Genomic DNA, 56,730 nt, shown 5'->3' on the forward strand with positions numbered 1-56,730 from the left:
CCCCCAACCCCCACAACCAAGACAAACCCCCGAAACACCACCACACCCCAAACCCATGCCCCACCGAAAACAACCACTTTGCCACCCAACCAAGGCTCCCCAGCAACCAACACCAAGGGCCCAATGCAATAACCACCGCACAACCTCACCAGCCAATACCGCAACCACACACACAATCCCAACCACCATGACCACGACCGAAGACAACTCTCAACCCCGCAAGAAGTCCCACACCACGAAGAACTCTCAAGGCGTTAGAAAGCGACACAGCCCTCATACACATTGCCGACGGTAAAGAAGGCTCTCCAATGCCGGACGACCAAGGGTCAGTGCAACAAACACCACCCGAGCACACCGCACCTCACGCACCCACCTGGCCACCGCAAGCACGACCGAAGGCTGGTCACGAGCCCACGAAAGCCCTGATCGCGCCGCGACCCCTTAGGACGAGCCGAACCCATGCGACCACACCGCATACCTAGCAAAGAAAAAGCACTCCAACGCCTGACCGCTAAGGGCAACGCAACAAACACCACACCACACAACAACCCCAACGCCTCGCGATCGCAACCGATACAGACATCGAGCCGAAAAGCCTGATCGCACAGCGAACCCCTAGGGTGAGCCGAAGCGGTACAGCGATCCCACGCACTTCCCGTTGGAGGAAAGGCCCCACAGGGTCTGACCACCGAGGCCAACACAATCAGACGTGCGAGAACAGCGACCACCACCGCGATCAAACGGCGACGCGAACGGTCGCGATCGCGACCGAAGGCAGGTGACAAGCCTGCAGGAAACCTGATCACGCAGCGAGCCCCCAGGGCGAGACGAAGCGATGCACTGAACGCACCGCATTGCCCATGGAACGAAGGCGCGCTAGCGCCTGACCGCCAAGGGCGATGCGGTTAGACGCGCGGCAGCACCAGCCACCACCGCAACCACGCGGCGACCTGAACAGTCGCGATCGCGTCCGAAGGCAGGTTTCGAGCCTGCGAGAAACCTGATCGCGCAGCGAGCCGCTAGGCGAGCCGGAGCGATGCAGCGATCGCACGCATTGCCCGCCGAAGGGAAGGCGCTCTAGCGCCTGACCGCCAAGGGCAATGCAATAAACCTAGTGTGCGGCTTCCTGCCAGGTTCGGCCGGTGCCCATCGAGACGCTGAGGGGGGCGCGTAGGTCGTAGGCGCCGGCCATTTCGGTGCTGACCAGGGTTTTGAGGGTTTCCAGTTCGCCGGGGGCCACTTCGAAGACGAGTTCGTCGTGGACCTGGAGGAGGATGCGGGAGGTGAGGCCGGCGGTGTTGATGGCGCGGTGGACGTTGAGGCCGGCGACCTTGATGATGTCTGCGGCGGAGCCCTGGATGGGGGCGTTGAGGGCCATGCGTTCGGCCATTTCGCGGCGCTGGCGGTTGTCGGAGTTGAGGTCGGGCAGGTAGCGGCGGCGGCCGAGGATGGTTTCGGTGTAGCCGTCCTGGCGGGCTTTGGCGACGATGTTGCGGAGGTAGTCGCGGACGCCGCCGAACTGCTCGAAGTACTCCTCCATGAGGCCGCGGGCCTCGTCCGGGGAGATGCGGAGCTGCTGGGAGAGGCCGTAGGCGGAAAGGCCGTAGGCGAGGCCGTAGTTCATGGCCTTGATGCGGGCGCGCAGTTCGCCGTCGATCTGCTCGGGCGGGAGGCCGAACACGCGGGACGCGGTGATGGTGTGGAAGTCGGCGCCGGATCCGAACGCCTCGAGGAGCGCCTCGTCCTCGGAGAGGTGCGCCATGATGCGCAGCTCGATCTGGGAGTAGTCGGCGGTGAGGAGGGATTCGTAGCCGTCGCCGACGACGAACGCCTCGCGGATCTGGCGGCCTTCGGCGGTGCGGATCGGGATGTTCTGCAGGTTCGGGTCGGTGGACGACAGCCGGCCGGTCGCGGCGATCATCTGGTTGAACGTGGTGTGGATGCGCCCGTTGTCGTCGGCCATCGGGATGAGGGAGTCGACGATGCTCTTGAGCTTGGCGACCTCGCGCCAGCGCAGGATGTGCTCCAGGACGGGGTGGGGCTCCTTCTCCAGGAGGTTCGTCAGGGCCTCGGAGTCGGTGGTGTAGCCGGTCTTGGTGCGCTTGGTCTTCGGCAGGTTCAGCTCGTCGAACAGGACCTGCTGGACCTGCTTGGGCGAGCCGAGGTTGAACTCGCGTCCGACGGCGCTGTGGGCATCCTGCTCCTGCTCCTTGACCTGGCCGCCGAGGGACGCCGACAGGCCCGCGAGGTGATCGGTGTCGACCGCGATGCCGGCGCGCTCCATGTCGGCCAGGACACCGACGAGCGGGAGTTCCACTTCCCTGAGGAGGCGGGTGGCGCCGCGCTTCTCGAGGTCCTTGTCGAGGACGTCGGCCAGTTCGGTGACGGCGCGCGCGCGGACCGCGAGGGCCTGCGCCGCCTCTTCTTCGCCCGAGCCGTCGAGGGTGAGCTGCCCCGATTCCTCGGTCTCGCTGCGCAGTTCGCGGTGGAGGTAGCGCAGCGCCAGGTCGGCGAGGTCGAACGTCCGCTGGCCGGGGAGCGCCAGGTAGGCGGCGAGGGCGGTGTCGCTGGTGACGCCGTCGAGGGTCACGCCGCGCGCCGCGAACGCCAGCATCGGGCCCTTGGCCTCGTGGATCGCCTTGGGCCGGGCGGGGTCGGCGAGGTAGGCGGCCAGGGCGCGCTCGTCGTCCTCGATCAGTTCCGCGGGGTCGAGGTGGACGGCCGGGCCCTTCTTGGACGCCAGCGCCACCGCGGTGATCTCCCCCGTGCCGCGCCCCCAGGTTCCGGTGACGGCGATGCCGAGCCGGTCGCCCGCGTTGGCGTCGAGCCAGGTGCCGAGCGCGCCGGGCTCCAGGGCGTCGAGGTCGACGTCGAAGCCCTCGTCGGCCTCGGGCTCGGCCGCCGACAGCGTCGAGTAAAGGCGCTCGCGCAGGACCCGGAACTGCAGCGAGTCGAACAGGGTGTGGATCTCCTCGCGGTCCCACTGGCCCATGATCAGCTGCGGCGGCGTCAGCTCCAGCCCGACCTCGGTGTCGAGCTTGTTGATCTGGTGGTTGCGCAGGACCTGGGCGAGGTGCTCGCGGAGGTTGTCGCCGGCCTTGCCCTTGATCTCCTCCACCCGGGCGACGAGGGTGTCGAGGTCGCCGTACTTGGTCAGCCACTTCGCGGCGGTCTTCGGGCCGACGCCCGGCACGCCGGGCAGGTTGTCGCTGGTCTCCCCCACCAGGGCGGCGAGCTCGCGGTAGCGCTGCGGCGGGACGCCGTACTTGGCCTCGACGGCGGCCGGGTCCATCCGGGAGAGCTCCGATACGCCGCGGACGGGGTAGAGGATCGTGACGTCGTCGTCGACGAGCTGGAACGCGTCCCGGTCGCCGGTGACGATGAGGGTCTTCATCCCGGCGCGGGTGGCCTGGACGGCGAGCGTGGCGATGATGTCGTCGGCCTCGAACCCCGCGACCGACAGCCGCGGGATGCGCAGCGCGTCCAGCACCTCGAAGATCAGGCTGACCTGGCTGCGGAACTCGTCGGGCGTCTTCTGCCGGCCCGCCTTGTACTCCACGTACTGCTCGTGCCGGAACGTCGGCTCCGAGCGGTCGAACGCCACCGCGATGTGGGTGGGCTGCTCGTCCCGGAGGACGTTGATGAGCATGGACGTGAAGCCGTACACGGCGTTGGTCGGCTGCCCGTCGGTCGTGGAGAAGTTCTCCACGGGCAGCGCGAAGAACGCCCGGTAGGCCAGAGAGTGCCCGTCGAGCAGGAGGAACCGGTCACTCTTGTCAGGGGTCGCTGCTGTCGTCACCACACCAGGAGCCTAGTCTGCGCGTAGGACAGTTTTGTGGAGGCGTAAGTGACTGACACTCCCGGGCCGCAGCCCGCCGCGGGCCAGAGCGGCTTCGGACCGGACGCGTACGGCGACCTGGGCAAGGCCATGGGCATCGAGTGCCTGGAGGCATCGCCGAAGCGCGTGGTGGGCCGCATGCCCGTCAAGGGCAACACCCAGCCGTACGGGCTGCTGCACGGCGGCGCGTCCTGCGTGCTGGCCGAGTCGATCGGCTCGACCGGCGCGGCGCTGCACGCCGGGCCCGGCCGCATCGCGGTGGGGATCGAGATCAACGCCACGCACCACCGGTCGGCGACCGAGGGCCATGTGACGGGCGTGGCGACCCGCAGGCACGGCGGGCGGACGCTCGCCACCTACGACATCGTGATCACGGACGACGAGGGGCGCCGCCTCTGCACCGCGCGCCTCACCTGCATGCTGCGGGACGCTCCGGAAGGTTGATCCGCGCTTTCTTTGCGATGCGCGCCCCCGGGTCTGTAGCGTGGGTCGAAACAGGCCCGGGACCACCGAGTAGACAACGTACGCCCCGGTAAGGGGCGTACGGCCCCAAAGGTGATCCCGGGCCTCTTTTCGTGTTGCGATCATCGTCTCGCATATTTCACAAAACGGTCACAGCAGATCACGACTCGGCCGCAACCCCCACTGCCGTCTCCTCACGAACGTCCAGGTCAAGTAGCCTCCGTGGCACTGTACAAACGGACGCAAAGAGGCTGTCCACGGACATCTGGAGACGCCCATGCAAGGCGGCAGAAGGTTCCGCACCCTGGCACTCACCGCCGTTGCCGCGCTCGCCCTCGCGGCCTGCGGCGGCGGCGACGACGGCGGCGAGGACTCCAACGCCGGCGGTGGCAAGAGCGACGGCGTGCTCAAACTCGGCTACATCTTCCCCGAGAGCGGTGAGCTGGCCCACCTCGGCCCGCCCCAGATCTCGGCCACCAAGTACGCCATTTCTGAGATCAACAAGGCCGGTGGCGTCCTCGGCAAGCCGATGCCCGAGGTAGTCGGATCCGACGAGGGCGGCAAGGCCGAGATCGCCAACGCGTCGGTCGACCGCCTGCTGGGCCAGAACGTCGACGGGATCGTCGGCGCGGCGGCCTCCGGCATGTCCCTCGCCGTGCTCGACAAGGTCAAGAGCGCGCAGAAGGTGCAGTGCTCGGGCTCCAACACGGCGCCGACGTTCACGGGCTACCAGGACGACGGCTTCTACTTCCGCACCGCGCCGAGCGACGTGCTGCAGGGCCCGATCCTCGCCGACACCATCACCGGTGACGGCCACGCCAACATCGCCATCGCCTACCGCGGCGACGACTACGGCAAGGGCCTGGCCGAGGCGACCAAGGCGGCGCTGGAGAACGTTGGCGGCACCGTGCCGGTCATGGAGGCCTACGAGCCCAACACGACCAACTTCAACGCCACGGTCTCCAAGATCCGCGACGCCAAGCCGGACGCCGTCGTCATGATCTCCTTCCAGGAGGGCGCCCAGCTCGGCACCAAGCTCATCGAGGCCGGCTTCAAGGCGAACCAGTTCTACAGCGCCGACGGCATGAAGGACGAGGAGATGGCGGAGCGCTTCTCCAAGAGCGACCCGTCCGTCATCGAGGGCTTCAAGGGCACCGGCCCCGCCTCCGTCGAGAACAAGACGTTCACCGACGGCCTGAAGGCCTTCGACCCCAAGCTCGAGGTCTTCCAGTACGCGCCGCAGGTCTACGACTGCGTCGTGGTGATGGCCCTGGCCGCCGAGACCGCCAAGTCCGACGACCCCGCCGTCTTCAAGACGAAGATGAACGAGGTCACCAAGGGCGGCGAGAAGTGCACGTCGTTCTCCCAGTGCCGTGACCTGATCAAGGACGGCAAGGACATCGACTACGACGGCGCCAGCGGCCCGCTCGACTTCACCGAGCCCGGCGAGCCCGGCGCCACCGAGATCGAGGTCTACGAGTACAACGACAAGGGCAAGTTCGAGATCATCGACACCGTGCAGAGCAAGCCGGTTAGCTGACCTCGGCAGCACCAAAGAAGGGCCCCGGCCGATCGCGGGTTCTAATGATCCCCGCAACACCCTGATCTTCAGGGAGTTGCGGGGATCATGCATTTTGAGGTCCTGAAGGCGAGGTTCTTCGAGGCGCCGGATCGGCCACAAGACCGGTGTGACCACGACCGACGCCGATGGCTCAGAGCCGTCCCTCGCGGCCGTTGAGGCCGGGCTGCACCCCCGGTTCCCCACGGTGACCGAGCGGGAGATGCTTGCTGACATGCACCGTGAGGGCCGGTCGCTGCGCGCGATCGGACGGGCGCTGGGACGGCCGGCGTCCACCGTCAAGCGCGTGATCGACGCCCGTGCGGTCAATGGCGTCTACCGGCCGCATCGGGCCCAGCGGGTATGTCCAGGCACGTGGCGGGCTGCGCCGCGAGGTCGCGCACGCACTGCGCACCGGGCGCACCCGCCCGCAGACCTCGAACACGTCGCCCAGCAACTCAACAGCCGACCACGCAAAACGCTCGGCTGGAGAACCCCAGCCGAGCGCCTGCGTGACCTGCTGACGACCACATAGGCCACCAGGTGTTGCGAGGACCCCCGAGAATCCGCCGATCGGCCGGGGCCCTTCTCGTTCCCGTCTCCTCCTCCCGGGTCCGGGCCGGCGCCACCGCGCCGGCCCGGCCGGGCCGGTCAGTCGACCTTCGCGAGGGTGCCGAGGTACAGCTCGATGACCTTCGGGTCGTGCAGCAGCTCGGCACCGGTGCCCGTGTAGGCGTTGCGGCCCTGGTCCAGCACGTAGCCCCGGTCGGCGATCTGCAGGCAGCGCCGCGCGTTCTGCTCCACCATCACGATCGACACGCCGCTCGAGTTGATCTGCTTGACCTGCTCGAACACCTCGTCCTGGAACTTCGGCGACAGGCCCGCGGTCGGCTCGTCGAGCATCAGCACCGACGGGTCCATCATCAGCGCCCGGCCCATCGCCACCATCTGGCGCTCACCGCCCGACAGCGCGCCCGCCTTCTGCTTGCGCCGCTCACCGAGCAGCGGGAACAGCCCGCAGACGAACTCGAACCGCTTGTTCCACTGCTTCGGCCGCAGGTACAGCCCCATCTCCAGGTTCTCCTCGACACTGAGCGAGGGGAACACGTTCTGGGTCTGCGGCACGTACCCGACCCCCCGCGACACGAGCTCGTGCGCGGTGAGGTTCGTGATGGGCGCGTCCTTCAGCCGGATCGACCCCGAACGCACCGGGATCAGCCCGAACATCGTCTTGACCAGCGTCGACTTGCCGGCGCCGTTCGGCCCGATCACCGCCACGACCTCCCCCTCCGCGAGGGTGAGGTCGCAGCCGTTGAGGATGTTGACCTCGGGGATGTACCCCGAGACCACCTTCTCCGCCACCAGCAGGGGCTCCGGGGCGGCCTGCCCCGCCGCCCCGGCGTCCTTCTCCGTCATCCGCTACTCCTTCGCCCCTGGCTCGTCGTACCTGGTTCCAAGGTAGGCGTCGATGACGGTCCGGTTGGAACGGATCTGCTCCGGCGGACCCTCGGCGATCACCTGCCCCTGCGCCATGCAGACGACCCAGTCGCTGATGCCCATGACGACGTCCATGTCGTGCTCCACGAACAGCACGGTCATGCCCTCGTCGCGCAACGCCCGGACGTGCCCGAGCAGCGACTGCGTCAGCGCCGGGTTCACCCCGGCCATCGGCTCGTCCAGCATCACCATCGACGGGCCCACCATCAGCGCACGCGCCATCTCCAGCAGCTTCCGCTGGCCGCCCGACAGCTCACCGGCGAACGAGTCGCGCATGTGCGCCAGCTTGAACCGGTCGAGCAGCTCCAGGGCGCGCTTCTCCAGCCCGCCCTCCTGCGGACGCCACAGCGGCGGCACCAGCGCGTTGAAGAAGTTCTCACCGCGCTGCCCGACCGCCGCCAGCTTCATGTTCTCCAGCACGGTCAGCCGCGTCAGCGCCTTCGTGAGCTGGAACGTCCGCACCATGCCGCGCCTGGCCATCTTGTGCGCGGCGAGCCCCGCGGCGGGCCGGCCGTCGAACGACCACGTCCCGCTGTCCGCCCGGTCGAACCCGGTCAGCACGTTGAACAGCGTCGTCTTGCCCGCGCCGTTCGGGCCGATCAGCGAGGTGATCGTCCCGCGCTGGACCTCCAGGTGGCCGACGTCGACCGCCTTCAGCCCGCCGAACGCCCGGCTCACCCCGTCGGCGACGAGGATCGGATCCGGCTTGGCGATGCCCGGCGTCCCGGTGAGCCCCGCCAACGCGGACTCGTCCGGCAGGACGGTCTCCTCGACCGCCTCCTCGGCCAGCTGCCGGGCCTCGACGATCTCGCTGTCGCCCAGCTCGGCGCGCTCATCCGCGGCGCCCTGCACGTCCTTCGGCTCATCGGTCACGGAGCAACATCTCCCTCCTGCTGCCGAGCACGCCCTGCGGCCGGTAGATCATGATCAGCATGAGCAGCAGGCCCACCACCGCGAAGCGCAGCGGGCCGATGTCCGACGGCGACAGGATGCTGTCGGAGATGTACCCCGCGCTGAGCGCCTGCCGGAGCGAGGTGTCCATCAGCACCAGCAGGAACCAGAACATCCACGCGCCGACGATCGGCCCGAGCACCCGCCCGGCCCCGCCCATCAGCAGCACCGTCCACAGGAAGAACGTGATCTCGGGGTTGAACGTGTCCGGCTGCACCGACTGGAAGCCGATCGCGAACATCACACCGGCCAGGCCGCCGATCACACCGCCGATCAGCAGGCTCTGGATCTTGAAGCCGAAGACGTTCTTGCCGAGCGCGCGGACCGCGTCCTCGTCCTCCCGGATCCCCTTCAGGACCCGGCCCCACGGGCTGTGCACCAGCAGGTACACCATGAGCGCCACGACCGCGACCAGCGTCCAGCCCAGGAGCATCACCCACAGGTCACGCTCGGAGTAGGAGAACCGCCCCACCCCGTACGAACCCGTCGGAATCGGATTGAGCTCGAAGAACGGGTTCGCGAACTGCTGCAGCCCGTACACGCTGCCGGTCACGTCGTTGGCGAACTCCGCCCGGTACACCAGCCGCATGATCTCGGCCGCCGCGATCGTCACGATCGCCAGATAGTCCCCCCGCAATCGCAGGGTCGGCAGGCCCAGCAGCAGCGCCAGCACCGCCGCGCACAGCAGGCCGACCAGCACGCCGACCCACATCGGCCAGCCGAACGTGCTCACACTGATCGCCAGGCCGTAGGCCCCCACCAGCATGAAGCCCACCTGGCCGAAGTTCAGCAGGCCCGTGTAACCGAAGTGGACGTTGAGGCCGATGGCCGCCAGCGCGTACACCGCCGCCTCGGGGGCGAACGCCCCGCGGAGCGCGGAAAGGAGAATGTCGATGATGTCCATGTGCCGCGCCCCCTATCCGACTCGTTCCGCGCGGCCCAGGATCCCCTGAGGCCGGAACAGGAGTACGAGGATGAGCACCACCAGCGCCCACGCGTTCTGCAGCTCCACCGGGAGCCACAGCGTGGACACCTGCGCCACGATCCCCACGACCAGGCTCCCCGCGATCGCGCCGTACGCGGTGCCCAGCCCGCCGAGGATCACGGCGGCGAACATCAGCAGCAGCAATCGGAACCCCATGTTGAACGAGACGTTCTCACTGACGCCGTAGAAGACCCCGCCGAGCGACGCGAGACCGCCCGCCAGCATCCACACGTACAAGATCACCCGGGAGACGTCGATGCCCGACGACTCCGCGAGGTCGCGGTTGTCGGCCACCGCGCGCATCGCCTTCCCGATGCGGGTGCGCTGCAGCCCGAGCCCCACCAGGACCAGCACCGCGAAGGAGATGACGATGATCGTCAGGTCCCGCGGCGTGATCGACAGCGGGCCCCACGAGAGCCGCTCCTGGATCTGGTAGTCGTTGTAGGGCTGCGCCACCGCGCCGAACCACACCTGGACGCCGTGCCGGATCAGCAGGGCCAGGCCGATCGACACGATGAACATCTGGATCAGCGCCACTCCGCGCCGCCGTAGTGGCTGCCAGATGCCCCGTTCGATGGCCCCTCCTATGCCGACCCCGGCGACCACCGCCACCAAGGTCGCCGGCACCAGTTGCCAGGAGGGCCCCTGCAGGTTCAGGAACCAGGCGATCACCGCGCCCAGCGTCACCATCTCGCCGTGGGCGAAGTTCACCAGCTTGGTGGTCCCGAAGATCAGCGACAGTCCGACCGAGGTGATCGCGATGATGGCGCCGAACCGGACGCCCTCCAGCAGCAGCTGGAGGAACCGCTCACCCGTCCCCGGGCCCGTATCGGCCTGGGGGGCGCCGGCTCCGCCGTCCGCCCCCTGGCCGGCCTGGCCCGCGGCGGCCAGCGGGAACAGCACGTTCCGCTCCTGGCCCTCGGTCACCGAGATCGCGCTGAGCTTCTCGCCTCCTTGGCGGCGCGGCACCACTCCTTGCGGGAGGCTCCCGACATCGAGGCTGACGTCGTAGCGCCCCGGTCCGGGGACCTCGACGCGCCACTTGCCGTCGGCCCCGGTCGTGGCATCGCCGACCTCCTTCTCGCCCTGTTGGACCTTGATCACGATGTCCGCGACCGGTTTGCGGTCGGGACCTCGCACCGTGCCTGCCAATGCCTCGCCCTCAGCCGCGAACGCCGCCGGGGTGACCAGCAGGATCGCGGCGAGCGCGAGCAGGGCGGCCGCCAGTGTTCGGCGCACACAGGCTCCTTTACTCGCACATCAGGAAATGTGTGGCGAGCGTAGCGAAGCACTGTTAAAGGGGCGGCCGCAGGAGCGGAGTCGTGAACGAATCGTTCGCAGAACGTGACAGAACGGACTAGCGTCAGCCCAGGTCAGGACGTTGCCGCTGGCGGGAGAGCTCCTCGACGACGGTATCGGCTACGGCGCGCATCGTCAGGCGACGGTCCATCGAGGCCTTCTGGATCCACCGGAACGCCTCCGGCTCGGACCACCCGTGGGCCTCCTGCAGCAGCCCCTTGGCCCGATCCACCACCTTGCGGGTCTCGAGCCGCTCCTGCAGCCCCGCGACCTCGGCCTCCAGAGCGCGCAGCTCGGTGTACCGGCTCACCGCCATCTCGATCGCGGGCGCGAGGTCGGTCTTGGAGAACGGCTTGACCAGGTAGGCCATCGCACCCGCGTCCGTGGCCCGCTGGACGAGTTCGCGCTGGGAGAACGCCGTGAGGATCACCACCGGCGCGATCCGGTCGGCGGAGATCCGCTCCGCCGCCGAGATCCCGTCCAAAATCGGCATCTTGACGTCGAGGATCACGAGGTCCGGCTTCAGCTCGCCGGCCAGCCGCACGGCCGCCTCGCCGTCCCCGGCCTCCCCGACGACCTCGTAGCCGTCCTCCTGAAGCATCTCCTTCAGGTCAAGCCTGATCAGGGCCTCGTCTTCCGCGATCACGACCCGCCGCGTACTCTCCACGCCCAAGAGCCTACCGAAACCCGCTACCCTGGTCTGGGCCGCCCCTCGCCGGGGCAGCTAACTGGACATAGGGGACATGTCCAAATAAAGCCGGGATGATGGAATTGGCAGACATTGATCCCTCAAAAGGATTTGTCCGAAAGGGCGTGCGGGTTCGAGTCCCGCTCCCGGCACCATCGACCAGCCGCAACCCCGTCGACGACGAGGCGCAGCGAAGACCGAGCCCACCACTGCTGACCGGGGAACCGGGCGGTCACCCCTTTCGCCACCGAAGGTGACCACCGGGAAACTGTCAGTGCTCGGCGCCATCATGCGGGCATGCATGACTCAACAACACGTCAACTGGCCCGGCGCCTGCTCAGTTCGGGCTTGACGCTCGCCGAAGTCCATCGTCAGACCGGGGTTCCGCATTCCACCTTGGGATACTGGCGCAAGTATCCCGACAAAGCAGCGTCCAGAAGGTCGCTCTGCCCGCGCTGTCATGGCCGAGAACTCGACAGCCGGTGCTACTCCTATCTCCTCGGCCTCTACCTCGGGGACGGTCACATCGCCACGACCCACCGCGAGGGCGTCTACCGGCTCGAGATCGCCTGCGCCGACGCCTGGCCCGGCCTCATCGACGAGGCCGCAGAGGCGGTCGCCAAAGTGATGCCCGACCACAAGGTGGGACGCCGGAAGATCACGGGGTGCACGAACGTCGGTGTCTACTCCAAGCATCTGCCGTGCCTTTTCCCGCAGCACGGACCGGGGCGCAAGCACGACCGCAAGATCGAGCTGGCGGGGTGGCAGCAGAAGATCGTGGAAGAGTGCTCAGAGGAGTTCGTCCGGGGCCTTATTCACTCCGATGGCTGCCGCATCATCAACCGGGTACGGCGGCAGACCAAAGCCGGGGACCGTTGGCACGAGTACCCGCGCTACGACTTCAGCAACGCCTCGCTGGACATCCAGGGGCTCTTCACGGACGCACTGGATCGGCTGGGAATCGCGTGGACGCAGATGAACAAGAGAAATCTGTCGGTCGCGAAGCGGGAGGCGGTGGCGCGGCTGGATGAGTTCGTCGGGCAGAAGTATTGAGCGGGCGGGGCGACGCCGGGCCCGGGTCAGTCGGGCCCGGCGTCGCCTCGGTGTCCGTGCCGGCTACTTGGCGACGGTCTCGGAGGCCGGTTCCTCCTTCGGCCGGTCGCGGAAGTAGTCGCGGGTCTCCCGGTAGATGAGCGGGGACAGGATCAGCAGGCCGATCAGGTTGGGCAGCGCCATGAGGCCGTTCATCACGTCGGAGAAGGTCCAGACGGTGGTGAGCGTGGTGGTGGCGCCGACGTAGATGATGATGATGAAGATGATGCGGTAGGGCAGGACCGCCTTGCGTCCGAACAGGAACTCCACGCAGCGGTCCCCGTAGTAGGACCAGCCGAGCAGCGTGGAGAACGCGAAGAAGATGACGCTGAGCGTGACGATGACGCTGGCCCAGTCGCCGGGCAGGCCCTCGTCGAACGCGCGGGCGGTGAAGGAGGCGGCCTCGTCCTCGCCGGCGTCCTTCCACACGCCGGTGATGACGATGGTCAGCGCGGTGAAGCTGACCACGACGAGGGTGTCGATGAAGGTCTGGGTCATCGACACGAGGGCCTGCCGCACCGGGTGCGAGGTCTTCGCGGCGGCGGCGGCGATGCCGCCGGTGCCGAGGCCGGACTCGTTGGAGAAGATGCCGCGGGCGACACCGTACTGGATCGCGGCGGCGACGCCGGCCCCGACGAACCCGCCGGTTGCGGCGGTGCCGGTGAACGCGTCGGTGAAGATGGTGCCGAGCGCGGCGGGGATCTCGTCGATGTTGAAGGCCAGCACGGCCGCGGCGCCGACGATGTAGAGGACGATCATCACGGGCACGAAGGCGCTGGTGAAGCGGCCGATGCTCTTGATGCCGCCGAGGATGACGGCGCCGGCGAACACGGTGATGATCACGCCGGTGATGACGGGGTCGAGGCCCCATTCCTCCTCGACGTTGGCGGCGACGGTGTTGGCCTGGGTCATGTTGCCGATGCCGAACGCGGCGAGGGCGCCGGCGACGGCGAAGAAGCCGCCGAGGATCAGGCCGACCGGGCCCTTGATGCCGTGCCGGAGGTAGTGCATGGGGCCGCCGCCCTGCTCGCCGGCGGCGTCGGTGCGGCGGAAGCGGACGCCGAGGAACGCCTCGCTGTACTTGGTGGCCATGCCGACCATGCCGGTGAACCACATCCACAGGACGGCGCCGGGGCCGCCCAGGGCGATGGCGGTCGCGACACCGGCGATGTTGCCGACGCCGACGGTGGCGGCGAGGGCGGTGGAGAGGGCCTGGTAATGGGAGATGTCGCCTTCTGCCTCGGTGTCGGATTTCCGGAACGCGAGGCGGAAGGCGAGGCGGAAGTGCCGGACCTGGAGGCCGCGGAGGAGAAGGGTCAGGTAGAGGCCGGTGAGCAGCAGCAGCGGGATCAGGAGCCAGGGGCCCCAGATGAAGCTGCTGGCATCACCCAAGAATTCGTCGACGTCCATCACACCACCGATCAGGGGAGCGGCTCGAACATCCGGACCGTAGGTGACGGGCCGCCCTGTGAGAAGAGGTCTCGATCACCCGTTACGAGATCGTCCTTCCACTTTTTTCGGGTCTTGACCCTGGTGGGCCGCGTTTTCGGAGCGAGGTGGAATCGAGACCTGACGGTGACCGGGCGGAAAGGGGCCGGGCACCGCGCGAGGGTGCGGTTCGCGCGGTGCCCGGCGGGGTGGTTGGCCTGGTGGGTGCTCAGGTGTGGACGGTGATGGCGTCGCCGATGGCGTGGACGCGCAGCAGGTTGGTGGAGCCGGTGGTGCCGGGGGGCGAGCCGGCGACGACGACGACCTTGTCGCCCTTCTGGACGCGGCCGATCTCGAGGAGGGCCTGTTCGACCTGGCCGAACATGGCGTCGGTGTGGTCGGCGTGGGGGACGATGAACGTCTCGACGCCCCAGACGTGGGCGAGGCGGCCTCGGACGGCGGGGACGGAGGTGAAGGCGAGCAGCGGGATCGGCGAGCGGTAGCGGGACAGGCGGCGGGCGGTCTCGCCGGACATGGTGAAGGCGGCGAGGGCCTCGGCGCCGACGATCGCGCCGACCTCGGCGGCGGCGCGGGCGATGGCGCCGCCGACGGTCTCGGGGATGCGTTCGAGGGTGTGGGTGGCCTGGAGCGCGGCCTGCTCGGCGGTCTGCACGATGCGGCTCATCGTGAGGACGGATTCGATGGGGTACTGGCCGACGCTGGTCTCGCCGGAGAGCATGACGGCGTCGGCGCCTTCGAAGACGGCGTTGGCGACGTCGGAGGTCTCGGCGCGGGTGGGCCGCGGCGCGGAGATCATGGATTCGAGCATCTGGGTCGCCACGATGACGGGGCGGGCCTTCTCGCGGCAGAGTTCGATGGCGCGCTTCTGGACCATCGGGACCTGTTCGAGGGGGAGTTCGACGCCGAGGTCGCCGCGGGCGACCATGATGCCGTCGAAGGCGGCGACGATCTCGGGGAGGCGTTCGACGGCCTGCGGTTTCTCGATCTTGCCGATGAGGGGGACGCGGACGCCTTCCTCTTCCATGATCTGGTAGCAGATGTCGGCGTCGGCGGGGGTGCGGACGAAGGAGAGGGCGACGAGGTCGACGCCGAGGCGCAGGGCCCAGCGGAGGTCTTGCTCGTCCTTCTCGGTGAGGGCGGGGACGCTGACCGGGACGCCGGGGAGGTTGAGGCCCTTGTTGTCGGAGACCATGCCGCCGACCGTGACGGTGGTCTGGACGCGGGGGCCGTCGACGGCGGTGACCTTGAGGGCGACGCGGCCGTCGTCGATGAGGATGCTGTCGCCCGGGCCGACGTCGCCCGGCAGCCCCTGGTAGGTGGTGGAGACCTCGCGGCGGGTGCCGGGGACGTCGTCGGTGGTGATGGTGAACTCGTCGCCGAGGGTGAGGCGTACCGGTCCGTCGGGGAACCGTCCGATGCGGATCTTGGGGCCCTGGAGGTCCGCGAGGATGCCGACGCCGCGCCCGGTGGCGTCGGCGGCGGCCCTGATGCGGTGGTAGACCTCTTCGTGGACGGCATGGTCGCCGTGGCTCATGTTGAGCCGGGCGACGTCGATGCCGGCTTCGACGAGGGCGTTGATCTGCTCGGTGCTGGAGCAGGCCGGGCCGATGGTGCTGACGATCTTCGCTCGACGGGTCACGTGCACAACCGTACTTAGTTACTCGCGGGTACGGATATTCGTGCAGGACATGGTCGCCACGGGTTCACCGATTGGTCTAGGTCAGAGGTCTAGACCACATTCGGTCCTCGTTTGAACACCTCGACGGCGGCCCGGCAGAACGCCTTCAGGTCGTCCGGCTTCCGGCTGCTGACGAGCACGTTCGGCCCGGCCTCGCAGACCTTCACCTCCTCGTCCACCCAGGTCGCTCCCGCGTTGCGCAGGTCGGTCCGGACGCTCGGGAAGGACGTCATGGTGCGGCCGCGCACGACGTCGGCCTCGATGAGCGTCCATGGGGCGTGGCAGATGACCGCGACGGGCTTGCCCGCCTCGAAGAAGGACCTGGCGAACTCCACGGCCTTGGGCTGCATGCGCAGGTAGTCCGGGTTGGCGACGCCGCCGGGCAGCACGAGGCCGTCGAACTCGTTGTGGTCGGAGACCTCGACGGTGGTGTCTACGGGGAAGGTGTCGGCCGCCTCCAGGTGGTCGAACGCCTGGAGGCGGCCGGACTGGGTGGAGACCAGGCGGGGGGTGCCGCCGGCCTGCTCGACGGCCGCCCAGGGTTCGGTGAGCTCGACCTGCTCGGTGCCTTCGGGGGCGCAGAGGAACGCGATGCTCTTGCCCTCGAGATCCTTGCTCGACATGGCTTTCCTCCAGTTATCGGTGGTTATGTGCCTTGCCCGGAAGCGCGGGTGGTATGCAGGAAAGGTGAACCCCACCGGCTATCGCGAGTACCAGGAGCCGGGGCTGGCGTGCTCGTGGACGGCGGCGCTCCCCCGCGGCGCCGAGCCGTTCACGCAGCGTGTCGTGCCCGACGGGTGCGTGGACGTGATGTGGTCGGAGTCGGGGATCCTCGTGGCGGGTCCGGACACGGGGCCCGTCCCGGCCACCGTGCGGCCGGGCGAGTCGACCGTGGCGGTCCGGTTCGCCCCGGGGACCGCGCCGCCGGTGCTGGGCGTCCCGGCGGACGCGATCCGGGACGGCCGGGTGCCGCTGCGGGACCTGTGGGGCGGGGAGGCCGACCGGCTGGCGGAGGCCGTCGCGGCGGCCCCCGACCGGCGCGGCGCGCTGGTGGCGGCGGTACGGGAGCGGATGCGCCCGGCGGACCCGGTGGTCCCGGTGGTGGTGGCGGGCCTCGCCGGCGGCCCGGCGGAGGGCCCGGCCGGCGGTTCGGTGCGGGCCGTGGCGGACCGGCTCGGCCTCAGCGAGCGGCAGCTCCGCCGGCGGTCCCTGGCGGCGTTCGGGTACGGGCCGAAGACGCTGCAGCGGGTGCTGCGGTTCCAGCGGGCGCTGCGGCTGGCGCGGGCGGGCGAGCCGCTGGCGGGCGCGGCGTTCGCGGCGGGCTACGCCGACCAGGCGCATTTCGCGCACGAGGTGCGGGCGCTGGCGGGCGAGCCCGTCCGGAACCTGCTGTGAGCTAGGGCTTGAGCCTGCCGTAGGCGCGCAGCGTCCGCAGCTTCTCGACGGTGGTGAAACCGCGCCATTCGGGGCGGGTGACCGGGGTCCAGATGGGGAAGTCGACGTCCCAGCCGCCGTCGTCGTGCCGGGCGCCGATGAGGGCGTCGAGTTCGCGGTCGACGACGTCGGCGGTGAAGAGGCGGCGTCCGTATCCGCCGGGGTCCGGCGCGAAGTCGAGCGGGCCGTGGTGGTCGCTGTGCGCGTGGGCGCCGAGGGCGCCGCGGAGCCGGGTGAAGGCGGCTTCGGCGCGGTCGCGGTCGGGCACGTGGTCGAGGAAGGTGAGGATCGCGAGGACGTCGTACGCCCCTAGCCCCGTGCCGGGCGCCTCCAGGTACCGCCAGCAGAACGCGGTGGCGGGTCCGAGCCAGGGGTGGTCCGATCCGGCGCGGTGCAGGAGCCCGGCGAGCGTCGCGGTCGGGTTGATGCTGCCGGGCGGGTCGTCGGGCGCCTGCCACCAGGGGGCGTGCGGGGTGCCGCGGACGGTCGGCAGGACGAACGGCACTCCCCCGTCGGCGCGGGCGATGGACGCCAGGTAGTCGGCGATGCGCGCGACGGCGGGGTCGTCGTCCGCTCCGGCCTCGTGCAGGAATTCCAGGGCGTGCTGCGCGGGGACGGGCTGGCTGCCTTCGCCGCGCAGGTCGGGTTCGAGTGCGTGCCCGTAGCCGCCGTCGGGGTTCTCGTACGCGCGGAGGGCCTGGAGGACGGGGCCGGGAGGCCCGCCGCGGAAGTGCAGGGCGAAGCGGTGCCGGTCGATGAGGCGGCCGTTGCGCCGCATGAAGTCGGCGGCGCGGGCGAGGTCGGAGTCGTCCAGGACGTTCATGGACCCGACTGTAGGTCGGCCGCTCGCGGCCGGTCTTGCAGGAAACGGACACGCGCGAAGGGGGGCGCGGTCGGTCCGGCCACCCCAGCGGTGGGTGGCCGGACCCTTGGTGTCCCGCGTGCGGGTGCGGGAGCGCGCGGCCCACGGCGGCGCGGCGGGCACCGCCCGGCGGTCGCCGCACCGTGAACCTTGGCGGGACCGTAGCCGACCGGCTCCGAGACCACAAGTCGGGGCGCGGGGAGCGCGGCCGCGGAGCGGCGGCGGGTCAGGAGGCGCAGTCGTTCCAGGGCACGGTCTCGTCGAGCTTCTCGGAGGGCTGGGTGAGGCTGTACCAGCAGCCGGAGTCGTCGCGGAAGACGGCCTCGATGCCGTAGGGGCGCTTCTCGGGCTTCTGCACGAACTCGACGCCCTTGGCGGACATGGCCTCGTAGTCGCCCTGGCAGTCGTCGGTGGTGAACGCCCCGGCGCCGAGGACACCCTTGGCGATGAGCGCCCTCATCTGCGCCGCGGACTCGGGGTCCATGCTGGGCGGGCCGGGCACCATGAGGGTGAGGCTGAGGTCGGGCTGCTCCTCGGCGCCGAGCGTGAGCCAGCGCATGCCGCCCTCGCCGAGGGTCATGTCGTCACGGACCTCCAGGCCGAGCTTCTCGGTGAAGAACCGCTTCGCCGAGTCCTGGTCGAGCACCCAGATGGTGGCCAGCCCCAGCTTATTGATCATGTTGATTCCCCTTCTGACCAGGTGTTTCCTCCACCCTAGGAGGGCCGTCGCCGGGCGGCCTTCTCGATTGTTGCGCCGGTGCCGGGACCGTCCGCGCGGAAGCCGCCGGCCCACAGCAGCACGAAGCAGCCGGGGATCGCGGAGGCGCCGGCGGTGCGGGCGCGCGCGGAACTCGGTGGGCGTCATCCCCACCTGCTCCTTGAAGCGGGTGCAGAACGTGCCGAGGCTGGTGAAGCCGACGAGCATGCAGATCTCGGTGACGGTGAGGTTCGCGTTGCGCAGCAGGTCCTGGGCGCGTTCGATGCGGCGCCGGGCGAGGTAGGCGCCGGGGGTCTCGCCGTAGACGCCGCGGAACAGCCGGACGAAGTGGTAGCGCGAGTAGCCGGCGACCGCGGCGACGGCGGCGACGTCGAGCGGTTCCGCCCAGTCGCGGTCCATGGTGTCCCGGGCGAGCCGCATGCGGCGCAGCAGCCCGGTGTCCGGTGCGGACGGCGCGGTTCCCATGCGCCGATGCTGGCACACCGAAGGCCCCGGAGGCGGCGCGCGCCTCCGGGGCCTTCGTCTCCGGCTCTTCGTCTCCCGGTCTTCGCCGGCGGCTCAGGCGATCGGACGCGCCGTCGGCGGGATCGGGTAGGGCAGGTCGGTGCGGCCGGTGAGGCGGGCGTCGACGCCGCGCGCGGCGGCGCGTCCCTCCGCGATGGCCCACACGATCAGGGACTGGCCGCGGCCCATGTCCCCCGCGGCGTACACGCCGTCCACCGACGTCTTGTAGTCGGCGTCGCGGACGACGTTGCCGCGCTGGTCGAGGTCGACGCCGAGCTGTTCGAGGAGCCCCTCGCGCTCCGGGCCGAGGAAGCCCATGGCGAGGGTGACCAGCTCGGCCGGGATCTCCCGCTCGGTGCCCGCGACGGGCTGGAAGCCGGTCTCCGGGCCGCCGACCTCCACGATCCGCAGGGCGCGGACGTTGCCGTCCCCGTCCCCGGCGAACTCGGTGGTGGACACGGCGTAGACGCGGTCGCCGCCCATGTCCGCGAGCTCCTCGTGGGCGCTCTCCACCTTGAACAGCATCGGGTAGGTCGGCCAGGGCTGGGCGTCGGGGCGGGTCTCCGGCGGCCGCGGCATGATCTCCAGCTGGGTGACCGAGGCGGCGCCCTGCCGGATCGCGGTGCCGATGCAGTCGGCGCCGGTGTCGCCGCCGCCGATGACCACCACGTGCTTGCCCTTCGCGGAGATCGGCGACTCCGCGTAGTCGCCCTCCTGCGCCCGGTTGGACGGGGGCAGGTACTCCATCGCCTGGTAGACGCCGTTGAGCTCGCGTCCGGGGACGGGCAGGTCGCGCCAGGCGGTGGCGCCGCCGGCCAGGACGACGGCGTCGTGCCGGTCGCGCAGGTCGTCGGCGCTGAGGTCGACGCCGACGTTCACCGAGGTCTTGAACTCGGTGCCCTCGGCGCGCATCTGGGCGAGGCGCCGGTCGAGGTGCCGCTTCTCCATCTTGAACTCGGGGATGCCGTAGCGGAGCAGGCCGCCGATCCGGTCCGCGCGCTCGTAGACGGTGACGTCGTGGCCGGCGCGGGTGAGCTGCTGGGCGGCGGCGAGGCCGGCGGGCCCGGAGCCGACGACCGCGACGGTCTTCCCGGTCTTGACGGCGGGCGGCCGCGGGCGCACCCAGCCCTCCGCGAACGCCCGGTCGATGATCTCGACCTCGACCCGCTTGATGGCGACCGGGTCCTGGTTGATGCCGAGGACGCAGGCGCTCTCGCACGGCGCCGGGCACAGCCTCCCGGTGAACTCCGGGAAGTTGTTGGTGGCGTGCAGCCGCTCGATGGCCTCCTGCCAGTCCCGCCGGTAGACGAGGTCGTTCCATTCGGGGATGAGGTTGCCGAGCGGGCAGCCCTGGTGGCAGAACGGGATGCCGCAGTCCATGCAGCGGCTCGCCTGCTTCTCCAGCCGGTCGCGGCCGAAGTCCTCGTAGACCTCGGACCAGCTCCGGATGCGCACGTCGACGGGGCGCCGCTTCGGGAGCTCCCGCCCGACGGTCAGGAAACCCTTCGGGTCAGCCATAGGGATGTCCCCCTCTCTCAGCTCTGGGCCGCGGCCATGACGGCCTCGTCGACGTCGCGTCCCTCGGCCTCGGCCTTGGCCATGGCGTCGAGGACGCGGCGGTAGTCCCTGGGCATGATCTTGGTGAAGCGGGCGGCGGCGGCGTCCCAGCCGTCCAGCAGCCGGCGCGCGACCGGCGACCCGGTCTCGGCCAGGTGCCGGGCGACGAGGTCCCGGACGAAGCCGAGGTCGTCGGCGTCGAGGGGCTCCAGGTCGACCATCTCGCCGTTGACCCGCTCCGGCACCAGGTCCAGGACGTAGGCGATGCCGCCGGACATGCCGGCCGCGAGGTTGCGGCCGGTGCGGCCGAGGATCAGCGCGCGGCCGCCGGTCATGTACTCGCAGGCGTGGTCGCCGACGCCCTCGACGACGGCGGTGGCGCCGGAGTTGCGGACGCAGAACCGCTCCCCGACGATGCCGCGGGCGAACAGCTCGCCGGACGTGGCGCCGTACAGGATGACGTTGCCGCCGATGATCTGCTCCTCGGCGGCGAACCCGGCGTCGGCGGGCGGGCGCAGCGTGAGCCGCCCGCCGGACAGGCCCTTGCCGACGTAGTCGTTGGCGTCGCCGACGAGCCGCAGCGTGATGCCGCGCGGCACGAACGCGCCGAACGAGTTGCCCGCCGAGCCGGTGAAGGTGACGTCGATCGTGTCGTCGGGCAGGCCCGCGCCGCCGTGCCGCTTGGTCAGCTCGTGGCCGAGCATCGTGCCGACCGTCCGGTTGACGTTGCGGATCGGCAGGTCGAGGGTGACCTTGTCGCCGTACGCGAGCGCGCCCTCGGCGAGCTGGATGAGCGTGTTGTCCAGGGCCTTCTCCAGGCCGTGGTCCTGCTCGGTGACGCGGTGGAGGGCGGCGCCCTCGGCGTGCCCCGGCATGTGCAGGATCGGGCTGAGGTCCAGCCCGGACGCCTTCCAGTGCTCGACGGCGTCGCGGGTGTCGATCATCTCGACGTGCCCGATCGCCTCGTCCAGGGACCGGAACCCGAGGGCCGCCAGGTGCTCGCGGACCTCCTCGGCGACGAACTCGAAGAAGTTCACGACGAACTCGGGCTTGCCGCCGAACCGCTGCCGCAGCACCGGGTTCTGGGTGGCGACGCCGACCGGGCAGGTGTCCAGGTGGCAGACCCGCATCATGATGCAGCCCGACACGACCAGCGGCGCGGTCGCGAAGCCGTACTCCTCGGCGCCGAGCAGCGCCGCGATGACGACGTCGCGGCCGGTCTTCATCTGCCCGTCGGTCTGCACGACGATGCGGTCGCGCAGCCCGTTCAGCAGCAGCGTCTGCTGCGTCTCGGCGAGGCCGAGCTCCCAGGGCGTGCCCGCGTGCTTGAGGGAGGTCAGCGGGGACGCGCCGGTCCCGCCGTCGTGCCCGGAGATCAGGACGACGTCGGCGTGCGCCTTGGACACCCCGGCCGCGACCGTGCCGACGCCCATCTCGGCGACGAGCTTGACGTGCACGCGCGCCGACGGGTTGGCGTTCTTCAGGTCGTGGATGAGCTGCGCCAGGTCCTCGATGGAGTAGATGTCGTGGTGCGGCGGCGGCGAGATGAGGCCGACGCCCGGGGTGGAGTGCCGGGTCTTGGCGATCCACGGGTAGACCTTGTGGCCGGGCAGCTGGCCGCCCTCGCCGGGCTTGGCGCCCTGCGCCATCTTGATCTGGATGTCGTCGGCGTTGGTGAGGTAGTCGGAGGTGACGCCGAACCGCCCGGACGCGACCTGCTTGATGGCGCTGCGGCGCAGGTCGCCGTTCTCGTCGGGGGTGAAGCGCGCCGGGTCCTCGCCGCCCTCGCCGGTGTTGGACTTGCCGCCCAGCCGGTTCATCGCGATCGCGAGGGTCTCGTGCGCCTCGGCGGAGATGGAGCCGTAGGACATCGCGCCGGTCGAGAACCGCTTGACGATCTCCGAGGCGGGCTCGACCTCCTCGATCGGCACCGGCGGCCGCTCGCCCTCCTTCAGCCGGAACAGGCCGCGGAGGGTCATCAGCTGCTCGGCCTGCGAGTCGACCTTGGCGCTGTACTCCTTGAAGATCTCGTAGCGGCGGGTGCGGGTGGCGTGCTGGAGCTTGAACACCGTGTCCGGGTTGAACAGGTGCGGCTCGCCCTCGCGGCGCCACTGGTACTCCCCGCCGACCTCGAGGGTCCGGTGCGGGAGCTCGTTGCCGCCCGCCGGGTAGGCGCGGGCGTGCCGCGCGGTGACCTCGCGGGCCAGCACATCGAAGCCGACGCCGCCGAGCCGGGAGGTGGTGCCGGTGAAGCAGCGGGACACGACGTCCTCGCCGAGGCCGATCGCCTCGAAGATCTGCGCGCCGGTGTAGGACGCGACCGTGGACACGCCCATCTTCGACATGATCTTCAGGACGCCCTTGCCGTAGCCCTTCACCAGGTTCCGGACGGCCTTCTCCGCCGGGAGGCCCTCGATGACGCCGCCGCGGACGAGGTCCTCGACGGTCTCGATCGCGAGGTACGGGTTGATCGCGGACGCGCCGTACCCGATGAGCAGCGCCATGTGGTGGCACTCGCGGGCCTCGCCGGTCTCGATGACCAGCCCGACCCGCGTGCGGGTCTTCTCCCGGATGAGGTGGTGGTGCACGGACCCGGTGAGCAGCAGCGACGGGATCGCCGCGCGGGCCGAGTCGGCGCCGCGGTCCGACAGCACGATGATGCGGGCGCCGGCGTCGATGGCGCGGCTCACCTCGGAGTTGATCTCCTCCAGGCGGGCCTCCAGGGCCTCTCCCCCGCCGGCGACGTCGTACAGCCCGTGCACGACGTGGGCGTGCAGGTGCGGCAGCGACCCCTCGTCGTCGATGTGGATGATCTTGGAGAGTTCGCCGTTGTCGAGGATCGGGGTGGGGAGCACGAGCCGGCGGCACGAGTCCGGGCCGGGCTCCAGGAGGTTGCCCTCCGGGCCGAGCGTGGACTGCAGGGAGGTGACGAGCTCCTCGCGGATCGCGTCCAGCGGCGGGTTCGTGACCTGCGCGAACTGCTGCTTGAAGTAGTCGAACAGCAGCCGCGGGCGCTCGGACAGCACCGCGATGGGGGTGTCGGTGCCCATCGACCCGATCGGCTCGGCGCCCGTCTTCGCCATCGGCGTCAGGATGATCCGCTGCTCTTCGAGGGTGTAGCCGAACGTCTGCTGCCGCCGGACGAGCGTCTCGTGCGTCGGGATCTCCCGCTCGCGCCGCGGCAGCTCCTCGAACCGGACCAGGCCCTCGTGCAGCCACTCGGCGTACGGGTGCTCGGCGGCGAGCTCGGCCTTGACCTCGTCGTCCTCGACGATCCGCCCGGCGGCGGTGTCCACCAGGAAGATCTTGCCGGGCTGCAGCCGCCCTTTGCGGACGACCTTGGACGCGGGGATGTCGAGGACGCCGGCCTCGCTGGCGAGGACGACGAGGCCGTCGTCGGTCACCCAGTACCGGCCGGGGCGCAGCCCGTTGCGGTCCAGGACGGCGCCGACGACGGTGCCGTCGGTGAAGCTGACGCTGGCGGGGCCGTCCCACGCCTCCATCAGGGTGGAGTGGAACTCGTAGAACGCGCGGCGGTCGGCGTCCATCTCGGCGTGGTTCTCCCACGCCTCGGGGATCATCATCAGGACCGCGTGCGGCAGCGACCGGCCGCCGAGGTGCAGCAGCTCCAGGCACTCGTCGAACGACGCCGTGTCGCTGGCCTCGATGTCGATCACCGGGTAGACGCGGGACAGGTCGCCGGGGATCAGGTCGGACTTCAGCAGCGCCTCGCGGGCCCGCATCCAGTTCCGGTTGCCCTTCACCGTGTTGATCTCGCCGTTGTGCGCGATGAACCGGTACGGGTGGGCGAGTTCCCAGGCGGGGAAGGTGTTGGTCGAGAACCGCGAGTGCACGAGCGCGATCGCGCTGGTGAAGCGGCGGTCCGACAGGTCGGGGAAGAACGGCTCCAGCTGCGGGGTCGTCAGCATCCCCTTGTAGACGATCGTCCGGCTGGACAGGCTCGGGAAGTAGACCCGCACGTCCTGCTCGGCGCGCTCGCGCATGCAGAACACGGCGCGGTCGAGTTCCAGGCCGGTCTTGCCCGCGTGCGGTCCGCCCTCGGCGGCCGCGACGAACAGCTGCGCGAAGTGCGGCATGACGCGGCGCGCGGCCGGGCCGGTGAAGCCGGGGTCGTGCGGCAGCTCGCGCCAGCCGAGGACCGCGAGGCCCTCCTCCGCGCAGAGCGTCTCGACGTGGGCCACCACCGCGGCGCGCTCCTCGCCATCGGCGGGCAGGAACGCGATGCCGGCCGCGTAGGCGCCCGCCTCGGGGAGCGCGAAGTCGCAGGCGTCGCGGAAGAACGCGTCCGGGATCTGGACGAGGATGCCCACGCCGTCGCCGTCGTCGGGCTCGGCGCCCACCGCCCCGCGGTGGTCGAGGTTCCGCAGGACCGTCAGGGCGTTCTGCACGATGTCGTGGCTTGTGCGGCCATGCAGGTCCGCCACCATCCCGACGCCGCAGGCGTCGTGCTCGTGCACCGGGTCGTACAGCCCCTGCGCTCCGGGCCGGCCGTCGCCGGCAACAGATGTGCGGGCATCAGGTGTGAAGGCAGCAGTCGCCATCAACCCTCCCGTCGTCGTCGTGTCACTGCTGATGTCAGTGCAGTCCGGGACGGCGTTGGCCCTTCTGCGGGTGAGATGACATTACATCACTGCCGGGATCATGCCCGAGTGTCACGGATCGCGAAACTTCCGGGCACGAATCGGCGGAGCGTCATCGCACAGTGGTTTAGACCAGGTTACCGGCTTCATCCCCGGTGAAAAGGGCCGCGGCCGCGGTGACGATCGTCACCCGGGTGATCGGGTTTACCGAAATATTGCGGTGCGCCGGTCAGTCCGAGGCGCGGGCGGCGCGGCCCAGCACGGCCGGGTTCTTGCCGCCCTCGATCAGCAGCGACAGCAGCGCCTCGTCCTCGGCGCCGCCCTTGCCGTCCAGGCGCTGCGCCCACGTGACCACGGCGAAATGCCCCATGGCGAGGCCGCGCGCCATCCCGAAGCCGCGGCCGAAGTCGTCCAGCGGGGCGGGCGCCTCCAGCGGCCGGACGAAGCCCGCGCCGATGGTCTTCTCCAGCGTCGCGACGAACCGGTCGGCCTCCGCCGCCCCGGAGAGGTTGAACACCGCGACCGCCAGGCCGTAGCCGTTCCGGGGGCCGGAGTAGATGCCGCGCGCCACCTGCGTGCAGCCGCCCTCGCCGAGCACCTCGCCCACGGTCGCGCCCCACACGGCGTCGGCGCAGTCGCCGTCCAGGCGCTTGGTGCGCAGCTTGACCTGCACTTCCCCGCCGGGGACCGCCACCTTGGCGGCCGAGGCCGGGAACACCTCCTCGATCGTCAGCGGATCGGGGTCGGCCTTGCGGGACGCGATGCCCGAGTACGCCGACGCCGACGACGAACTGGAGTAGGAGGCCGGTGAGAGACCGGTCCCCGCCGGCGTCCCGATCCGCGTGCCCGCCGCGTCGCCAGCGGCGGGCCCGTCGCCCCCGCGCAGCACGAACACCGCCCCCAGGCCGAGCAGGACGACCAGCCCGAGCACGGCGGCCGCGCCGAAGTAGAGCTTCGGCCCCTTCCCGCGCGGCGCGTCCTTCGGCTTCCCCGCCTGGGGCTGCGCCGCGGACCGGACCGGAGGCCTCCCCGCTCCACCGCGCCGCTTCGCCTTCTTGCCCGCCTTCTTACCGGTCTTGCCCGCCTTCTTCCCCTTCCCCCCGGAAGGCCCGTCATCGGGATAGGGCACGGCCTCGTCGTGGTAGTCGCCCTCGCCGTCGTCATAGTCCGGCTCATCACCGAACCCCGGCCCATACCCCGGCCCGCCGCCGGAACCGGAGGGACCGTCGTAGCCGGCCGCGAACGGATGGCCGGGCGTCATGCCGGGTCCCGGTGCCCAGCCCGCGCCTGGGGGCGCGTCATGGCCCTGCCCTCGGCCGTGGCCCGGCGCCCCGCCGCTACCTGGGGCACCGCCATGGCCTCGCATCTCGCCGTAGCCCTGGGCCCCCTGGAAACCCGATGCCTCGCGATAGCCCGGAGCCGGAGGGACTTGGCTCGGTCCCGTGCCGTAGCCCGGGGCCGTCCGCGGACCCGTCGCCTCGTAACGGCCCGGTGCCCCGCCAGGGCCTCCGGGGCCGCCACGGCGCTGCATGCCGCCGTAGCCCGGGGCTCCCTGCGGACGCGGCGTCTCGCCGGTGTTCGGTCCGCCTCGGGAGGCCGGGGCATTGCCTCGGGCCGGTGGTGCGCCGTAGCCGGGAGCGCCGCGGCCGGGGGCCTCCGGGTAGCCGGGGCGGTCCGCGGGCTCGTGGTAGGCCGGGTCGTCCTCGTACGGAGGGCGGGGCGGCGGGACGGCGCGGGGGGTGCGGCGGGACGGGTCCGGACGGCGCGGGCCGCCGCCCAGCCGGCCGGGGGGCGTCCTGCGCGGCGGCGGCTGGCGGCCCTGGCGGCTCATCGGCCGGCGCCGGGGGCCGCCGCGGCGGGGCTCATCGGGGTCCACAGCCGGGCAGACTACTGCCCGCGGGCCGGTGACACGCCCGGGGACCGGCGGATCACTGCCGCGCCCCCGTGTTGGCGGCCAGGTCGAGGCGCCCGTAGAGGAAGTCGGCGGCGCCCTCGATGACCAGGCTGACGTCGATCAGCTCGTTCAGCGAGGCGGGCTGCTCCCCGCCGGCGCGCTCCACCCAGGTGATCACGGCGTAGTGGCCGTAGGTCTTGGCGTAGGCGGCGCTGAACCCGGAGCCGAACGCGGGCACGTCCTTCACGTTCAGGGGCTTCACCCAGCCGGCGCCGGTCTCGGTCTGGAGGTCGCGCAGGATCTGGTTGACGCCGTCCGCGCTCTTCATGTTGATCACGAAGAACTGGCCGACGTGCTTCTTGTCGCCGCTCACGTACGCGGAGCGGACGATCTGCGTGCAGCCGAACTTGTCGAGGTCGCCCTGCAGGCGGCCGCCCCACACCGCGGCCTTGCAGTCCTTGGTGAGCTCCGACCCGGCGAGCTTGAAGGAGAACTTGCCCGACTGCAGGTCCTTGGCGGACGACGCCTCACCCTCGGTGATCTCGCGGATGTCGGCGGACCTGTCGGCGATCTGCTGGAAGCCCTCGCCGTTGAAGTCGGGCGTGAAGGCCGTCGGCACCAGCGGCTTGTCGGCCGGCGCCTCGTCCCCGCCGGTGAACATCAGCACGGCGACGACCGCGACCACCACCGCGACGAGCGCGGCGGCCGCGCCGAACAGCGGCTTCGGGCCGGGGAGCTTGCGGCCGGGCTTGTCCGTCGGCCAGAAGTCCCGGCCGCGGCCCTTGCCCGGGGCCTGTGCAGAACCTGAGTCACGAGCCTCGATCACGCCCCGGAGCTTAGCGGTACGGCCGGCTCACGCGGGACAGAACGGGCGTTTTATCCAGTTCGCTCGGGCGTCAGATGCCGCTCGTGCCGATCAGCGCGCCGACCGCGTAGGTGATCCCGGCCGCGGCGGCGCCGAACAGCAGCTGCCGCAGCCCGCCGAACCACCAGGGCCGGGTGGTGATCCCGGCCACCAGCGCACCGGCGCCGAACAGCCCGGCGGCCGCGACGATCGCCGCGGGCCACAGCGTGGCGGCGCCCAGCAGGTAGGGCAGCACCGGCAGCATCGCGCCGACCGCGAACGACAGGAACGACGAGCCCGCCGCCAGCGTCGGGGACGGCAGGTCGCCCGGCGTCACCCCGAGCTCCTCGCGGGTGTGGACCTCCAGCGCCTCGTCCGGATCCCGGGACAGCTGCCGCGCGACCTCCGCGGCGGTCTCCGGGTCCACGCCGCGCGCCTCGAAGACCCCGGCCAGCTCCCGCTCCTCCGCCACCGGGTGCCGGGCCAGTTCCAGCCGCTCGACCTCGATCTCCGCCTCGGCCAGCTCCGACTGGGAGGCGACCGAGATGTACTCCCCCGCCGCCATCGAGAAGGCTCCCGCGGCCAGGCCCGCCAGCCCCGCCAGCAGGACGACGTTCTGGTTCGCCTGCCCGCCGGCCACGCCGGCGATCAGCGCGAAGTTGGAGACCAGGCCGTCCATGGCACCGAACACCGCCGGCCGCAGCCAGCCGCCGGTGACGTCGCGGTGCCGGTGGTGCTGCTCCGGCTTCGCACCGGCCTCCCCGCTGGTCATCTCGCGCCCACCGAAGCCCTCCGCCGACCGCTACTTCCCGTCCTTGACGGGCTCCTCGTCCTCTACCCGCCCGGCGTCGCCCGCACCGTCCTTGCCGGCACCGTCCTTGCCGGCACCGTCCTTGCCGGCACCGTCCTTGCCGGCACCGTCCTTGCCGGCACCGTCCTTGCCGGCACCGTCCTTGCCGGCACCGTCCTTGCCGGCACCGTCCTTGCCGGCACCGTCCTTGCCGGCACCGTCCTTGCCGGCACCGTCCTTGGGCTCCTCGGCCTCGTCGTCGCCGGACGCCGCGCTCTCCACGTCGTCGGCGGCCTTGCCGCCCTCGGGCTTCTCGGGGCCGGGGCTCTCCGGCTCGTCCCCGGAGCCGGGCTCGGGGTCGTCCTTCGCCCCGGATTCCGCGCCGCCCGCCGCGGACTCCGGCTCCTTGCCGGTGACCGGCGCGTCCTTCGGTCCGTCCTTCGGCGCGTCCTTCTCCTCCCCGGCGGGGCCGGCGGGATCGGACGGGCCGTCCGCGGGGCCGCCGACGTTCTCCGGGCCCGTGCGGTTCCTGGCCTGGTACAGGTAGGCGACCGCGGCGAGGAAGAGGATGACCGACGTCCAGGTGTTGAGGCGCAGCCCGAGGATGTGGTGGGCCTCGTCGATGCGGAGCGTCTCGATCCAGGCCCGTCCCAGCGTGTAGGCGGCGACGTAGAGCGCGAACGCGCGGCCGTGGGTGAGCTTGAAGCGCCGGTCGGCCCAGATGACGAGGACCGCGACGCCGATGCACCACAGCGACTCGTACAGGAACGTCGGGTGGTAGGTGGCGATGTCGGCGTACCGGGGGTCGAGGCCGGGGCCGCCCTCCAGCATCGGCCGGTGGTCCTCGTCGATCTTCAAGGCCCAGAACGTGTCGAGCGGGCGCCCGTACAGCTCCTGGTTCCAGTAGTTGCCCCAGCGGCCGATGGCCTGCGCGAGGGCGATCCCCGGCGCGACCGCGTCGGCCAGCGGGTAGATGGAGATCCCGCGGCGCCGGCAGCCGATGAGCGCGCCGACCGCGCCGAACGCGACGGCGCCCCAGATGCCGAGGCCGCCCTGCCAGATCTCCAGCGCCCGGGCGGGGTCGCCGTCCTCACCGAAGTAGAGCTGGTAGTCGGTGAGTACGTGGTAGATCCGCCCGCCGACGAGGCCGAACGGCACCGCCCAGACCGCGACGTCGATGATCACGCCGGGGGTGCCGCCCTTGGCGGCCCAGCGCCGCTCGCCCAGCCAGACCGCGGCGACGATGCCGAGGATGATCATGATGGCGTAGGCGCGGATCGGGACGGGTCCGATGTGCCAGATGCCCTGCGAGGGGCTCGGGATGTAGGCGAGCGGCTGCATGACCGATGACGTTACCGCCTCCGGGTCGCCGCGCGCGCCACCTCTAGGAGGGTGCCCGCGCGGAGCCGTCCGCCGTGCCGCCGGCGTTCCCGCCCGACTGCGTGCCGCGGGTGGCGGGGGCGTCGCCGCCGCCCGCCGCCGAGACGGCCTGCCGCAGGTCTTCCGGGGAGCCGAGGGCGTCGCCGCCGACCTTCGCGCCGTTCAGCGCGACGTACGGGGTCGCGTCGACGCCCGCCCGCCCGGCCGCGGTGCTCGCCTTCTCGACCAGGTCGATCTGCCGGTTCTGGTTGACGCAGGCGGCGAACGCCGGGTCGGTGACGCCGAGGTCGGTGCCCCATTCGATCAGGCTCTTCGGGGTGAAGCCGGTGTCGCCCTCGGCGGGCTGCTCGGCGAACAGCTTGTCGTGGTACGGGAGCCACTTGCCGACGGGGACGCAGGCGGCGGCGTTCGCGGCCCGCCGCGAGTTCGACATCAGCGGGTCCTGCTGGAAGAGCTGGAACGGCCGGTACACGACCCTGGCCTTGCCGTCCGCGGCGAGCTGCTTGAACGTGCCGCCGAGCCGCCGCTCCAGCGTCGCGCAGGCCGGGCACTGGAAGTCCTCGTAGATGTCGATGACCGGCGCGGTGACGCCCGGCTGCGCCATCGCGACCGCGCCGTTCTCCAGCCGCGTCGCCGGCGCCAGCGGGCCGGTGTAGTCGTTCAGCGGCTCGTCCCCGCCGTCGCGGGACACCGCCACGACGGTCACGGCCACGACGACCGCCGCGATGGCGACGGCGCCCAGGACGACCACCAGCAGCCGCTGCCGGCGCCGCCGGGCCGCGGCCCGCGCCCGGTCCTCCCTGAGCCGCCGGCGCGCGCCCGACGGCTCCCTGTCCCGCTCGCTCATCGATCCCCCGCTCGGTGACTGTGCGTGTCCGTACGAACGACGAGCGTAGCGGGGATGGGCGGCCGGGGGCCGGGAAAGCGCCGCGCCGCGCCGTCCCGGCGGGGACGGCGCGGCGCTCGGCGGCCTATGCGGCCCTAACCTGCGGAGCCGGTGCTCACTTGCCCGCGGCGGCGGCCGCGTCGATCGTGGCCCGGAGGGCGGCGGGGTTCATGAACTGGGTCGAGTCCATCTCCCTGCCGTCCAGGAAGACCGTGGGCGTGCCCTGGACGCCGCGCTCCTGCAGCGCGTAGTTGGTCATCGCGTCGACCTGCGCCTTCTTCTGCTCCTCGCGCACGCACTTCTCGAAGTTCGGGTCGGTGACGCCGATGTCCTTGCCCCACTTCACGAGGTCGTCGGGCGAGAAGCCCTTCGAGCCCTCGGCGGGCTGGAAGCGGAAGAGCGCCTCGTGGTAGGAGATCCACTTGTCGGCCGGGACGCACAGCGCCGCCTCGGCCGCGCGCAGCGAGTTGATCCGGATCGGGTCCTTCTGCTGGCCGAACAGGTGGAACGGCCGGTAGACGACCTTGACCTTGCCCTGTTCCGCCAGTTCCAGGACGGTCTGCCCGGTGGCGTCCTCGAACTGCTTGCAGACCGGGCACTGGAAGTCCTCGAAGATCTCCAGGACCGGCTTCTCCACCCCCGGCTGCGCCATCACGATGGAGCCGTCGTCCTGCCGGGTGAGCGGGGCGACCGCGCCCTGGTGGACCTCCGCGCGGCCCTGCTTGCGCTGGTGGTCGACGATCAGGACGGTGCCCACCACGACGACGGCCACGGCGACCACCGAGCCGAGGACGATGGCGAGCAGCCGCCGCTGCCGCTGCCGCGCGTCCTGCCGCTTGCGCTCGGCGGCCAGGCGCTCTCTGGCGGACCGCTCTCGTGCGGCCTTGCTCATTGGTTCTCCTATGGGTGGGAGCCGCGCCGCCACCCTGGGGCGCGGTCACGGTGAGGTTAGTCGACCTGACCGATTCGCCGGAATTCGTCGATCAGGACGAGCACGAACAGCAAGACGGTGATGACGTGCACCCCGGTGCACCACAGGCAGATCTTGTGCAGGAGCGCCAGTTCCACGGTGACGAGGTAGACGACGAACAGGACGCCGACGGCGGTGGCGGCCACCCGTCCCCACCGCAGCGGCGCCCAGGACGACCGCAGCGCCCACGGCGTGATGAGCGCGGCGAACGCGACGAAGAACGCCAGCCCCAGCAGCGGCATGGGAATCCCGAGCAGCGTGGAGTACTCGCTGGTCGTGACCGCGTGGCAGTCCACGGTCTGGGACGCCGAGCACACCAGCGCGCCCTCGTCGTAGTGCGTCACCGTGAGGTACACGGAGATCCCGAACCCGGCGACCGTCAGCAGCCAGGCCGGGATGAGGAACCATGCGGGAGGGAGCGAGGGCGTCGCCGTGTCGGCCCGGTCTTCCGCCGTCATCTCTTGCGTCATCGTGAACCTTCCAAGGACCGCCTCACCCGGCGAACACACCCTACGGGAGAGCGGGGGCGCCACGACACGAACCTTGCGGCGCCCCCGGGGGTTTTCCACGGTTCCGCGGAACGCGCTCCGCGGACGTGCACGGCGGAAGGCGGGGAGCGGCGGCGCGGGTCAGCGCCCGGCGCGGACGCCCTCGGCCAGTTCCGCGGTGAGCTCGCGGACGCCGGCGAGCCCGGACGCGAGGTCGGGCGCGTCCAGCAGCCGGCGGATGAACGCCGAACCGACGATCACGCCGTCGGCGAACCCGGCGACCTCGGCGGCCTGCGCGCCGTTGCCGACGCCGAGCCCCAGCCCGACCGGCAGGCTCGTCCCGCCCTTGTCGATGATCTCGCGGGTGCGCTCCACCAGCCGCGGGGCGCCGGTGTCGACGGCGGAGCGGGCACCGGTGACGCCCATCAGCGACGCCGCGTACACGAACCCGCGGCACACCCCCGTGATCTTCTCGATGCGCTCGTCGGTGGAGCTGAGCGCGACGAGGAACACCCGGTCCAGGCCGCGGGCGTCGGACGCCTCCAGCCAGGCGCCGCCCTCCTCGGGCGTGAGGTCCGGGGTGATGAGCCCGGCGCCGCCGGCGGAGGCCAGGTCGCGGGCGAACGCGTCGACGCCGTAGTGGTCGACGGGGTTCCAGTACGTCATGACGAGGGTGGGGACGCCGGTGGCGGCGACGGCCTCGACCGTCCGGAACACGTCGGCGACGCGGATGCCGCCGACGAGGGCCTGGTGGACGGCGTCCTGGATGGTGGGCCCGTCCATCATCGGGTCGCTGTAGGGCAGCCCGATCTCGATGACGTCGCAGCCCGCGTCGACCATCGTCCGCGCGGTCTCGACGGCGCCCTCGTAGGTGGGGAACCCGGCGGGCAGGTAGCCGACGAGCGCGGCCCGGCCCTCGGCCCGGGCCTTGTCGTAGGCGGTCTGGACGCTCACTTTCCCTCTCCCTCGGGCATCAGGCCGAAGAAGCCGGCGGCCGTGTGCATGTCCTTGTCGCCGCGGCCCGACAGGCACACGACGATCGTCGCGTCCCGGCCGAGCTCCCGGCCGAGTTCGGGGCCGAGCTTCAGCGCGCCGGCGAGCGCGTGCGCGGACTCGATCGCCGGGATGATGCCCTCGCTGCGGCACAGCAGCGAGAACGCCTCCATCGCCTCGGCGTCGGTGATCTCGCGGTACTCGGCGCGGCCGGAGTCGCGCAGCCAGGAGTGCTCGGGCCCGACGCCGGGGTAGTCGAGGCCGGCGGAGATCGAGTGGGTCTCCAGCGTCTGCCCGTCGCCGTCCTGCAGGAGGTAGGTCCGCATGCCGTGGATGACGCCGAGCGAGCCGCCGACCAGCGTCGCGGCGTGCCGGCCGCTGGCCACGCCGTCGCCGCCCGCCTCGAACCCGTACAGCCGGACGGACTCGTCGGGGACGAAGGCGTGGAAGGCGCCGATCGCGTTGGAGCCGCCGCCCACGCAGGCGGCGACGGCGTCGGGGAGGGCGCCGGTCAACTCCAGGCACTGCCGCCTGGCCTCCACCCCGATGACGCGCTGGAAGTCGCGGACCATCATCGGGAACGGGTGCGGGCCCATGACGGAGCCGATGCAGTAGTGGGTGTCGTCGACGGTGGCGACCCAGTCGCGGAACGCCTCGTTGCAGGCGTCCTTGAGGGTGCGGCTGCCGGTCCGGACCGGGACGACCTCGGCGCCGAGCATCCGCATCCGGGCGACGTTGAGGGCCTGCCGCTCGGTGTCGACCTCGCCCATGTAGACGGTGCAGGTCAGGCCGAGCAGCGCCGCGGCGGTGGCGGTGGCGACGCCGTGCTGGCCCGCGCCCGTCTCGGCGATGACCCGGGTCTTGCCCATCCGCCGGGTGAGCAGCGCCTGCCCCAGCACGTTGTTGATCTTGTGGGAGCCGGTGTGGTTGAGGTCCTCGCGCTTGAGCAGCACCCGGGCGCCGGCGTGCTCGGAGAAGCGCTCGGCGTCCGCCAGCAGGCTCGGGCGGCCCGCGTAGTCCGCGAGGAGGCCGTCCAGCTCGGCGGTGAACGAGGGGTCCTGCTTGGCGGTCTCGAACTCGCGGGTCAGCTCGTCCAGCGCCGCCATGAGCGCCTCGGGCGCGAACCGCCCGCCGAACGCTCCGAAGTGGCCCGTCGCGTCGGGCACGGCACCGCGCGCGGTGTCGATGGTCATGAGAAAACGCGTCCTGTCATGGGAGAAGGGGCTTGCCGGGGTCAGTGCTTCACCGGGCCCGCCATCGCTCCCGCAGCGGCTCCACCAGCATGCCCGTACCCTATCCGGTCCGCGTCCCCGGAACCGTCAGCCGCTCTGCCGCAGGGCGGGGTGGGCGCCGGCGGCGACGAGGTCGGCGACCGCGGCGCGCGGGTCCCTGCCGATCACCAGGCTCTCCCCCACCAGCACGGCGTCGGCGCCGCTGGAGGCGTAGGCGAGCAGGTCGTGCGGGCCCCGCACCCCGGACTCGGCGATCTTCACGACGTCCTTCGGCAGCAGCGGCGCGACCCGCGCGAACGTGCCGCGGTCGACGTGCAGCGTCCGCAGGTCGCGGGCGTTCACGCCGATGACCTTGGCGCCTGCCTGCACCGCGCGCTCCGCCTCCTGCTCGGTGTGCACCTCGACGAGCGGGACCAGCCCGATCGACTCGGCCCGCTCGACCAGCGACACCAGGGCGTCCTGCTCCAGCGCGGCGACGATCAGCAGCGCCATGTCGGCGCCGTTCGCCCGCGCCTCCCACAGCTGGTAGGAGGTGACGATGAAGTCCTTGCGCAGCACGCAGACGTCGACGTTGGCGCGGACCTCGGCGAGGTCCTCCAGGCTGCCGCCGAAGCGGCGCCGCTCGGTCAGCACGCTGATCACCTTGGCGCCGCCGGCCTCGTAGTCGCGGGCCAGCGCCGCGGGGTCGGCGATCGCGGCGAGCGCGCCCTTGGACGGGCTGCTGCGCTTGACCTCGGCGATCACCGAGACGCCCGGCCCGCGCAGCGCGGCGAGCGCGTCCCGCGGGGCCGGGGCCTCCGCCGCCTTGTCCTTCAGGACGTCGATCGGGACCTCTCGCTGCCTTTCGGCGAGATCGGCCCGGACGCCCTCGATGATCTCGTCCAAAACGCTCAAGGTCGCAGGCCCCCTATTTCAGGTCGTTCCGTGCACCGATCGTAGCCGGAGCGTCGTTTTTCCGGAGGGTCGGCCCCCGCAACCCGGCGGCCCGTGCGGCGCCGCACGTCCGTCAGGGCGCCAGGGCCTGCGCGAACGGCAGGTTGCGCAGAACCCAGTACACCGCGACGACACCGGCGAACGAGTAGGCCACCACCGGTCTGAACAGTACGGACCGCATCGGCATGCCCCGCACGCCCAGCACGGTCCACCGCACGTACAGGTAGCCGAGGACCGGCAGCAGGACGAAGAACAGCGGGTTGAGCCCGAACGCGGCGCCGACGTCCCAGTGCGCGAGCGCATGGACGAGCCGCGTCATACCGCATCCCGGGCAGTAGAACCCGGTCAGGGCCAGGAACGGACATCCCGGGTAGAGCCCCGCCTCGTTGGGGTCGCGGAACGCCACCAGCAGCGTCCCGGCGACGGCCGCGCCCAGCACCGCAGCCTGCGGCACCAGCCTCCGCGGCACGGTGCGCGAGCGCGGATCCTCGTGCGCGTGGACGGGCACCCGGGTCATGCGTCCAGCCTAATGCGGCCCCGGGCCGGGGAGATCAGGCGTCCAGGACGTAGCCGACGCCCCGCACGGTCCTGATCGGGTTGCCTTCGCCGAGCTTGGCGCGGAGCTGGGCGACGTGGACGTCGACGGTGCGGCTTCCGGCGCCCGCGCCCGGCCCCCAGGCGGCGTCGAGGAGCTGCTCGCGGGTGTAGACGCGGCCGGGGTTGCCCATCAGGAACTCGAGGAGGTCGAACTCGGTGCCGGTGAGGGTGACGCGGCGGTCGCCGATGACGGCGGTGCGGCCGCGGGGGTCGAGGGCGAGCGCGCCGGCGCGCAGCGGGGCGGGCGTCCCGGCGGGGGCGCCGCCGCGCAGGGCCTCGGCGACGGCGCCGACGAGGACGCGGGGACCGAACGGCCGGTCGATGCGGTGCTCGCCGAGGGCGCGGGCGATGGCGGGGTCCAGGGCGGCGCCGGTGACCGCGATGACGGGGGCGGGCCGCGCCGCCTCCGCCACCCGCCGGTACAGGTCGGCGGGCAGCGCCGACGCGGACAGGTCCAGGACGACCACGTCGGGGCGGGAGCGCCCGGCGGCCATGGGCGCGCGGGCGGGGTCGGGCTCGATCTCGACGTCGAAGCCCTCGCGGGCGAGGTAGCGGCGCTGCAGCTCCGCGACCGCGGGGTCGTGCTCGGCCACCAGGACGAGCCCGCCGCCGTCGGTGTTCACGGCCGGCCGTCCGTCCGGGCGGTGGGGTCCTCACCGCGGTCGAGGGACTTCCACATGGCGGACGGGTCCTGCTGCCCCGGCTCCTGCCCGGTCTCCTTCCCCGCGTCGGCGGCGGCTCCGCGCGGGGCCGCGCGCTCGTAGCGGGCGGACATGCCGGGCCACCGCCGGCCGCGGACGGCGGTGGCGAGGCCGGCGGCGGCGAGCAGCACGCCGCCGGTGACCGAGACCATCCACCACAGGTTGACGTCCATCGCCGGGTCGGTGCCGAGGGACATCAGGGCGCTCTTGTCGCCGGCGGCGGACAGCACGTTCGGGCGCTGGACGGCGGCGGCCGAGGCGTAGGCGATGCCGGCGCCGAACAGGGCGAGGAGGGCGCCGACGGCCGCGCGGGCGCGGCCGCGGGTCGCGAACAGCGCGGCCAGGCCCGCCAGCCCCGCCCAGCCGAGGGCGCCCGCGGCGCCGCCGAGGTCGCCGCCGGTGAGGCTCTGGGTGAGCGGGGTGATCGCGTCCTCGGCCCGGACGACGGCCCAGGTGCGCCCGGCCGCGAGGAGCGCCAGGCCCGCCCCGGCGGCGCACAGCAGCGCCGTCAGGCCGCGTTCGCGCCCGGGGGTCATCCGCCGCGCCCGGCGGTCATGACGCCGCGGCGGGTCGTTCCCCGACCGCGGCGGGAAGGACGTCGGCGTCCCAGCAGGTGCGGTCGCCGGTGTGGCAGGCGGCGCCGACCTGGTCGACCTTCACCAGGACCGCGTCGGCGTCGCAGTCCAGCGCGACCGACTTGACCCACTGCTGGTGGCCGGAGCTCTCGCCCTTCACCCAGTACTCCTGGCGGCTGCGCGACCAGTAGGTGCAGCGGCCGGTGGTGAGGGTGCGGTGGAGGGCCTCGTCGTCCATCCAGCCGAGCATGAGCACTTCGCCGGTGTCGTACTGCTGGGCGATGGCGGGCACGAGCCCGTTCGGGTCGCGCTTCAGCCGGTCGGCGATCTTGGGGTCCAGATTGGACGGTCGAGGAGCGGACATGCGAGCGAGTTTATTGCAGTCCCCCGGCGGCCGGGCGCGGGGGCGCGGCCGGGGCGCGCGGGGCTCCGCCACGAAAGGGCCCGCCCCCCGGGACGGGAGGCGGGCCCAGACGTACGACTATCGGGTGTTACAGGGGGACGACCTGGTCAGCCTGCGGACCCCGGTTACCCTGCGTCACCTCGAACTGGACGCGCTGGTTCTCGTCCAGCGTGCGGTAGCCGGAGCTCTGGATGGCCGAGTAGTGCACGAAGACGTCCGGTCCGCCGCCGTCGACGGCGATGAATCCGAAGCCCTTCTCGGCGTTGAACCACTTCACGGTGCCCTGCTGGGGCATGTCTTTCTCCTTGCGGCAAAACCTGGGCCCACACCTCGCGGGCCCGTGCGGTCGCTGCGGTACGCTCTCGCCCCCCGTACGGTCCCGGAAAAGCCAAAACGCCCGCTGCCATCAGTCCGCGGGCGTCTGGACGAACGATCGAGAACCACGACTGCAACCGACCGCCCCACCGTATCACCGCTTCCGCCTAAAACGGAGGAGCTGCAAGGTTCGCGATTCTCCCGCGGGCGAACCCTGCCGTTACCTGCCCGTTAAAGACTCCAACCGGTCTCGGTCAGGGCCTTGACAGCGCCGGTGTCGCCGGTGACGCGCACTCTCGCGACGTCCCGGCGGCCCAGCGCCCACAGCACCAGTTCGCCGACGGGGCCGTGCACGCGCACGCCTCCGGAGGCCGCTCCCCGGGCGGAGCGGCCGCGTCCGGACACCCGGAGGCTCCGCCCGTCCGGCTGGACGAGCGTTACCTCCACGTGAACTTTTCTTAGCACAAGGCGGGCAATTCTTATCCTCCGCCAGAGCAGTTCCTCGAGTTCCGGTGAGATGTCCCGCGGCTCCCAGTCGGGACGTGCGCGCAGGACGTCCTCGTGATGAACAAAGAACTCGACACCGTTGGCGATTTTGTCAACGCCGGGAAGCGCGTACGGCGAGGTCTTCGGCGGCCCCTCCCGAAACCGTTCCACCAGCCGGTCGAACGGGACGGCGCGGGCCGTCCGGCGCCGGACGCGCTCGGTGTAGCCGGAAAGCGGCGGCAGGAGGATGCCGGGCGCCGCGTCCGGCCGGCGCTCGCGGACGACGAGGTGGGCGGTGAGGTCGCGGGCGTCCCAGCCGGCGCATTTCGTGGCCGCGTCCGGCCCCGCCTCCGCCAGGGCCGCGGCGAGCAGCAGCCGCTCGCGGCGGACGGGATCGGCGCTGGAGGAGGGGTCGGGAGCTGCGGGGGCCTGGCCGTCCTCGGGCGTGCTCATCGCCCGATCGTAGAACGCGACGGAAATGCCGGGAATAAGCAGGGGGTACCGGATGGTAGGCATATCCAGGCCCGCCGAGCCCCCGGAGCCCCGTTCGCGGGGGGCGGTCCACGGGCCGCCGCCGTGATCGAGGAGTCGCCGTGCCACCTGCGTCGAGACGCGTCAGCCCGCATGTCCTGCGGGAGGGGATGGGCGTCCTGTGGGTGGCGGTGAAGGCCGAGCCGCGCGTCTTCACGCTGTCGGTGCTCGCCAGCGCGCTGTACGCGGCGATGACCGTGGCGTCCGCGCAGGTGCTCGGCTGGGCGACCCAGGAGGTGGTGCTGCCCGCGTTCGAGTCGGGGGACACGACGACCGGCGCGCTGGCCGCCGCGGCCGCGGCGATCACCGGGGTGGCGCTGCTCAAGGCGATCGGCGTGGCGGGGCGCCGCTTCTACGCGGGCCTCATGCAGTACCGGCTGCAGGCCGAGTACCGGCGCTCGGTGACCCGGCAGTACCTGCGGCTCCCGCTGGCGTGGCACCACCGGCACCCGGCGGGGCAGCTGCTGTCCAACGCCAACGCCGACGTGGAGGCGGTGTGGGCGCCGATCGCGCCATTGCCGATGGCGGTCGGCGTCGTGTTCATGCTGCTGATCGCGGCGGTGTCGATCCTGGCCACCGACCTGGTCGTCGCCGGCGTCGGGTTCCTGGTCTTCCCCGCGATCGCGCTGATCAACGTGGTGTACCAGCGGCGGCTGTCGCCCGTCGCGACCCGCGCGCAGCAGCTGCGCGCCGAGGTCAGCGAGGTGGCGCACGAGAGCTTCGAGGGCGGCCTGGTGGTCAAGACCCTCGGCCGGGAGGCGGCGGAGACCGCGCGGTTCACCGAGGGCGCGGAGGAGCTGCGGGACGCCAACGTGGCGGTCGGCAGGATCCGCGGGTTGTTCGACCCGGTGCTGGAGGCGCTGCCCAACCTGGGCGTCCTCGCCGTCCTGCTGATCGGCTCGGTGCGCCTGGAGTCGGGGGCGATGTCGCCGGGCGACCTGGTGAACGTCGCGTACCTGTTCACGCTGCTGTCGTGGCCGATCCGGGCGCTGGGCTGGGTGCTGGGCGAGGTGCCGCGCAGCGTCGTCGGCTGGCGGCGGGTCAGGGGCGTCCTGGACGCGTCCGGGTCCCTCCCTTACGGGGACGGCTCGCTGAACGGTTCCGGCGGGGGCGGCGCGACCGGGCTGGAGGTCCGGGAGGTCCGCTTCGCCTACGAGTCCGCCGGGGACGGCGCTGGGCGGCCGGTACTCCACGACGTGTCGTTCGCCACCGCCCCGGGCCGGACGATCGCGGTCGTCGGCCCCACGGGCTCGGGCAAGTCGACGCTCACGTCCCTGCTCGTCCGCCTCGTCGACCCGGCGGACGGGTCGGTGCTCCTCGACGGCACCGACCTGCGCGAGGTGCGGCAGGGCGGGATCGCGGAGACGGCGGCGCTCGTCCCCCAGCAGACGTTCCTGTTCGACGACACCGTCCGCGGCAACGTGACGCTCGGCCTGGACGTCCCCGACGAGCGGGTCTGGGAGGCGCTGCGCCTCGCCCAGGCCGAAGGGTTCGTCGCGGCGCTCTCCGACGGCCTCGACACGAAGGTGGGCGAGCGCGGAGCGACGCTGTCGGGCGGGCAGCGGCAGCGGCTGGCGTTGGCTCGGGCGCTGGTGCGGCGGCCCCGGCTGCTCGTCCTGGACGACGCCACCTCCAGCGTGGACCCGCAGGTGGAGGCCCGCATCCTGCAGAACCTGCGGGAGGTGCGGGCCGGCGAGGAGGCCGGCGGGGCGACCGTCGTGGTCGTCGCCTACCGCAAGGCGACGATCGCGCTGGCCGACGAGGTCGTCTACCTGGAGCACGGCCGCGTCATCGCGCGCGGCGCGCACGCCGGGCTGCTGGAGCGCTCGGAGGGCTACCGCAACCTCGTCAACGCCTACGAGCGGGCCGAGGCGGAGCAGGAGGCCCTAGAGGGCGGCGAGGAGGCACTGGCGTGACGACGGTGAACACGACGAAGGCGGCGGACGGCACGGGCCTGAGCGGGTCCGCGGCGACCGAGGGCGCGCTCAGCACCCTCAAGCGCGGCATCATGCTGAGCCCGGAGTTCCGGGCGGGCCTGGCCGGGACGCTGCTGCTCGCGCTGCTGTCGACGGCGGGCCGCGTGGTGGTGCCGGTCGCCGTCCAGCAGACGATCGACAAGGGCATCGGCAACCCCGGCGGCCCGGACATCGCCTTCATCCGGACGGCGGTCCTGGTGTGCGCGGTGGCGGTGGTGGTGACGGCCGTGTGCGCGTACCTGATGAACGTCCGGCTGTACAAGGCGTCCGAGGGCGGGCTGGCGGGGCTGCGGATCAAGGCGTTCCGGCACGTGCACGACCTGTCGATGCTCACCCAGAGCGGGGAGCGGCGGGGCTCGCTGGTGTCGCGGGTGACGAGCGACGTCGACCAGATCAGCCAGTTCATGCAGTCCGGCGGGCTGATGTTCCTCATCTCGATCGGCCAGCTGTTCGTGGCGAGCGTGCTGATGCTCGTCTACTCGTGGCAGCTGGCCCTGCTGGTCTGGGCGTCGTTCCTGCCGCTGGCGTTCGCGCTGCGCCTCTTCCAGCGGGTCCTGTCGCGGGCGTACATGCTGGTCCGGGAGCGGACGGCCGACATGCTGGCGGCGGTCAGCGAGTCGGTCGTCGGCGCCGCGGTGATCCGCGCGTACGCCGCGGAGAAGCGCACGGGCCGCCGCGTGGAGCGGACCGTGGAGGCCCACCGCGACGCGCAGACCCGCGCCCAGGCCATGGTCGCGCTCACCTTCCCGGTGAGCGAGCTGGTCGCCGCCGTCGCCACGGCCGCCGTCGTCATCGCCGGGACGCTGCTCGGCATCGCCGGCCAGGTGTCGGCGGGCGAGCTGATCGCGTTCCTGTTCCTGGTCACCCTGTTCGTCAGCCCGATGCAGGCGGCCACCGAGGTGTTCAACCAGGCGCAGAACGCCATCGCGGGGTGGCGGCGGGTCCTCGGGGTGCTGGACACCGTCCCGGACGTCGCCGACCCGGGCGACGACGGCGAGACGCTCCCCCGCGGCCCGATCGAGGTGCGGTTCGAGAACGTGGGGTTCGCCTACCCGGGCGGGCCGCCCGTCCTGCACGACGTCAACGTGGACATCACCCCCCGCAGCCGCGTCGCGATCGTCGGGCAGACGGGCTCGGGCAAGACGACGTTCGCCAAGCTGCTCACCCGGCTCATGGACCCGGTGTCCGGCCGCATCCTCGTGGACGGCGTGCCGCTCGACCGGGTCCGCTTCTCCTCGCTGCGCGAGCGGATCGTCATGGTGCCGCAGGACGGCTTCCTCTTCGACGCGTCCCTGGCGGACAACATCCGCTACGGCCGCCCGGACGCCTCCGACGACGACCTCGTCCTCGCCCTGACCGAGCTGGGCCTCGCCGACTGGCTGGACGGGCTCCCATCGGGCCTGGACACACCGGTCGGCCAGCGCGGCGAGTCGCTGTCGGCGGGCGAGCGCCAGCTGGTCGCGCTGGCCCGCGCCTACATCGCCGACCCGGACCTCCTGGTCCTGGACGAGGCGACCTCCGCCGTGGACCCCGCCACAGAGGTCCGCATCCAGCGGGCCCTGGACGGCGCGACCCGCGGCCGCACCGCGATCGCCATCGCCCACCGCCTCTCCACGGCCGAGGCGGCAGACGAGGTCATAGTCTTCGAGGCGGGCCGCATAGTCCAACGCGGCCCCCACAAGGCCCTGGTAACCCAACCAGGCGTCTACGCCGACCTACACACCTCCTGGGCAGCCCAAAGAACCCTGTGACAACGCGACCGATAAAGACTTGCCCGGTATCTGGTCTCGTGCGCATTCTGCTGGGGTGAGCAACGGAGTCGTGTTGGAATCGGCGGACACGCTGCACGGTCAGCTGCAGCGGGGTCTCGGGAGGGCCGCGCGGCGCGCGGCGGACAGGCGGGGCGCGGGCGAGTTCGTCTACGACTGCGTCCGGCGGGATCCGCGGTGGGATCACCAGTGCGAGTCGCGGCGGCTGTACTACGCCCGGTTGATGGTGGATCTGGAGATGCCGGCGGGGCCGGTGGCGGCGCATCTGTTCGATCCGTCCGATCTGCTGGACGGGGACGACTGGCGGGTGGATCTGGCGCTGGGTGTGCTGGCGGACCTGGTGCGGCTGAGCCGGCGGGAGGCGGCGGTGCCGCTGCGGCGGTACGCCGAGGAGGGCGCGCACTGGTTCGACGCGGTCGAGGAGCTGATCGTGCTCGGGGACCCGTCGCTGACGGCCGGCCTGGAGGACTCGGTCGCCGCCCGGTGCGACGACGCCGATCTGGAGATGCTGATTCCGGCGCAGCCGAACCCGGTGATCGAGACGTGGGCGGCGCGGCAGCCGCGGATCGCCGATGCCCGGACGCGCCGGCGGGAGGCCGGGAGGGCGGTGCGCAGGACGGTGGTCACGGCGTCCGGCCGGGAGCGGCGGAGCGAGGAGGAGTTGCTGGAGGTCGCGCGGGGCCGGGGCGAGGGCGCCCTCGCGGCGATCTTCGAGCTGGGCCGGCGGCGGACGCTGGCGCTGCTCGACCTCGCGGAGGAGCTGCTGCCGCGCGAGGGGCACGACCCGGGGCCGAGCAGGTTCGGCAGTGCGGTGCGGCGGGCTTTGCGGGAGTACGGGCCGGAGACGCTGCCGCGGGCGCGGGTGTGGGCGGCCGAACGCGGCGGGCGCGCGGAGCTGGGGTTGAGCATCCTCGCGCGCTACGGCACGCGCCAGGACGTCCCGCTGCTGATGGACGAGCTGCGCACGTCCCTCGAAGGGCGCGAGTGGCGGGCCGTCGCGAATCCGGTGGTGGGGCTCGGCCGGCTACGCGCCGGTGAGGCCGTCCCGTTGCTGAAGGCCGCTTGGACCGAGTCCCCCTACGCCTATTTGAGACCGCGAATACTGACCGCGTTGACACGGACCGCCCCGCACACGGCGGAGGCCTACACCATCGAGGGGCTCTGGGACTGCGAGGAAGGGGCGCGGTGCGAGGCCGCGCGATCGGTGCCGCTGACGCGTGAGACGCGGATCCGGCTGCAGCGGCTGCACCACGATCCCGCCGAGGAGACCGATGTCCGCACCGCCGCGGGGGCACGCCTGATGACCTGAGACTTCGGTGAACCCGGCGGGGCGGGCGCGCGTATACACCTGCTGAATCGCGCGTACACCCCGGAGGAAGCGATGAGTCCCCGACACCATCTCGTCCCGAAGAAGCAGGCCCTGCTGTGCGCAGCGGCGGCGCTGGCGCTGCCGCTGGCGGCCGGTTGCGGCGGCTCCGGCGACCCGAAGAAGCCGGAGCCGGCCAGCCTGCAGGAGCTCGCGGAGCAGACGAACTGCTCGGTCACCGGCAAGCGCAAGGTGGCCGACATGGAGCAGGGGAACTGCAAGAACGACCTGGGCCGCTACGTCCTGGTCAGCTTCTCCTCCGACAAGAAGATGAACACCTGGCTGGAGGAGGCCAAGCCCTGGGGCGGCGCGTACCTGGTGGGGGCGAGCTGGATCGTGGTGAGCGAGCAGAAGACGCTGGAGACGATCCGCAAGGACCTCGGCGGGAAGATCGTCCACGGTGACGACCACAGCTGGGGCGACGGGAACGGCGGGCACGGGAACGGCGGCGGTCACGGGGGCGGCGAGCACGGCGGCTGAGCCCCGCTGACCAGCAGGACCCCCCAGCGTTCCAGGGCGGGGCCGGTGCGCGCCAGGACGCGCCGCGCGGCCAGGCCGCGGCCGATCGTGCCCGGGTGCAGCAGCGGGTGCCCGGGGCCGTCGACGACGATCCGGACGGCGGCGACCGGCCGGGCGCCGGCCCGCGCGGCGACCAGCGCGGACTCCATGTCCGCGACCCGCGCGCCCTGCGCGGCCAGGACGGCCCGCTCCCGGCCGCGGACGATGCGCGCGGTGGTGACCAGCGGCCCCACCTGGACGCTGAGGCCGTCCCTGATGAGCTCCTCGGCGAGCAGGCGCGGCGCGCTGCACGGCACCGGCCGGGTGTCCCGCCCGGTGCCGCGGATCTCGTCGGCGACGAGGACGTCGCCCGGCCGCAGCCGCTCGTCGAGCGCGCCGCCGAAGCCGACCGTGACCAGGGCGGCGCAGTCGTCCGGGAGCCGGTCGGCGCGGCGGGCGCGGTAGCCGATGACCACGACGGGGGTCCGGGCGAGGCCGCGGCGGACGGCGCGGGCCTCCATGCCCAGGGCCGCGCAGACCACCGGCCCGACCACCGGCAGCGACTCCACCGCGTCGTCACTGATCACCGCTCCAGCGAAACACGATGTCACCCGGAGATCCAGTTGCGTCACCGCGGAGTACCACATCCGTGCCGTGCGAATCCGTCCCGCGGAGGGCGCCGGCGGGCGGTGCTCCCCATAGACTCGCCATCATGATCTCCACTCCCCTGCGGCGGAAGCTGGCCGTCCTTCCGTTCGTCCTGCTGCCGCTCGGCGCCGCCGCGGCGTGCGGCGGTGAGAACAGCAGCACCGACTGCGGTGTGAACTCCTGCACGATCACGTTCGACCGCGGCGTCGAGGCGAGCGCGTCCATCCTCGGCGTGAAGGCCGAGCTGGTGGAGGTGCGCGGCCAGCTGGTCACGCTGAAGGTCGCGGGACAGACCGTGACGGTGCCGGTGGGCGAGGGCGAGCAGTCCGAGGGCTTCGACGTGTCGGTGCAGTCGGTGACCGAGGACCAGGTCGTCGTGAAGATCTCCAACACCGGCGGCGGCTGAACCCCGCTACGATTCGCTCATGCGTTCGATGAGCGTCGCGGAGCGCCGGGCCCGGCTCGGCCTTCGCCACCGGCTGTCCCCCCGCACCAGGACCGACGACCCCGCCGCCATCGCGCGGTCGCTGGTGGTGCTGCACGCGACCGACCCGGCCACCGTGTTCCTGTCGGTCGCGGCCCGCAGCACCGGTGCCGTCCCTGCGGCGGTGGAGCGGGCGCTGTACGACGACCGGACGCTGCTGCGGATGCTCGCGATGCGCCGGACGATGTTCGTCGCGCCCGTCGAGCTGGTCCCGGTGCTGCAGGCGTCCACGGCGAACGCCCTGGCCGCCAAGCAGCGCGCGACCTATGCCCGGATCATCGAGCGCGGCAGCGACATCACCGACGCGCCCGCCTGGTTCGCGGCGGCGGAGGAGGCCGCGCACCGGGCGCTGCTGGCGCGCGGCGGGGCGACCGGCGCGCAGCTCAGCGCGGACGAGCCGCTGCTGCGCACGCAGGTCGACCCGTCGCCCGGCAAGTCGTACTCCAAGCCCGCGAACGTCACCACGTGGATCCTGGTCACGCTCGGCTGCGAGGGGCGCATCGTCCGCGGGCGCCCGAACGGGACGTGGGTCAGCAGCCAGTACCGGTGGTCGCCCGTCGAGACCTGGCTGCCCGGCGGCATCGAGGAGGTCCCGGCCGGCACCGCCCGCGCCGAGCTGGTGCGCCGCTGGCTGCGCGCGTTCGGGCCCGCGCCCGTCGCCGACCTGAAGTGGTGGACGGGCTGGAACGCCGGCGACGTCCGGAAGGCGCTCGCGCTCCTCGACGTCACCGAGGTCGACCTGGGCGGCGCCACCGGCGTGGTGCTGTCGGACGACCTGGAGCCCGAGCCGGTCCCCGAGCCGTGGGCCGCGCTGCTGCCCGCCCTCGACGCGACACCGATGGGCTGGCGCGAACGGGGCTGGTTCCTCGGCGACCACGGCCCGCGGCTGTTCGACCGCAACGGCAACATCGGCCCGTCCGTCTGGTGGGACGGCCGGATCGTCGGCGGCTGGGCGCAGCGCAAGGACGGCGAGATCGCCGTCCGCGTCCTGGAGGACGTCGGGGCCGACGCCGAGGCGGCGATCGAACGCGAGGCCGCACGCCTGGCGGCCTGGTACGGCGACATCCGCGCGACGCCCCGCTTCCGCACACCGCTGGAACGGGAGCTCACGTCCTGACGCGGCCGGCCCGCCCGCGGGCTCAGCGGCCGGGACGGCCGGTGAGGACGGCCGCCCTGCGCTTCGCGCCGCCGCGGCGGACGATGGTGATGACGAACGCGACGACCGCGAACAGGGCGAGGCCGACCGCCGCGAAGAGGGCGAAACCGAGGTAGGCGTTGACGGTGTCGTCCGGCGTGACGAGCAGCGGGCCCTCGGTGCCGCCGCAGCGGAGCGTCGCCGTGCCGGTCACGGGCGACTCGAACGTGGCGGTGTAGCGGTAGGCGGGGCGCTCCGTGGCGCTCCAGGCGTTCTGCCTGGTCAGCTGGATGTAGCCCGACCGGCCCTCCATCTCCACCGAGCACGCGAACGGGGAGGACTGGCCGGTGCGCACGTAGATGAAGTAGCCGTGCCCGTCGGAGAGCCGGACCTGCACGCCGGAGGCGGGGTCGCCGGTCGCCGGCGGGCCGTCCGCGACGCGTGAGTCGTCCCACAGCAGCCCGAACACCGCGACGCATCCCGCGATCGCCACGAGCAGCACCAGGACCGGCAGGGCGTACCAGCCCGCACTCGGCCGGATGGGCGGCGCCTGCGCCCAGGGCGGCCCTGCCTGGCCCCGCCCGGGGGGCGGCGGTCCCATCGGCGGGTTCGGCCCGGGCCACATCGGTTTCCTCCCTGCCGGTTGCGCGAAAACGTAACGATCTCAGACAAGTTCCCACCGCCGCCAGGTATCTCCTTTGTAAGGGGCCACGGATCGCCCCGTTCGGGCGCGTCACTAATGGGGCATCGGCACGTCCGGCGGCGGCGCTCGCATTCGTCCGGACCGGCTACCTTACTAACTAGTAGCAAAGAGGCGGCATCATGGAGACAGGCGTTCGGGAGGCAGCATGGCCCCGTGGGACCGACTGCCCGCGCCACCGGTCCGGCTCCGGCGCGGACTCGCCCCCTACACCGTCGAGCGGGACATACCCGTCACCATGCCGGACGGCGTGACGCTCCTCGCCGACCGGTACGTCCCGGCCGGCGTCGCCCGCCCGCCCACGATCCTGGTGCGCACCCCCTACGGGCGCCGCGGCCCGGCCGCGCTCGCCAACGGCCTGCTGCTCGTCCCCTTCGGTTTCCAGCTGGTGGTGCAGAGCGCGCGCGGGACCTTCGGGTCCGGCGGCGAGTTCGACCCGCTCGGCAGCGAGCACGCCGACGGGCTCGCCACCGTGGAGTGGCTGAAGCGGCAGCCGTGGTTCCACGGCACGTTCGCCACCTACGGCGCCAGCTACCTCGGCTACTCCGCCTGGGCGGTCGCCGCCGAGGCGGGCCCTGAGCTGAAGGCGATGTCCCTGCAGATCACCGCGTCCTCGTTCCGGGACGCCGCCTACGTCGGCGGGTCGTTCGCGCTCGAGTCCACCCTCACCTGGACCGACCTCACGCAACGGCAGACGCAGCCGCTCGGGATGCTGACCGCGCCGCTGCTGTCCCGCCGCCGCGCCGTCCGCGCCGCCCGCTCCGGCCGCCCCCTCTCCGAGCTGGACGTGCTGACCGGCGGCCGGCCGATGCGCTTCTACCAGGACGTCCTCGCCAACCACGCGGCCGCGGACGGCTACTGGGACACCCGCGACTTCAGCGGGACGGTCGGCACCGTCGAGGCGCCCGTCAACCTCCTCGGCGGCTGGTACGACGTGTTCCTGCCCTGGCAGATCAAGGACTACCTGGCGCTGCGCGCCGCCGGGCAGACCCCGTACCTGACCATCGGCCCCTGGTGGCACACCGACGCCCGGCACGGCCTCCCGGCGCTGCGCGAGTCGCTCGCCTGGTTCCGCGCCCACCTGCTGGGCGACACCTCGGGACTGCGCCCCGACCCCGTCCGCGTCTACGTGACGGGCGCGCGGGAGTGGCGGCACTTCGCCGACTGGCCGCCGCCCGGGGCCCGCCAGGTCCGCTGGCACATGCACGCCGGCTGGGGCCTCGGCGAGGACGGCCCGCTGCCCGCCTCCCCGAGCACGTACCGGTTCGATCCGGCCCGCCCGACGCCCGCGCTGGGCGGCCCCACCCTGCTCGGCAGCTCCCGCCCCGTCGACAACCGGCCGCTGGAGCGGCGCCCGGACGTCCTGGTGTTCACCTCACCGCCCCTGGAGGACGACCTCGACGTGATCGGCCCGATCGGCGCCGACCTCTTCGTCCGCTCCGACCGGGCGCACACCGACTTCATCGTCCGGCTCTGCGACGTCGCCCCGGACGGGACGTCCCGCAACGTCTGCGAGGGCGGCCTGCGGCTCCCCTCCCCCGCCGAGAAGCCGGTCGGGACGGACGGCGTCCGCCGTATCGCCGTCGACCTGTGGCCGACCGCCCACCGCTTCGCCCGGGGCCACCGGGTCCGCGTCCACGTCACCAGCGGCGCCCACCCCAAGGTCGCCGCCAACCCCGGCACGGGCGACCCCCTGGCCACCGCCAGCCGGATGGTCAAGGCGGCCCAGGAACTCTTCCACGACCCGGACCGCCCCTCAGCGATCATCCTCAGCGTTCACGGGCGTGGGTCCTAGACGCCCGGGGGCCTGTTCAGCGGACGGGGCGCCCCGCGTCGCGCAGGGCGGACTTGACCTCGCGGATCTTCAGCTCGCCGAAGTGGAAGACGCTGGCGGCGAGGACGGCGTCCGCGCCCGCCTCCACGGCCGGCGCGAAGTGCTCGACGGCCCCGGCGCCGCCGCTCGCGATGACCGGCACGGTGACCGTCTCGCGGACGCGGCGCAGCATCTCCAGGTCGAACCCGGCCTTGGTGCCGTCGGCGTCCATGGAGTTCAGCAGGATCTCGCCGACGCCGAGCTCCTGGCCGCGGCGGGCCCACTCGATCGCGTCGATGCCCGTCCCCTGCCTGCCGCCGTGCGTGGTCACCTCGAAGCCCGAGGACGTCCCCCCGGCGCGCCGGGCGTCGACCGACAGCACCACGCACTGCGACCCGAAGCGGTGCGCGGCCTCGCGGAGGAACTCGGGGCGCGCGATCGCGGCCGTGTTGATCGACACCTTGTCGGCGCCGGCGCGCAGCAGCCGGTCGACGTCCTCGACGGTGCGGACGCCGCCGCCGACCGTGAGCGGGATGAACACCTGCTCGGCGGTGCGGCGGACGACGTCGTAGGTCGTGGAGCGGTCGGCGCTGGACGCGGTGATGTCCAGGAACGTGAGCTCGTCGGCGCCCTCGGCGTCGTAGCGGCGGGCCAGCTCGACGGGGTCGCCCGCGTCCCGCAGGTTCTGGAAGTTGACGCCCTTCACCACGCGCCCGGCGTCGACGTCCAGGCACGGGATCACCCGCACGGCCACGGTCACTTGACGGCCTCCAGCGCCTCTTCGAGCGTGAACGCCCGCGCATAGAGGGCCTTCCCGACGATCGCGCCCTCGAGCCCGCCCCGACCAACCGACCCCGACCTACCGCCTCGGCCGTCGGGAACGAGCCCGGCGAGGGCCCGCAGGTCGTCCAGGGACGACACGCCGCCGGACGCGATGACGGGCCTGTCGGTCCGCGAGCAGACCTCGCGGAGCAGCTCGGTGTTGGGGCCGCGCAGCGTGCCGTCCTTGGTGACGTCGGTGACGACGTACCGGGGGCAGCCGTCGTCCTCCAGGCGGGCGAGGACCTCCCACAGGTCGCCGCCCTCCCGCGTCCAGCCGCGGGCGGCGAGCGTCGTGCCCCGCACGTCCAGCCCCACCGCGATCTTCTCGCCGTGCGAGGCGATGATCTTGCGGCACCACTCGGGGTCCTCCAGCGCGGCCGTGCCGATGTTCACGCGGGCGCAGCCGGTGGCGAGGGCCGCCTCCAGCGACGCGTCGTCGCGGATGCCGCCGGACAGCTCCACCTTCACGTCCAGCCGCCCGGTCACCTCGGCGAGCAGCTCGCGGTTGGAGCCGCGCCCGAACGCCGCGTCCAGGTCGACCAGATGGATCCATTCCGCTCCCGCGCGCTGCCAGGCGAGCGCCGCGTCCAGCGGGGCGCCGTAGGAGGTCTCGGTGCCCGCCTCGCCCTGGACCAGGCGGACGGCCCGGCCCTCGGCGACGTCAACGGCGGGAAGGAGCGTCAAAGTCATGCGGAAACCCAATCGAGGCAGGTGGTGCGGGACGTGTCAGGCGAGGGTGCCGAGCCAGTTGCGGAGGAGTTCGGCGCCCGCGTCGCCGGACTTCTCGGGGTGGAACTGGGTGGCGCACAGCGGGCCGTTCTCGACGGCGGCGACGAAGCGGCCGCCGTGCTCGGCCCAGGTGACCAGGGGCGCCTCGATGAGGCCGGTCGGGTCGGGCTCCAGGTCCCAGCGGCGGGCGGCGTAGGAGTGCACGAAGTAGAACCGGGCGTCCGCCAGGCCGCGGAAGAGGGTGGTGCCCTCGGGGGCGTCCACGGTGTTCCAGCCCATGTGCGGGACGACCGGCGCTTCGAGGCGGTCGACCGTGCCGGGCCACTCGTCGCAGCCCTCGGTGGTGACGCCGTGCTCGATGCCCTTGGTGAACAGGATCTGCATGCCGACGCAGATGCCGAGGACGGGCCGGCCCCCGGCGAGGCGGCGGCCGATGATCTGGTCGCCGCGCACCGAGCGCAGGCCCGCCATGCACGCGGCGAACGCGCCGACGCCGGGCACGACCAGGCCGTCGGCGGCGAGCGCGGCGTCCCAGTCGGCGGTGACCGTCACGTCGGCGCCCGCGCGGGCGACGGCGCGTTCGGCGGAGCGCAGGTTCCCCGAGCCGTAGTCGAGGATGACGATGTCCTTCACGCCCACAGGAAACCCCCGGTGACCGCCAGCGCGGCGAGGACGAGCACGATCAGCGCCGCGATCTTGAGGCCCTGCTTGACGAAGCTGTAGACGCCCGCCAGCAGGAACACCGCGACCGCGAAGAGCGCGACGTTGCCGTAGGTGAAGTGCAGGTCGCCGATGTGCACGGCTACAGGGCCCCCTTGGTGGACGGGATGCCGTGCACCTTCGCGTCGAAGGCGACGGCGTCGCGCAGCGCGCGGGCGAGGGCCTTGAACTGCGCCTCGACGATGTGGTGCGCGTTGCGCCCGTACGGGACGTGGACGTGCAGCGCCACCCGCGCGTTGGACACGAACGACTCGAAGATGTGCCGGGTCATCGTGGTGTCGTAGTCGGGGCCGATCATCGGGGCCATGCCGTCCGGCTCGGCGTGCACGAGGTAGGGGCGGCCCGAGACGTCCACGGTGACCTGCGCGAGCGCTTCGTCCAGCGGGATCGACGCGTCGGCGAAGCGGCGGATGCCGGCCTTGTCGCCGAGCGCCTCCCGGAACGCCTGGCCGAGGGCGATGGAGGTGTCCTCGATCGTGTGGTGGCTGTCGATGTGCAGGTCGCCGGTGGTCTTGACGGTCAGGTCGAACGACCCGTGCTTGCCGATCTGGGCCAGCATGTGGTCGAAGAACCCCACGCCGGTCGCGACGTCGACCTGCCCGGTCCCGTCGAGGTCGATCTCCACGAGGACCTGGGTCTCCTTGGTCCCGCGCTCGATCCTTCCCTTGCGACTCACTGACTCTCCTTAATATCGCCGACGGAGTCGGGGCGGGGGGTGTGGGGGGCCGTCCCCCCTCGTGATTGGCGCAGTCCGGTGCGGAACGCGGCCATCTCCTCCGGGGTGCCGATGGTGACCCGCAGCCACTCGGGCGGTCCCACCTCCCGGATCAGCACGCCGCGCTCGAGCAGGTTCTCCCAGACCCTCCGGCGGTCCGGGAACGTCCCGAACAGGACGAAGTTGGCGTCGGAGTCGGCCACCTCGAAGCCCGCGCCGCGCAGCCACGCGACGAGGCCGTCGCGTTCGCGGCGCAGCGCGTTGACGCCGCCGAGCAGCTCCTCGCGGTGGGCGAGGGCCGTGCGGGCCACGGCCTGGGTGACGGCCGACAGGTGGTAGGGCAGCCGGACGAGCAGCAGCGCGTCGAGGACGGCGGGATCGGCGGCCAGGTAGCCGAGCCGCGTCCCGGCCATCGCGAACGCCTTGGACATCGTCCGGGTGACGATCAGCCGCGGGTGGCCGTCCAGCAGCGTCAGCGCGGACGGCGTCTCGGCGCGGCGGAACTCGCCGTAGGCCTCGTCGACGACGACCATGCCCGGCGCGGCGCCAGCGACGGCCTCGATCGTCTCCAGCGGCAGCGCGGTACCGGTCGGGTTGTTCGGCGACGTGAGGAACACGATGTCGGGGCGGTGCTCCGCGACGGCCGCGACCGCGCGGGCGGGGTCGATCCCGAAGTCCTCGTCGCGGCGGGCGGCGATCCAGCGCGTCCCCGACACCTCGGTGATGATCGGGTGCATCGAGTAGGACGGCTCGAAACCGAGCGCGGTGCGGCCCGGCCCGCCGAACGCCAGCAGGATCTGCTGGAGGATCTCGTTGGAGCCGTTCGCGGCCCACACCCGGGCTGCGGTGAGCCCGACGCCGGGGGTGTCGGCGTTGAGGAAGGCGGCGAGGTCCTCGCGGAGGGCGACGGCGTCGCGGTCGGGGTAGCGGTTCAGCGTCCCGGCGACGTCCATGACGGCCTCGCCGAGGGCCTTCACCAGCCGCTCGGACGGCGGGTACGGGTTCTCGTTGGTGTTCAGCGCGTACGGGACGTCCAGCTGGGGCGCGCCATAGGGTTCGCGGCCGCGCAGGTCGTCCCGCAGCGGCAGGTCGTCGAGCGAGGTCACGAAGGTATCGTCCAATCACCGTGCTTGTCTGGTACGGCTCCGCCGAAACGGGCCTTCAGGGCGGCGCCATGGGCGGGCAGGTCCTCCGCCTCGGCGAGCGCGACGACGCGGGCCGTGGCCTCGGCGAGGGCGTCGCGGCCGTACTCCACGACGTGGACGCCGCGCAGGAACGACTGGACCGACAGCCCGGACGAGTGGCAGGCGCACCCGCCGGTCGGCAGGACGTGGTTGGACCCCGCGAGGTAGTCGCCGAGCGAGACCGGCGCGTGCCGCCCCACGAAGATCGCCCCGGCGTTGCGGACGCGGGCGGCGACCGCGGCGGCGTCCGCGGTGTGGATCTCCAGGTGCTCGGCGGCGTAGGCGTCCACGACCTTCAGGCCGGCCTCGACGTCGTCCACGAGCACGATGCCGGACTGCCGCCCGGCGAGGGCCTCGGTGATCCGCTCGGTGTGCTTGGTGCGGGCGACCTGCGCCTTCAGCTCGGTCTCGACCTCGTCGGCGAGCCGCGGCGCGTCGGTGACCAGCACGGCGGCGGCGAGCGTGTCGTGCTCGGCCTGGCTGATCAGGTCGGCGGCGACGTCGACCGGGTCCGCGGTGGCGTCGGCGAGGATCGCGATCTCGGTGGGGCCGGCCTCGGCGTCGATGCCGATCACGCCCTTGAGCAGCCGCTTGGCGGCGGCGACGTACACGTTGCCGGGGCCGGTGACGAGGTCGGCCCGGCGGCACTCCTCGGTGCCGTAGGCGAACATCGCGATCGCCTGCGCGCCGCCGGCGGCGTACACCTCGTCGACGCCGAGCAATGCGCACGCGGCGAGGATCGTCGGGTGCGGCAGGCCGCCGAACTCGCGCTGCGCGGGCGAGGTGACGGCCAGCGAGGCGACGCCCGCCTCCTGCGCGGGGACGACGTTCATGACCACGCTGGACGGGTACACGGCCCGCCCGCCCGGCACGTAGAGGCCGACCCGCTCGACCGGGATCCAGCGCTCGGTGACGGTGCCGCCCGGCACCACCTGCGTGGTGACGTCGGCGCGGCGCTGGGCGCGGTGCACGATCCGCGCGCGGCGGATGCTCTCCTCCAGCGCGTCGCGGACGGCCGGGTCGAGGCCGGCGAGCGCCCGGTGGACCGCCTCGACCGGGACCCGGACCTCGTCCAGTTCCACACCGTCGAAGTTCTTCGTGTGCTCCCGGACCGCCGCGGAGCCCCGATGCCGGACGTCCTCGCAGATGGGCCGCACCTTGTCCAGGGCGGCCTCGACGTCGAGATCGGCGCGGGGCAGCACGGAGCGCAGGTCGCCGGGGAGCGAGCCGCGCAGGTCGATACGGGAAATCACCCGTCCAGTCTACGGAGTGCGATCCACCGCTCGCCCCGTGTCTCAGGTGCCGAGACGGAGGTGTCGGTCACGCAGGAAGGCCCCGGTCACGCCAGGAACTCGCCGTCGAGGACGGTGACCGCCGTGCCGGAGAGGACGACCCGGTCCCCGCGCAGGGCCACGCGGACGTATCCGCCGCGCGCCGACGCCTGGAAGCCGGTCATGGTGTCGCGGCCGAGGCGCTCGGCCCAGTACGGCGCGAGGGCGCAGTGCGCCGAGCCGGTGACGGCGTCCTCACCGTCTCCGGGCAGGACGCGCGGGGCGAGGAACCGGGACACGAAGTCGTGGTCGCGGCCCGGCCCGGCCGCCGCGGTGACGATCACGCCGCGGGCGTCGATCCCGGCGAGCGCGGGGACGTCGGGGCCGAGCCCGCGGACGGCCTTCTCGTCGGCGACCTCGGCGAGCACGTCGTTCTGGGCGTTGCGCCCGGCGGCCGCCACCGGGACGCCGAGCGCTTCGGCGAGTCCGGCGGGGACGTCGATCGGGTCGGGCGGGCAGGCCGGGAAGTCCATGGACAGGTCTCCCGTCCCGTCCCCGGCGACGGTGAGGACGCCGCTCTCCAGCGTCCGGAAGCGGATCGGCGCGCCGGGCGCCGCGATCCCGGTGGTGTACAGGGCGTGCGCGGCGCCGAGGGTGGCGTGGCCGCACAGCGCGACCTCGACCACCGGCGTGAACCAGCGCAGCTCGAACTCCGCGCCGGGGTCGTCGACGGGGCGGACGAACGCGGTCTCGGCGTGCTTCATCTCGGCGGCGACCCGCTGCATCCACCCGGCGTCGGCGGCGTCCTGGAGCAGGCACACCGCGGCGGGGTTGCCGGCGAACGGGCGGTCGGTGAAGGCGTCCACGACGAGCATCCTCATGCCGCCGACGCTACCGGCCGCCCCCGCGGGGACGGCAGGGCCGATCGCCGGGAGTGGCCCGCTTCCGGCGCCGGGCCGGAACCGTGCCGCCGTCTTGACCAGCGAGATGACTCGGCCGCTTCACAGTGTGAAAAACGAGCCCTTACCAAGATCATCCACTTGGACGTACTCTGGCGTAACAAGGCGTTCCCCCCGGGGGCGCCCGGAAGCGTGGGAGAAGAAGTGTGACCGAGCGGCTCGCCCTGTTCCCCCTGGGCACCGTGCTGTTCCCAGGGCTCGTCCTCCCGCTGCACCTGTTCGAGGACCGGTACCGGCGGCTGGTCTCCGACCTGCTGGACCGGCCCGAGCCCCGCTGCTTCGGCGTCGTCGGCATCGAGCTCGGCCACGAGGTCGGCGAGGGCGCGGCGCACCGGCTCGCCGAGGTCGGCTGCGTCGCCGAGCTGCGCGAGAGCACGCAGCACCCCGACGGGCGCTACGACATCGTGACGGTCGGCTCCCGGCGGTTCCGGCTGAAGGAGCTGGACCGGTCCCGGCCCTACCTGCAGGGCGAGGTGGAGTACCTCCCCGAGGACCCGGGCGCGGACCCCTGGCCCGTCGCGCGGCACGTCCACCGGCTGTACCGGCTGTACCGGCACCGCGTGGGCGCGTCCGGCGCGGGGCGGCTCGCGGAGGAGAAGGTGCCCGCCGAGCCGGTGGCCCTGTCCTACATGATCGCGGCGTCGCTCGTCCTGGACGGCCACGACAAGCAGCGGCTGCTGGAATGCGAGGACGCCACCCTCCGCCTGGAGGCCGAACGCGACCTGCTGGCCAGGGAGAACCGCATCCTGG

The 56,730-nt window shown here is 72.2% G+C and carries 51 protein-coding genes, 1 tRNA gene and 1 pseudogene (1 of these 53 only partly in view); 14 read left to right on the forward strand and 39 right to left on the reverse strand.

Annotated elements, in window-relative coordinates; translation table 11 throughout:
* Window positions 1-1,111: 1,111 nt before the first annotated feature.
* Window positions 1,112-3,802 (reverse strand): DNA polymerase I, encoded by a 2,691-nt coding sequence (gene polA, locus IEZ03_RS32545; protein WP_184886083.1) that lies wholly within the window; start codon window positions 3,800-3,802, stop codon window positions 1,112-1,114.
* 126 nt (window positions 3,803-3,928) lie between these two features.
* On the opposite strand from polA, the gene IEZ03_RS32550 reads away from it, so the two are divergent.
* From IEZ03_RS32550 to IEZ03_RS32560, 3 genes and pseudogenes are all read left to right on the forward strand, one after another.
* On the forward strand, window positions 3,929-4,282 hold the full coding sequence (locus tag IEZ03_RS32550; protein ID WP_229808728.1) for a PaaI family thioesterase: 354 nt from the start codon (window positions 3,929-3,931) through the stop codon (window positions 4,280-4,282).
* 295 nt (window positions 4,283-4,577) lie between these two features.
* Complete coding sequence (locus IEZ03_RS32555) at window positions 4,578-5,840, forward strand: ABC transporter substrate-binding protein (RefSeq protein WP_184886085.1); 1,263 nt, start codon at window positions 4,578-4,580, stop codon at window positions 5,838-5,840.
* Between the two features lie 106 nt (window positions 5,841-5,946).
* Window positions 5,947-6,305, forward strand: a pseudogene (locus IEZ03_RS32560) (helix-turn-helix domain-containing protein); the annotation flags it as partial.
* A gap of 204 nt (window positions 6,306-6,509) precedes the next feature.
* Here IEZ03_RS32560 and IEZ03_RS32565 read toward each other — a convergent pair.
* From IEZ03_RS32565 to IEZ03_RS32585, 5 genes are all read right to left on the reverse strand, one after another.
* Window positions 6,510-7,274, reverse strand: coding sequence for an ABC transporter ATP-binding protein (locus tag IEZ03_RS32565; protein ID WP_132053964.1), 765 nt, complete (start codon window positions 7,272-7,274; stop codon window positions 6,510-6,512).
* Between the two features lie 3 nt (window positions 7,275-7,277).
* A complete protein-coding gene (locus tag IEZ03_RS32570; RefSeq protein WP_132053970.1) occupies window positions 7,278-8,096 on the reverse strand; it encodes an ABC transporter ATP-binding protein in 819 nt (272 codons plus the stop codon).
* A 121-nt stretch (window positions 8,097-8,217) separates the two neighbouring features.
* A complete protein-coding gene (locus tag IEZ03_RS32575) occupies window positions 8,218-9,210 on the reverse strand; it encodes a branched-chain amino acid ABC transporter permease (RefSeq protein ID WP_184886087.1) in 993 nt (330 codons plus the stop codon).
* Between the two features lie 12 nt (window positions 9,211-9,222).
* The gene (locus IEZ03_RS32580) at window positions 9,223-10,530 is read right to left on the reverse strand and encodes a branched-chain amino acid ABC transporter permease (RefSeq protein WP_184886089.1); all 1,308 of its coding nucleotides are present in this window, start codon (window positions 10,528-10,530) and stop codon (window positions 9,223-9,225) included.
* A 124-nt stretch (window positions 10,531-10,654) separates the two neighbouring features.
* Window positions 10,655-11,257: an ANTAR domain-containing response regulator gene (locus tag IEZ03_RS32585; protein WP_373293717.1), complete on the reverse strand. Its 603-nt coding sequence runs from the start codon at window positions 11,255-11,257 to the stop codon at window positions 10,655-10,657.
* Window positions 11,258-11,346: 89 nt separating this feature from the next.
* On the opposite strand from IEZ03_RS32585, the gene IEZ03_RS32590 reads away from it, so the two are divergent.
* Both IEZ03_RS32590 and IEZ03_RS32595 read left to right on the forward strand, forming a co-directional pair.
* Window positions 11,347-11,433, forward strand: a tRNA-Leu gene (locus IEZ03_RS32590).
* A 142-nt stretch (window positions 11,434-11,575) separates the two neighbouring features.
* The gene (locus IEZ03_RS32595) at window positions 11,576-12,331 is read left to right on the forward strand and encodes a helix-turn-helix domain-containing protein (protein WP_184886091.1); all 756 of its coding nucleotides are present in this window, start codon (window positions 11,576-11,578) and stop codon (window positions 12,329-12,331) included.
* 63 nt (window positions 12,332-12,394) lie between these two features.
* On the opposite strand, the gene IEZ03_RS32600 is transcribed toward IEZ03_RS32595, so the two are convergent.
* From IEZ03_RS32600 to IEZ03_RS32610, 3 genes are all read right to left on the reverse strand, one after another.
* Window positions 12,395-13,780 (reverse strand): alanine/glycine:cation symporter family protein, encoded by a 1,386-nt coding sequence (locus tag IEZ03_RS32600; protein ID WP_184886093.1) that lies wholly within the window; start codon window positions 13,778-13,780, stop codon window positions 12,395-12,397.
* A 247-nt stretch (window positions 13,781-14,027) separates the two neighbouring features.
* Window positions 14,028-15,458: a pyruvate kinase gene (pyk, locus tag IEZ03_RS32605; RefSeq protein WP_184886095.1), complete on the reverse strand. Its 1,431-nt coding sequence runs from the start codon at window positions 15,456-15,458 to the stop codon at window positions 14,028-14,030.
* An 89-nt stretch (window positions 15,459-15,547) separates the two neighbouring features.
* Window positions 15,548-16,120, reverse strand: coding sequence for a type 1 glutamine amidotransferase domain-containing protein (locus IEZ03_RS32610; RefSeq protein ID WP_184886097.1), 573 nt, complete (start codon window positions 16,118-16,120; stop codon window positions 15,548-15,550).
* A 64-nt stretch (window positions 16,121-16,184) separates the two neighbouring features.
* Between IEZ03_RS32610 and IEZ03_RS32615 the strand changes: the two genes are divergently transcribed.
* Window positions 16,185-16,892, forward strand: coding sequence for a helix-turn-helix domain-containing protein (locus IEZ03_RS32615; RefSeq protein WP_229808720.1), 708 nt, complete (start codon window positions 16,185-16,187; stop codon window positions 16,890-16,892).
* 1 nt (window position 16,893) lies between these two features.
* On the opposite strand, the gene IEZ03_RS32620 is transcribed toward IEZ03_RS32615, so the two are convergent.
* From IEZ03_RS32620 to IEZ03_RS32720, 20 genes are all read right to left on the reverse strand, one after another.
* Complete coding sequence (locus IEZ03_RS32620) at window positions 16,894-17,754, reverse strand: hypothetical protein (protein ID WP_184886101.1); 861 nt, start codon at window positions 17,752-17,754, stop codon at window positions 16,894-16,896.
* Between the two features lie 265 nt (window positions 17,755-18,019).
* Window positions 18,020-18,976: a helix-turn-helix domain-containing protein gene (locus tag IEZ03_RS38320; RefSeq protein ID WP_221480800.1), complete on the reverse strand. Its 957-nt coding sequence runs from the start codon at window positions 18,974-18,976 to the stop codon at window positions 18,020-18,022.
* A 93-nt stretch (window positions 18,977-19,069) separates the two neighbouring features.
* Window positions 19,070-20,533 carry a glutamate synthase subunit beta gene (locus tag IEZ03_RS32635; RefSeq protein ID WP_184886105.1) on the reverse strand — a complete coding sequence of 488 codons (1,464 nt, stop codon included), beginning with the start codon at window positions 20,531-20,533 and terminating at the stop codon, window positions 19,070-19,072.
* Window positions 20,534-20,550: 17 nt separating this feature from the next.
* Window positions 20,551-25,134: a glutamate synthase large subunit gene (gltB, locus tag IEZ03_RS32640; RefSeq protein WP_184886107.1), complete on the reverse strand. Its 4,584-nt coding sequence runs from the start codon at window positions 25,132-25,134 to the stop codon at window positions 20,551-20,553.
* Window positions 25,135-25,402: 268 nt separating this feature from the next.
* A complete protein-coding gene (locus tag IEZ03_RS32645; protein WP_184886109.1) occupies window positions 25,403-26,434 on the reverse strand; it encodes a hypothetical protein in 1,032 nt (343 codons plus the stop codon).
* A 667-nt stretch (window positions 26,435-27,101) separates the two neighbouring features.
* Window positions 27,102-27,893 carry a hypothetical protein gene (locus IEZ03_RS32650; protein ID WP_184886111.1) on the reverse strand — a complete coding sequence of 264 codons (792 nt, stop codon included), beginning with the start codon at window positions 27,891-27,893 and terminating at the stop codon, window positions 27,102-27,104.
* 70 nt (window positions 27,894-27,963) lie between these two features.
* Window positions 27,964-28,683, reverse strand: coding sequence for a VIT1/CCC1 transporter family protein (locus tag IEZ03_RS32655; protein WP_132046670.1), 720 nt, complete (start codon window positions 28,681-28,683; stop codon window positions 27,964-27,966).
* A 30-nt stretch (window positions 28,684-28,713) separates the two neighbouring features.
* Window positions 28,714-30,042: a prolipoprotein diacylglyceryl transferase gene (gene lgt / locus IEZ03_RS32660; protein WP_189241259.1), complete on the reverse strand. Its 1,329-nt coding sequence runs from the start codon at window positions 30,040-30,042 to the stop codon at window positions 28,714-28,716.
* A 43-nt stretch (window positions 30,043-30,085) separates the two neighbouring features.
* Complete coding sequence (locus IEZ03_RS32665) at window positions 30,086-30,928, reverse strand: DsbA family protein (RefSeq protein WP_184886115.1); 843 nt, start codon at window positions 30,926-30,928, stop codon at window positions 30,086-30,088.
* Between the two features lie 154 nt (window positions 30,929-31,082).
* Window positions 31,083-31,859: a DsbA family protein gene (locus IEZ03_RS32670; RefSeq protein ID WP_132046667.1), complete on the reverse strand. Its 777-nt coding sequence runs from the start codon at window positions 31,857-31,859 to the stop codon at window positions 31,083-31,085.
* 56 nt (window positions 31,860-31,915) lie between these two features.
* A complete protein-coding gene (locus tag IEZ03_RS32675) occupies window positions 31,916-32,407 on the reverse strand; it encodes a vitamin K epoxide reductase family protein (protein WP_132046666.1) in 492 nt (163 codons plus the stop codon).
* 159 nt (window positions 32,408-32,566) lie between these two features.
* Window positions 32,567-33,379: a tryptophan synthase subunit alpha gene (gene trpA / locus IEZ03_RS32680; protein ID WP_184886117.1), complete on the reverse strand. Its 813-nt coding sequence runs from the start codon at window positions 33,377-33,379 to the stop codon at window positions 32,567-32,569.
* Window positions 33,376-34,611 carry a tryptophan synthase subunit beta gene (gene trpB, locus IEZ03_RS32685; RefSeq protein WP_184886119.1) on the reverse strand — a complete coding sequence of 412 codons (1,236 nt, stop codon included), beginning with the start codon at window positions 34,609-34,611 and terminating at the stop codon, window positions 33,376-33,378. Before trpB ends, trpA begins: the two co-directional genes overlap by 4 nt.
* A gap of 126 nt (window positions 34,612-34,737) precedes the next feature.
* The gene (gene trpC / locus IEZ03_RS32690) at window positions 34,738-35,544 is read right to left on the reverse strand and encodes an indole-3-glycerol phosphate synthase TrpC (RefSeq protein WP_184886121.1); all 807 of its coding nucleotides are present in this window, start codon (window positions 35,542-35,544) and stop codon (window positions 34,738-34,740) included.
* Window positions 35,545-35,656: 112 nt separating this feature from the next.
* A complete protein-coding gene (locus IEZ03_RS32695; protein ID WP_184886123.1) occupies window positions 35,657-36,100 on the reverse strand; it encodes a DUF2752 domain-containing protein in 444 nt (147 codons plus the stop codon).
* A 34-nt stretch (window positions 36,101-36,134) separates the two neighbouring features.
* Window positions 36,135-36,803 carry a response regulator transcription factor gene (locus IEZ03_RS32700; protein ID WP_184886125.1) on the reverse strand — a complete coding sequence of 223 codons (669 nt, stop codon included), beginning with the start codon at window positions 36,801-36,803 and terminating at the stop codon, window positions 36,135-36,137.
* Window positions 36,800-37,417 carry a TIGR02234 family membrane protein gene (locus IEZ03_RS32705; protein WP_184886127.1) on the reverse strand — a complete coding sequence of 206 codons (618 nt, stop codon included), beginning with the start codon at window positions 37,415-37,417 and terminating at the stop codon, window positions 36,800-36,802. Before IEZ03_RS32705 ends, IEZ03_RS32700 begins: the two co-directional genes overlap by 4 nt.
* Before the next feature lie 16 nt (window positions 37,418-37,433).
* Entirely contained in the window at window positions 37,434-37,820 is a 387-nt protein-coding gene (gene hisI, locus IEZ03_RS32710; protein WP_184886129.1) for a phosphoribosyl-AMP cyclohydrolase, read from the reverse strand.
* 127 nt (window positions 37,821-37,947) lie between these two features.
* Window positions 37,948-38,154: a cold-shock protein gene (locus IEZ03_RS32715; protein WP_018657218.1), complete on the reverse strand. Its 207-nt coding sequence runs from the start codon at window positions 38,152-38,154 to the stop codon at window positions 37,948-37,950.
* Window positions 38,155-38,405: 251 nt separating this feature from the next.
* A complete protein-coding gene (locus tag IEZ03_RS32720) occupies window positions 38,406-39,113 on the reverse strand; it encodes a TIGR03085 family metal-binding protein (protein WP_132046659.1) in 708 nt (235 codons plus the stop codon).
* Window positions 39,114-39,301: 188 nt separating this feature from the next.
* On the opposite strand from IEZ03_RS32720, the gene IEZ03_RS32725 reads away from it, so the two are divergent.
* The 4 genes from IEZ03_RS32725 to IEZ03_RS32740 all read left to right on the forward strand — a co-directional run bounded on the left by IEZ03_RS32725 (window position 39,302) and on the right by IEZ03_RS32740 (window position 44,782).
* Window positions 39,302-41,107 carry an ABC transporter ATP-binding protein gene (locus IEZ03_RS32725; protein WP_189241262.1) on the forward strand — a complete coding sequence of 602 codons (1,806 nt, stop codon included), beginning with the start codon at window positions 39,302-39,304 and terminating at the stop codon, window positions 41,105-41,107.
* Window positions 41,108-41,199: 92 nt separating this feature from the next.
* A complete protein-coding gene (locus tag IEZ03_RS32730; protein ID WP_184890748.1) occupies window positions 41,200-42,918 on the forward strand; it encodes an ABC transporter ATP-binding protein in 1,719 nt (572 codons plus the stop codon).
* A gap of 55 nt (window positions 42,919-42,973) precedes the next feature.
* Entirely contained in the window at window positions 42,974-44,245 is a 1,272-nt protein-coding gene (locus tag IEZ03_RS32735; RefSeq protein WP_229808721.1) for a hypothetical protein, read from the forward strand.
* Between the two features lie 72 nt (window positions 44,246-44,317).
* Window positions 44,318-44,782, forward strand: coding sequence for a hypothetical protein (locus tag IEZ03_RS32740; RefSeq protein ID WP_184886131.1), 465 nt, complete (start codon window positions 44,318-44,320; stop codon window positions 44,780-44,782).
* On the opposite strand, the gene IEZ03_RS32745 is transcribed toward IEZ03_RS32740, so the two are convergent.
* On the reverse strand, window positions 44,755-45,387 hold the full coding sequence (locus IEZ03_RS32745) for a phosphorylase family protein (RefSeq protein WP_184886133.1): 633 nt from the start codon (window positions 45,385-45,387) through the stop codon (window positions 44,755-44,757). The genes IEZ03_RS32740 and IEZ03_RS32745 overlap by 28 nt on opposite strands.
* A 125-nt stretch (window positions 45,388-45,512) precedes the next feature.
* Here IEZ03_RS32745 and IEZ03_RS32750 point away from each other — a divergent pair, with 125 nt between their 5' ends.
* Entirely contained in the window at window positions 45,513-45,854 is a 342-nt protein-coding gene (locus IEZ03_RS32750; protein WP_184886135.1) for a hypothetical protein, read from the forward strand.
* A 19-nt stretch (window positions 45,855-45,873) separates the two neighbouring features.
* Window positions 45,874-47,049, forward strand: coding sequence for a winged helix DNA-binding domain-containing protein (locus tag IEZ03_RS32755; protein ID WP_184886137.1), 1,176 nt, complete (start codon window positions 45,874-45,876; stop codon window positions 47,047-47,049).
* A gap of 22 nt (window positions 47,050-47,071) precedes the next feature.
* Here IEZ03_RS32755 and IEZ03_RS32760 read toward each other — a convergent pair whose 3' ends face one another.
* A complete protein-coding gene (locus IEZ03_RS32760) occupies window positions 47,072-47,692 on the reverse strand; it encodes a hypothetical protein (protein WP_184886139.1) in 621 nt (206 codons plus the stop codon).
* A 223-nt stretch (window positions 47,693-47,915) separates the two neighbouring features.
* Between IEZ03_RS32760 and IEZ03_RS32765 the strand changes: the two genes are divergently transcribed.
* A complete protein-coding gene (locus tag IEZ03_RS32765; RefSeq protein ID WP_184886141.1) occupies window positions 47,916-49,562 on the forward strand; it encodes a CocE/NonD family hydrolase in 1,647 nt (548 codons plus the stop codon).
* A gap of 16 nt (window positions 49,563-49,578) precedes the next feature.
* On the opposite strand, the gene hisF is transcribed toward IEZ03_RS32765, so the two are convergent.
* From hisF to IEZ03_RS32805, 8 genes are all read right to left on the reverse strand, one after another.
* On the reverse strand, window positions 49,579-50,340 hold the full coding sequence (gene hisF / locus IEZ03_RS32770) for an imidazole glycerol phosphate synthase subunit HisF (RefSeq protein ID WP_184886143.1): 762 nt from the start codon (window positions 50,338-50,340) through the stop codon (window positions 49,579-49,581).
* A complete protein-coding gene (gene priA, locus IEZ03_RS32775; protein ID WP_184886145.1) occupies window positions 50,337-51,092 on the reverse strand; it encodes a bifunctional 1-(5-phosphoribosyl)-5-((5-phosphoribosylamino)methylideneamino)imidazole-4-carboxamide isomerase/phosphoribosylanthranilate isomerase PriA in 756 nt (251 codons plus the stop codon). The genes hisF and priA overlap by 4 nt, the downstream gene beginning before the upstream one ends.
* A gap of 36 nt (window positions 51,093-51,128) precedes the next feature.
* A complete protein-coding gene (gene hisH / locus IEZ03_RS32780) occupies window positions 51,129-51,764 on the reverse strand; it encodes an imidazole glycerol phosphate synthase subunit HisH (protein WP_184886147.1) in 636 nt (211 codons plus the stop codon).
* The gene (locus IEZ03_RS32785; RefSeq protein ID WP_184886149.1) at window positions 51,761-51,931 is read right to left on the reverse strand and encodes a CG2302 family histidine operon protein; all 171 of its coding nucleotides are present in this window, start codon (window positions 51,929-51,931) and stop codon (window positions 51,761-51,763) included. Before IEZ03_RS32785 ends, hisH begins: the two co-directional genes overlap by 4 nt.
* Window positions 51,932-51,933: 2 nt before the next feature.
* Entirely contained in the window at window positions 51,934-52,527 is a 594-nt protein-coding gene (gene hisB, locus IEZ03_RS32790) for an imidazoleglycerol-phosphate dehydratase HisB (RefSeq protein ID WP_184886151.1), read from the reverse strand.
* A complete protein-coding gene (locus tag IEZ03_RS32795) occupies window positions 52,524-53,672 on the reverse strand; it encodes a histidinol-phosphate transaminase (protein WP_184886153.1) in 1,149 nt (382 codons plus the stop codon). The genes hisB and IEZ03_RS32795 overlap by 4 nt, the downstream gene beginning before the upstream one ends.
* Entirely contained in the window at window positions 53,669-55,003 is a 1,335-nt protein-coding gene (hisD, locus tag IEZ03_RS32800) for a histidinol dehydrogenase (RefSeq protein ID WP_184886155.1), read from the reverse strand. The genes IEZ03_RS32795 and hisD overlap by 4 nt, the downstream gene beginning before the upstream one ends.
* A gap of 86 nt (window positions 55,004-55,089) precedes the next feature.
* Window positions 55,090-55,902 carry a PhzF family phenazine biosynthesis protein gene (locus tag IEZ03_RS32805; RefSeq protein ID WP_184886157.1) on the reverse strand — a complete coding sequence of 271 codons (813 nt, stop codon included), beginning with the start codon at window positions 55,900-55,902 and terminating at the stop codon, window positions 55,090-55,092.
* Between the two features lie 224 nt (window positions 55,903-56,126).
* Here IEZ03_RS32805 and IEZ03_RS32810 point away from each other — a divergent pair, with 224 nt between their 5' ends.
* Window positions 56,127-56,730, forward strand: partial view of an LON peptidase substrate-binding domain-containing protein gene (locus IEZ03_RS32810; RefSeq protein WP_184886159.1) — the 5' portion only. It continues 59 nt past the right edge of the window; 604 of the gene's 663 nt are visible here — the first part of the coding sequence; its start codon is at window positions 56,127-56,129; its stop codon lies off the right edge, out of view.

Origin of the sequence: Actinomadura livida (genome assembly GCF_014648675.1) — a bacterium.
GTDB classification, from domain to species: Bacteria; Actinomycetota; Actinomycetes; order Streptosporangiales; family Streptosporangiaceae; genus Spirillospora; species Spirillospora livida.

What these genes read in the sequence shown, in the direction of transcription:
- IEZ03_RS32565 (WP_132053964.1), bottom strand. Translation starts at nt 7,274, where the DNA reads ATGACGGAGAAGGACGCCGGGGCGGCGGGGCAGGCCGCCCCGGAGCCC.
- IEZ03_RS38320 (WP_221480800.1), bottom strand. Translation starts at nt 18,976, where the DNA reads ATGGGAACCGCGCCGTCCGCACCGGACACCGGGCTGCTGCGCCGCATG.
- lgt (WP_189241259.1), bottom strand. Translation starts at nt 30,042, where the DNA reads ATGCAGCCGCTCGCCTACATCCCGAGCCCCTCGCAGGGCATCTGGCAC.
- IEZ03_RS32610 (WP_184886097.1), bottom strand. Translation starts at nt 16,120, where the DNA reads ATGTCGAGCAAGGATCTCGAGGGCAAGAGCATCGCGTTCCTCTGCGCC.
- IEZ03_RS32720 (WP_132046659.1), bottom strand. Translation starts at nt 39,113, where the DNA reads ATGAGCACGCCCGAGGACGGCCAGGCCCCCGCAGCTCCCGACCCCTCC.
- IEZ03_RS32740 (WP_184886131.1), top strand. Translation starts at nt 44,318, where the DNA reads ATGAGTCCCCGACACCATCTCGTCCCGAAGAAGCAGGCCCTGCTGTGC.
- priA (WP_184886145.1), bottom strand. Translation starts at nt 51,092, where the DNA reads ATGACTTTGACGCTCCTTCCCGCCGTTGACGTCGCCGAGGGCCGGGCC.
- IEZ03_RS32595 (WP_184886091.1), top strand. Translation starts at nt 11,576, where the DNA reads ATGCATGACTCAACAACACGTCAACTGGCCCGGCGCCTGCTCAGTTCG.
- IEZ03_RS32760 (WP_184886139.1), bottom strand. Translation starts at nt 47,692, where the DNA reads ATGTGGCCCGGGCCGAACCCGCCGATGGGACCGCCGCCCCCCGGGCGG.
- IEZ03_RS32705 (WP_184886127.1), bottom strand. Translation starts at nt 37,417, where the DNA reads ATGACCCCCGGGCGCGAACGCGGCCTGACGGCGCTGCTGTGCGCCGCC.
- IEZ03_RS32665 (WP_184886115.1), bottom strand. Translation starts at nt 30,928, where the DNA reads ATGAGCGAGCGGGACAGGGAGCCGTCGGGCGCGCGCCGGCGGCTCAGG.
- IEZ03_RS32805 (WP_184886157.1), bottom strand. Translation starts at nt 55,902, where the DNA reads ATGAGGATGCTCGTCGTGGACGCCTTCACCGACCGCCCGTTCGCCGGC.
- IEZ03_RS32750 (WP_184886135.1), top strand. Translation starts at nt 45,513, where the DNA reads ATGATCTCCACTCCCCTGCGGCGGAAGCTGGCCGTCCTTCCGTTCGTC.
- trpB (WP_184886119.1), bottom strand. Translation starts at nt 34,611, where the DNA reads ATGACCATCGACACCGCGCGCGGTGCCGTGCCCGACGCGACGGGCCAC.
- IEZ03_RS32635 (WP_184886105.1), bottom strand. Translation starts at nt 20,533, where the DNA reads ATGGCTGACCCGAAGGGTTTCCTGACCGTCGGGCGGGAGCTCCCGAAG.
- IEZ03_RS32670 (WP_132046667.1), bottom strand. Translation starts at nt 31,859, where the DNA reads ATGAGCAAGGCCGCACGAGAGCGGTCCGCCAGAGAGCGCCTGGCCGCC.
- IEZ03_RS32620 (WP_184886101.1), bottom strand. Translation starts at nt 17,754, where the DNA reads ATGAACGTCCTGGACGACTCCGACCTCGCCCGCGCCGCCGACTTCATG.
- IEZ03_RS32600 (WP_184886093.1), bottom strand. Translation starts at nt 13,780, where the DNA reads ATGGACGTCGACGAATTCTTGGGTGATGCCAGCAGCTTCATCTGGGGC.
- IEZ03_RS32755 (WP_184886137.1), top strand. Translation starts at nt 45,874, where the DNA reads ATGCGTTCGATGAGCGTCGCGGAGCGCCGGGCCCGGCTCGGCCTTCGC.
- IEZ03_RS32725 (WP_189241262.1), top strand. Translation starts at nt 39,302, where the DNA reads ATGGGCGTCCTGTGGGTGGCGGTGAAGGCCGAGCCGCGCGTCTTCACG.
- IEZ03_RS32730 (WP_184890748.1), top strand. Translation starts at nt 41,200, where the DNA reads ATGCTGAGCCCGGAGTTCCGGGCGGGCCTGGCCGGGACGCTGCTGCTC.
- IEZ03_RS32550 (WP_229808728.1), top strand. Translation starts at nt 3,929, where the DNA reads ATGGGCATCGAGTGCCTGGAGGCATCGCCGAAGCGCGTGGTGGGCCGC.
- IEZ03_RS32645 (WP_184886109.1), bottom strand. Translation starts at nt 26,434, where the DNA reads ATGACGCCCGGCCATCCGTTCGCGGCCGGCTACGACGGTCCCTCCGGT.
- IEZ03_RS32695 (WP_184886123.1), bottom strand. Translation starts at nt 36,100, where the DNA reads ATGACCCGGGTGCCCGTCCACGCGCACGAGGATCCGCGCTCGCGCACC.
- IEZ03_RS32555 (WP_184886085.1), top strand. Translation starts at nt 4,578, where the DNA reads ATGCAAGGCGGCAGAAGGTTCCGCACCCTGGCACTCACCGCCGTTGCC.
- IEZ03_RS32715 (WP_018657218.1), bottom strand. Translation starts at nt 38,154, where the DNA reads ATGCCCCAGCAGGGCACCGTGAAGTGGTTCAACGCCGAGAAGGGCTTC.
- hisI (WP_184886129.1), bottom strand. Translation starts at nt 37,820, where the DNA reads ATGTCCGCTCCTCGACCGTCCAATCTGGACCCCAAGATCGCCGACCGG.
- IEZ03_RS32675 (WP_132046666.1), bottom strand. Translation starts at nt 32,407, where the DNA reads ATGACGCAAGAGATGACGGCGGAAGACCGGGCCGACACGGCGACGCCC.
- IEZ03_RS32655 (WP_132046670.1), bottom strand. Translation starts at nt 28,683, where the DNA reads ATGACCAGCGGGGAGGCCGGTGCGAAGCCGGAGCAGCACCACCGGCAC.
- IEZ03_RS32765 (WP_184886141.1), top strand. Translation starts at nt 47,916, where the DNA reads ATGGCCCCGTGGGACCGACTGCCCGCGCCACCGGTCCGGCTCCGGCGC.
- gltB (WP_184886107.1), bottom strand. Translation starts at nt 25,134, where the DNA reads ATGGCGACTGCTGCCTTCACACCTGATGCCCGCACATCTGTTGCCGGC.
- IEZ03_RS32575 (WP_184886087.1), bottom strand. Translation starts at nt 9,210, where the DNA reads ATGGACATCATCGACATTCTCCTTTCCGCGCTCCGCGGGGCGTTCGCC.